This is a genomic window from Streptomyces sp. NPDC086077 (assembly GCF_040686175.1).
Classification (GTDB): Bacteria; Actinomycetota; Actinomycetes; order Streptomycetales; family Streptomycetaceae; genus Streptomyces.
In genome coordinates, this window is the sequence record NZ_JBFBJT010000022.1 from 1 (window position 1) to 57671 (window position 57671).

49 protein-coding genes and 2 pseudogenes (1 of these 51 running past the window's edge) are annotated in these 57671 nt (G+C 71.1%); 21 read left to right on the plus strand and 30 right to left on the minus strand.

Features of this window, described 5'->3' with window-relative positions:
- From AB0O67_RS09315 to AB0O67_RS09330, 4 genes are all read right to left on the minus strand, one after another.
- On the minus strand, positions 1–479 hold a 479-nt coding region (locus AB0O67_RS09315; RefSeq protein ID WP_365447870.1), incomplete at its 3' end, for an FAD-dependent oxidoreductase.
- A 303-nt stretch (positions 480–782) separates the two neighbouring features.
- Positions 783–1706: a MurR/RpiR family transcriptional regulator gene (locus AB0O67_RS09320; protein ID WP_365447872.1), complete on the minus strand. Its 924-nt coding sequence runs from the start codon at positions 1704–1706 to the stop codon at positions 783–785.
- Between the two features lie 209 nt (positions 1707–1915).
- The gene (locus AB0O67_RS09325; RefSeq protein ID WP_365447874.1) at positions 1916–3346 is read right to left on the minus strand and encodes an FG-GAP-like repeat-containing protein; all 1431 of its coding nucleotides are present in this window, start codon (positions 3344–3346) and stop codon (positions 1916–1918) included.
- Between the two features lie 240 nt (positions 3347–3586).
- Positions 3587–4699 carry an aminotransferase class V-fold PLP-dependent enzyme gene (locus tag AB0O67_RS09330; protein WP_365447876.1) on the minus strand — a complete coding sequence of 371 codons (1113 nt, stop codon included), beginning with the start codon at positions 4697–4699 and terminating at the stop codon, positions 3587–3589.
- Between the two features lie 71 nt (positions 4700–4770).
- Between AB0O67_RS09330 and AB0O67_RS09335 the strand changes: the two are divergent.
- Positions 4771–4911, plus strand: a pseudogene (locus AB0O67_RS09335) (NAD(P)-binding protein); the annotation flags it as partial.
- Positions 4912–5060: 149 nt separating this feature from the next.
- On the opposite strand, the gene AB0O67_RS09340 reads toward AB0O67_RS09335, so the two are convergent.
- Positions 5061–6635, minus strand: coding sequence for a glycerol-3-phosphate dehydrogenase/oxidase (locus tag AB0O67_RS09340; RefSeq protein ID WP_365447878.1), 1575 nt, complete (start codon positions 6633–6635; stop codon positions 5061–5063).
- Positions 6632–7249, minus strand: a complete 618-nt coding sequence (locus AB0O67_RS09345; RefSeq protein ID WP_365447880.1) for a helix-turn-helix domain-containing protein — start codon at positions 7247–7249, stop codon at positions 6632–6634. The genes AB0O67_RS09340 and AB0O67_RS09345 overlap by 4 nt, the downstream gene beginning before the upstream one ends.
- A 67-nt stretch (positions 7250–7316) precedes the next feature.
- Between AB0O67_RS09345 and AB0O67_RS09350 the strand changes: the two genes are divergently transcribed.
- From AB0O67_RS09350 to AB0O67_RS09370, 5 genes are all read left to right on the plus strand, one after another.
- The gene (locus AB0O67_RS09350) at positions 7317–8915 is read left to right on the plus strand and encodes an FAD-binding oxidoreductase (protein WP_365447882.1); all 1599 of its coding nucleotides are present in this window, start codon (positions 7317–7319) and stop codon (positions 8913–8915) included.
- Positions 8916–8995: 80 nt separating this feature from the next.
- Complete coding sequence (locus AB0O67_RS09355; RefSeq protein WP_365447884.1) at positions 8996–9877, plus strand: YegS/Rv2252/BmrU family lipid kinase; 882 nt, start codon at positions 8996–8998, stop codon at positions 9875–9877.
- A gap of 437 nt (positions 9878–10314) precedes the next feature.
- The gene (locus AB0O67_RS09360; protein WP_365447886.1) at positions 10315–11757 is read left to right on the plus strand and encodes a family 2B encapsulin nanocompartment shell protein; all 1443 of its coding nucleotides are present in this window, start codon (positions 10315–10317) and stop codon (positions 11755–11757) included.
- Positions 11758–11761: 4 nt separating this feature from the next.
- Positions 11762–12835: a family 2 encapsulin nanocompartment cargo protein terpene cyclase gene (locus AB0O67_RS09365; protein WP_365447888.1), complete on the plus strand. Its 1074-nt coding sequence runs from the start codon at positions 11762–11764 to the stop codon at positions 12833–12835.
- A gap of 82 nt (positions 12836–12917) precedes the next feature.
- A complete protein-coding gene (locus AB0O67_RS09370) occupies positions 12918–13784 on the plus strand; it encodes a geranyl diphosphate 2-C-methyltransferase (protein WP_365447980.1) in 867 nt (288 codons plus the stop codon).
- A gap of 56 nt (positions 13785–13840) precedes the next feature.
- Here AB0O67_RS09370 and AB0O67_RS09375 read toward each other — a convergent pair whose 3' ends face one another.
- The 5 genes from AB0O67_RS09375 to AB0O67_RS09395 all read right to left on the minus strand — a co-directional run bounded on the left by AB0O67_RS09375 (position 13841) and on the right by AB0O67_RS09395 (position 18069).
- Entirely contained in the window at positions 13841–14269 is a 429-nt protein-coding gene (locus AB0O67_RS09375; RefSeq protein WP_365447890.1) for a thioredoxin family protein, read from the minus strand.
- A gap of 7 nt (positions 14270–14276) precedes the next feature.
- Positions 14277–14723, minus strand: coding sequence for a DUF4395 domain-containing protein (locus AB0O67_RS09380; RefSeq protein WP_365447892.1), 447 nt, complete (start codon positions 14721–14723; stop codon positions 14277–14279).
- Between the two features lie 230 nt (positions 14724–14953).
- Positions 14954–15811, minus strand: coding sequence for a serine hydrolase (locus AB0O67_RS09385; protein ID WP_365447894.1), 858 nt, complete (start codon positions 15809–15811; stop codon positions 14954–14956).
- Positions 15812–16293: 482 nt separating this feature from the next.
- Positions 16294–17364 (minus strand): lipoate--protein ligase family protein, encoded by a 1071-nt coding sequence (locus tag AB0O67_RS09390; protein WP_365447896.1) that lies wholly within the window; start codon positions 17362–17364, stop codon positions 16294–16296.
- A gap of 102 nt (positions 17365–17466) precedes the next feature.
- A complete protein-coding gene (locus AB0O67_RS09395) occupies positions 17467–18069 on the minus strand; it encodes a TetR/AcrR family transcriptional regulator (protein WP_365447898.1) in 603 nt (200 codons plus the stop codon).
- Between the two features lie 185 nt (positions 18070–18254).
- On the opposite strand from AB0O67_RS09395, the gene AB0O67_RS09400 reads away from it, so the two are divergent.
- On the plus strand, positions 18255–18806 hold the full coding sequence (locus AB0O67_RS09400; protein ID WP_365447900.1) for an ATP-binding protein: 552 nt from the start codon (positions 18255–18257) through the stop codon (positions 18804–18806).
- Between the two features lie 12 nt (positions 18807–18818).
- Here AB0O67_RS09400 and AB0O67_RS09405 read toward each other — a convergent pair whose 3' ends face one another.
- Both AB0O67_RS09405 and AB0O67_RS09410 read right to left on the minus strand, forming a co-directional pair.
- A complete protein-coding gene (locus tag AB0O67_RS09405) occupies positions 18819–19715 on the minus strand; it encodes an RNA polymerase sigma-70 factor (RefSeq protein ID WP_365447902.1) in 897 nt (298 codons plus the stop codon).
- Between the two features lie 81 nt (positions 19716–19796).
- Complete coding sequence (locus AB0O67_RS09410) at positions 19797–20996, minus strand: FAD-dependent oxidoreductase (RefSeq protein WP_365447982.1); 1200 nt, start codon at positions 20994–20996, stop codon at positions 19797–19799.
- A gap of 248 nt (positions 20997–21244) precedes the next feature.
- On the opposite strand from AB0O67_RS09410, the gene AB0O67_RS09415 reads away from it, so the two are divergent.
- Genes AB0O67_RS09415 through AB0O67_RS09425 form a run of 3 tightly spaced genes read left to right on the plus strand, consistent with a single transcriptional unit; the run spans position 21245 to position 22967 of the window.
- Positions 21245–21481 carry a hypothetical protein gene (locus tag AB0O67_RS09415; protein ID WP_365447904.1) on the plus strand — a complete coding sequence of 79 codons (237 nt, stop codon included), beginning with the start codon at positions 21245–21247 and terminating at the stop codon, positions 21479–21481.
- Entirely contained in the window at positions 21478–21924 is a 447-nt protein-coding gene (locus tag AB0O67_RS09420) for an aquaporin (protein ID WP_365447906.1), read from the plus strand. The genes AB0O67_RS09415 and AB0O67_RS09420 overlap by 4 nt, the downstream gene beginning before the upstream one ends.
- Before the next feature lie 59 nt (positions 21925–21983).
- A complete protein-coding gene (locus AB0O67_RS09425; protein WP_365447908.1) occupies positions 21984–22967 on the plus strand; it encodes a TDT family transporter in 984 nt (327 codons plus the stop codon).
- Positions 22968–22988: 21 nt separating this feature from the next.
- Here AB0O67_RS09425 and AB0O67_RS09430 read toward each other — a convergent pair whose 3' ends face one another.
- Positions 22989–24167: an alpha/beta hydrolase gene (locus tag AB0O67_RS09430; RefSeq protein WP_365447910.1), complete on the minus strand. Its 1179-nt coding sequence runs from the start codon at positions 24165–24167 to the stop codon at positions 22989–22991.
- Between the two features lie 168 nt (positions 24168–24335).
- Between AB0O67_RS09430 and AB0O67_RS09435 the strand changes: the two genes are divergently transcribed.
- Complete coding sequence (locus AB0O67_RS09435) at positions 24336–24842, plus strand: MarR family winged helix-turn-helix transcriptional regulator (RefSeq protein WP_365447912.1); 507 nt, start codon at positions 24336–24338, stop codon at positions 24840–24842.
- A 47-nt stretch (positions 24843–24889) separates the two neighbouring features.
- Here AB0O67_RS09435 and AB0O67_RS09440 read toward each other — a convergent pair whose 3' ends face one another.
- The 6 genes and pseudogenes from AB0O67_RS09440 to AB0O67_RS09465 form a co-directional block, all read right to left on the minus strand.
- Positions 24890–26260 carry an NAD-dependent succinate-semialdehyde dehydrogenase gene (locus AB0O67_RS09440; protein WP_365447914.1) on the minus strand — a complete coding sequence of 457 codons (1371 nt, stop codon included), beginning with the start codon at positions 26258–26260 and terminating at the stop codon, positions 24890–24892.
- A gap of 35 nt (positions 26261–26295) precedes the next feature.
- Entirely contained in the window at positions 26296–26736 is a 441-nt protein-coding gene (locus tag AB0O67_RS09445) for a GFA family protein (RefSeq protein ID WP_365447916.1), read from the minus strand.
- A 233-nt stretch (positions 26737–26969) separates the two neighbouring features.
- Positions 26970–27520: pseudogene (locus AB0O67_RS09450) on the minus strand (TetR/AcrR family transcriptional regulator).
- Between the two features lie 229 nt (positions 27521–27749).
- Complete coding sequence (locus AB0O67_RS09455; RefSeq protein WP_365447984.1) at positions 27750–28982, minus strand: SpoIIE family protein phosphatase; 1233 nt, start codon at positions 28980–28982, stop codon at positions 27750–27752.
- A gap of 288 nt (positions 28983–29270) precedes the next feature.
- Positions 29271–29537: a DUF3253 domain-containing protein gene (locus AB0O67_RS09460; RefSeq protein WP_365447918.1), complete on the minus strand. Its 267-nt coding sequence runs from the start codon at positions 29535–29537 to the stop codon at positions 29271–29273.
- Positions 29538–29763: 226 nt separating this feature from the next.
- On the minus strand, positions 29764–31569 hold the full coding sequence (locus AB0O67_RS09465; protein ID WP_365447920.1) for an ABC transporter ATP-binding protein: 1806 nt from the start codon (positions 31567–31569) through the stop codon (positions 29764–29766).
- A gap of 261 nt (positions 31570–31830) precedes the next feature.
- Here AB0O67_RS09465 and AB0O67_RS09470 point away from each other — a divergent pair, with 261 nt between their 5' ends.
- From AB0O67_RS09470 to AB0O67_RS09485, 4 genes are all read left to right on the plus strand, one after another.
- Positions 31831–32001, plus strand: coding sequence for a hypothetical protein (locus AB0O67_RS09470; RefSeq protein ID WP_365447922.1), 171 nt, complete (start codon positions 31831–31833; stop codon positions 31999–32001).
- Between the two features lie 157 nt (positions 32002–32158).
- Complete coding sequence (locus tag AB0O67_RS09475; RefSeq protein ID WP_365447924.1) at positions 32159–32779, plus strand: dihydrofolate reductase family protein; 621 nt, start codon at positions 32159–32161, stop codon at positions 32777–32779.
- Between the two features lie 248 nt (positions 32780–33027).
- The gene (gene sigK, locus AB0O67_RS09480) at positions 33028–33639 is read left to right on the plus strand and encodes an ECF RNA polymerase sigma factor SigK (protein WP_365447926.1); all 612 of its coding nucleotides are present in this window, start codon (positions 33028–33030) and stop codon (positions 33637–33639) included.
- A complete protein-coding gene (locus tag AB0O67_RS09485; RefSeq protein WP_365447928.1) occupies positions 33636–34373 on the plus strand; it encodes an anti-sigma factor in 738 nt (245 codons plus the stop codon). The genes sigK and AB0O67_RS09485 overlap by 4 nt, the downstream gene beginning before the upstream one ends.
- 67 nt (positions 34374–34440) lie before the next feature.
- On the opposite strand, the gene sbnA is transcribed toward AB0O67_RS09485, so the two are convergent.
- Genes sbnA through AB0O67_RS09510 form a run of 5 tightly spaced genes read right to left on the minus strand, consistent with a single transcriptional unit; the run spans position 34441 to position 43283 of the window.
- Positions 34441–35460: a 2,3-diaminopropionate biosynthesis protein SbnA gene (gene sbnA, locus AB0O67_RS09490; RefSeq protein ID WP_365447930.1), complete on the minus strand. Its 1020-nt coding sequence runs from the start codon at positions 35458–35460 to the stop codon at positions 34441–34443.
- 54 nt (positions 35461–35514) lie between these two features.
- Positions 35515–36582 (minus strand): 2,3-diaminopropionate biosynthesis protein SbnB, encoded by a 1068-nt coding sequence (sbnB, locus tag AB0O67_RS09495; RefSeq protein WP_365447932.1) that lies wholly within the window; start codon positions 36580–36582, stop codon positions 35515–35517.
- Positions 36579–37604: a TauD/TfdA family dioxygenase gene (locus AB0O67_RS09500; RefSeq protein WP_365447934.1), complete on the minus strand. Its 1026-nt coding sequence runs from the start codon at positions 37602–37604 to the stop codon at positions 36579–36581. Before AB0O67_RS09500 ends, sbnB begins: the two co-directional genes overlap by 4 nt.
- Positions 37605–37626: 22 nt before the next feature.
- Positions 37627–40779 carry a non-ribosomal peptide synthetase gene (locus AB0O67_RS09505; protein WP_365447936.1) on the minus strand — a complete coding sequence of 1051 codons (3153 nt, stop codon included), beginning with the start codon at positions 40777–40779 and terminating at the stop codon, positions 37627–37629.
- Between the two features lie 8 nt (positions 40780–40787).
- Positions 40788–43283: a Pls/PosA family non-ribosomal peptide synthetase gene (locus AB0O67_RS09510; protein WP_365447938.1), complete on the minus strand. Its 2496-nt coding sequence runs from the start codon at positions 43281–43283 to the stop codon at positions 40788–40790.
- A gap of 253 nt (positions 43284–43536) precedes the next feature.
- On the opposite strand from AB0O67_RS09510, the gene AB0O67_RS09515 reads away from it, so the two are divergent.
- From AB0O67_RS09515 to AB0O67_RS09530, 4 genes are all read left to right on the plus strand, one after another.
- On the plus strand, positions 43537–45654 hold the full coding sequence (locus AB0O67_RS09515) for a DUF4139 domain-containing protein (protein ID WP_365447940.1): 2118 nt from the start codon (positions 43537–43539) through the stop codon (positions 45652–45654).
- 6 nt (positions 45655–45660) lie between these two features.
- On the plus strand, positions 45661–47220 hold the full coding sequence (locus tag AB0O67_RS09520; RefSeq protein ID WP_365447942.1) for a mucoidy inhibitor MuiA family protein: 1560 nt from the start codon (positions 45661–45663) through the stop codon (positions 47218–47220).
- A gap of 104 nt (positions 47221–47324) precedes the next feature.
- Positions 47325–47741, plus strand: a complete 417-nt coding sequence (locus AB0O67_RS09525; RefSeq protein WP_365447944.1) for an alkaline phosphatase — start codon at positions 47325–47327, stop codon at positions 47739–47741.
- The gene (locus tag AB0O67_RS09530; RefSeq protein ID WP_365447946.1) at positions 47738–47833 is read left to right on the plus strand and encodes a hypothetical protein; all 96 of its coding nucleotides are present in this window, start codon (positions 47738–47740) and stop codon (positions 47831–47833) included. Before AB0O67_RS09525 ends, AB0O67_RS09530 begins: the two co-directional genes overlap by 4 nt.
- Positions 47834–47915: 82 nt before the next feature.
- Here the strand turns inward: AB0O67_RS09530 and AB0O67_RS09535 are convergent, their stop codons facing one another.
- The gene (locus tag AB0O67_RS09535) at positions 47916–48593 is read right to left on the minus strand and encodes an NAD(P)-binding domain-containing protein (RefSeq protein WP_365447948.1); all 678 of its coding nucleotides are present in this window, start codon (positions 48591–48593) and stop codon (positions 47916–47918) included.
- A gap of 226 nt (positions 48594–48819) precedes the next feature.
- On the opposite strand from AB0O67_RS09535, the gene AB0O67_RS09540 reads away from it, so the two are divergent.
- Complete coding sequence (locus AB0O67_RS09540; protein ID WP_365447986.1) at positions 48820–49254, plus strand: hypothetical protein; 435 nt, start codon at positions 48820–48822, stop codon at positions 49252–49254.
- A 120-nt stretch (positions 49255–49374) separates the two neighbouring features.
- Here the strand turns inward: AB0O67_RS09540 and AB0O67_RS09545 are convergent, their stop codons facing one another.
- The 4 genes from AB0O67_RS09545 to AB0O67_RS09560 form a co-directional block, all read right to left on the minus strand.
- Positions 49375–52749: a pyruvate carboxylase gene (locus tag AB0O67_RS09545; RefSeq protein WP_365447950.1), complete on the minus strand. Its 3375-nt coding sequence runs from the start codon at positions 52747–52749 to the stop codon at positions 49375–49377.
- Positions 52750–52904: 155 nt separating this feature from the next.
- Positions 52905–53633, minus strand: a complete 729-nt coding sequence (locus tag AB0O67_RS09550) for an NAD(P)-binding domain-containing protein (protein ID WP_365447952.1) — start codon at positions 53631–53633, stop codon at positions 52905–52907.
- Between the two features lie 26 nt (positions 53634–53659).
- Positions 53660–54691 (minus strand): LLM class flavin-dependent oxidoreductase, encoded by a 1032-nt coding sequence (locus tag AB0O67_RS09555; RefSeq protein WP_365447954.1) that lies wholly within the window; start codon positions 54689–54691, stop codon positions 53660–53662.
- Positions 54684–55736, minus strand: a complete 1053-nt coding sequence (locus tag AB0O67_RS09560) for an LLM class flavin-dependent oxidoreductase (protein WP_365447956.1) — start codon at positions 55734–55736, stop codon at positions 54684–54686. Before AB0O67_RS09560 ends, AB0O67_RS09555 begins: the two co-directional genes overlap by 8 nt.
- 440 nt (positions 55737–56176) lie before the next feature.
- Here AB0O67_RS09560 and AB0O67_RS09565 point away from each other — a divergent pair, with 440 nt between their 5' ends.
- Positions 56177–57671: the beginning of a S8 family serine peptidase gene (locus AB0O67_RS09565; RefSeq protein WP_365447958.1), read on the plus strand. Its footprint extends 2246 nt past the window's final position; 1495 of the gene's 3741 nt are visible here — the first part of the coding sequence; its start codon is at positions 56177–56179; the stop codon falls past the right edge of the window.

Here is a 57671-nt window from a genome sequence, read left to right on the forward strand (position 1 = left end):
TTGGCCACCAGGCCGCCGATGGTGCAGGCGCTCTCACTCGCCGGGTCCGGGCCCAGCCGACGGCCGTACCGCGCGAGCCGGGCGTTGGCCTGGCGGACGGTCAGTCCGGGCTGGAGACGCACCCGGTGCCCGTCGTCGAGGATCTCGGCGTTGCGCCAGTGCGTGCGTACGTCGATCTGGATGCCGTCGCCGCCGGCCTGACCGGCGAGGCTGGTGCCGCCCGAGCGCAGGGTCACCGGGACGCCGGCCGCGCGGGCCCCGGCCATCAGCGCGCCCACCTCGCCCGCCGACGCCGCGCGGACCACCGCGCGAGGAGTGAACAGGTACGGGGAGGCGTCATGCGCCGCCGCGATCCTGCGGGGCAGTGCGGTCGTCACCCGGGCCGGGTCGCCGACGCACGAGGCGAGGAGTTCGGCCAGACGTTGGTCGGAGGGCGGCGTGGTGGGGGCGGGCGTGGCGGAGGCGGTGGGGTGGCTCATGGCTCCTCGGCGGCGCCGCCGGTTCGGCGCGGGACGACGGTGGGTCTGCGCGCGGCGACCGGGTGCGCGGCTGTACCGCCCGCTCGGTGTGTCCGGGGCCGGTCGGCGCGCGGTCCGGCCCGTCCGCGGCTCCCGGGAGTATCGGGATCACCGTCGGCAAATGTCAATAACTTACATCTGGATGTGCGACATGTAATTTAATGACATCCGGGGTCCGGGCATGCCGGGGCCCATCACGGGCCGGAACCCCGGCCTGCTGTCACGTGGGAGGACTCGCGAGCGGCTCGTGTGCCGGCAGAGGTGCTACGAGCGACGCCGCCGGCGCCGCTGCACGGCGGTGTAGGTCTCCTGGAGGGCCGACGCCGCGGCGTCGTAGGAGCGTTGCGCCACGGCGACGAACAGGCAGTCGACCAAGGCCAGCTGGGCGATCCGGCTGACCGTGGCGCCGGAACGGAACGGTGTCTCGCGGGCGGAGGTGGTCAGGACGAGGTCGGCCGCCTCCGCCAGGGCGGACCGGGGGAAGTTGGTGAGTGCGACGGTGGTGGCTCCCCGAGCGGCGGCCGCGGCCAGCGGCTCGACGGTGTCCTCCGTCTCCCCCGAGTGGGAGATGCCGATCGCCACGTCGCCGGGACCCAGCAGCGCGGTCGCCGTCAGGGCGGCGTGGACGTCCGTCCACACGAACGCGATATGGCCGACGCGATGCAGCTTCTGGTGCAGGTCCTGGCCGACGAAGGCGCTGGCGCCGACGCCGAAGATGTCGATGCGCCGGGCCGCGGTGATGGCGTCGACGGCCCGGCCGAGGACCGCCGGGTCCACACTGCGGGCGGTCTCGTCGAGCGCGCGGACCTCGTTGTAGATGATCTTCTTGACGATCTGTTCCAGGGTGTCGGACGGATCGATGTCGGTCCCCAGCGCCGACCGCTCCCCGCCGACCGCCCGCTCGTGCGCGACCGCGGCGGCCAGGGCGAGCCGCAGCTGGGGGTAGCTGCCGAAGCCGAGCGTCCGGCAGAAGCGCAGCACGGTGGCGGGCGACGTGGCGGCCCGTTCGGCGAGCACGCCGATGGAAAGTTCCGAGCTTCCGGCCGGATCCGCGATCACGGCGTCGGCCACCCGCCGCTCCGAGGGCGGCAGCGTGGGCCGGCCGGCGCGGATACGGGTGAGGGCGTCTGCTCCACTCGCGCCGGCGGGGCCGCGCTCCGGCGTGGGGGGCTCGTCCCGGCGGGTCATCGGCTTCCTCCTGCACCGGACGACGGGGGCGTACGCACCGTGACAGGCAGTTAATCACAACACAGGGTCACGTCGGTGCCGGGCGGGGGCACCTGAGTGGGCCTGGTCATTCGCGCGCACGCCGGTACGGGGACGTGACGTCACTCGTCCGTCCGGCGGTGTCTTCGGTCACGGCGGCTCACCGTGCGGTGCGGTGAGCCGCCGGTCGGTCAGCCGCCGAGGATCCACCACAGCCCGTTGCCGCCGAGGAGTGTGCTGTTGCCCTGGGTGAAGCCGAACATGTTCGGCGTGAAGGCGTAGCTGCCCTCGCCGGTCGGGCGGGAGGCGCCGCCGGGGAGCACGAACACCGCGCCGGTGTAGTGGTTCTCGCAGGCGGCGCCGACGAGCAGTTCCGGCATGCCGTCCCGGTCGACATCTCCGGCGGAGACCGTGGTACCGAAGCAGTCGCGGTGTTCGGAAATGCTCGGGACACCGGCGGTCTCCTGATGGAAGGAGTACGCCCCCGCGCCGAGCCCGCCCGCCGCACGGCCGGGGATCACCGTGACCATGCCTGCCCTCCTGACGCCGCCGACGGCCTCGTTCGGAGCGCCGACCACGATGTCCGCGAGCCCGTCGCGATCGAGGTCGGCCACCGTGACGCCGGCGCCGAAGGTGTCGCCGCGCTCGCTCGAGCCGGGCACGCCCTCGGTCGCCTGCGTGATCTCCTCGGGCTGCGCGTCGGTGGCGATGCCGTCCGCCGACCCTCGCCAGAGCAGCACACGACCGCCCAACTGGCCGTCGCAACAGCGTGTCGCCTCCTGGGGGTCACCGACCACGAGGTCGGCGTACCCGTCACCGTTGACGTCACCGGTGGCGGCGATGAGACCGTTGCCGTTCTCCAGCCCTTCCGGCCAGGGCTGTCCGCCCGTCGGGTTCACCCGGACCTGGCTGCCCGACAGGTCGGCGCGGTAGCCGGCGAGGGCCACCTGGTCGGGGATGCCGTTGCGGTCCAGGTCGCCGAGTGCCACCGACCCCACGGCGTCCTCCTCCGCACTCCGCACCGCGGAGCCGAACGCGCCGGCGCGGGTGAACGGGCCCTTGAAGGCGACGGTCACCCTGGTCCCACCGACCAGGACCTGGGTCCTGGTGCCCGCCCCCAGGCCGGCCGCGGCCACGTCGAGGCCGTAGTCCTGGTTGGCGGAGGCGGACGGCGGCGGCAGCACCGTGCCCCGGCCCAGTCCGTCCCTGCCGCCCCACAGCACCGTCACCACCCCTGAGTTGACGCCGTACGCGGTGTCCTCGTAGGGCGAGCCGACCACCAGGTCGGCGTATCCGTCCCGGTTCAGGTCGGCCGTGGCCGTGGAGGCGCCGAAGCGGTCGTACGGCTCGACCGAACCCGGCACACCGAACGTGTTCTGAGTGATCGTCTTCCGCCGGCTCGCCGAGAGCCCCGAGGACGAGCCGTAGAGCACGACGACGGCGCCCGCGGCCTCCTTGCCGGAGACGTTCGCGCCCGGCGCCGGCAGCACCGCGTCACGATAACCGTCTCCGTTGAAGTCACCGGGTGCCGCAGCGTGCACTGCGGCGGCCGGAGCGGCCGGTAACAGCGATCCCGCGATCAGTCCGACAGCCACCACCGCGGCCGTCCCCCATCTGCCCATCCGCGTGTCCCCTTCCCCGAGGCGCGACCACAGGGCTCGCGCCGACAGCACGGGGCGCAACGTGGTCCAAGCCCCGTGACACCCACCGGATCGTGCGGCAACCCGCTCGACACAGTGAGGACTCGTGGCCGCGGGGGAAGGTTGTGGTGCCGCGGTCGGACTCGACGTCCAGCAGGAGAACCCGGACATCCGACGCAAGGCGGCGGCCGGTCCTGTACGGAGACGCACCAGCAGACCGGGTCAGTTCCGCAGTGACGACAGCGCTGCGGCCACGCGCTCGGAGATCTCCGGCGGCGTCGAGGCGTGCGGGGAGAGCCTCAGCGAGTCGGCCCGCGCCGTCGCGGTGACCCCTTCGGCCTGCAACGCCTTGGCGACGAGAAGGGGGTCCTGGTCCGGCAACGCGAAGGAGAGAATGCCCCCGCGCCGTGCCGGATCTGCCGGGGACAGGACACGACCGCCCGAGCGCTCGACGACCTCGCCGAGTTCGGTGACCCGCGCTTCGATCGCGCTCTCGATCGCCGCGACGGTATGCCGCTCCACGAGGTCCAACGCGGCGGCGAAGGCTCCTGCCGCCACCGGGCTGAGATGGGTGATCGACCATCGTCGGGCGTCGGGGGCGGGCTGATGTTCCGTACCGTCGAAGAGGCCGGCGTCCTCGACCCCCGTCCAGCCGGTGAGGACAGGCTCCAGGGTGCCGAGCGCCCGGTCGGACAGGGCGGCGAAACCCGTGGACCAACCCGCCCGCAGCCACTTCTGGCCGCCCACGACCAGCACGTCCGCCGCCTCCCACGGCATGTCGGTCACGCCGAACGCCTGGATGGCGTCCACGATCAGCAGCCGCTCGTCCCCGATCACCTCGCGCAGTGCCGCCAGGTCTGCACGGAACCCGGTGCGGAAGTCCACGGCGCTGACCGACACGGCCACGGTGTCGTCGGTCAGCGCCGCGCGGACCAGGTCGGGGCCGATGCCCTCGCCGGGCGCCGGGTCGAGCCAGCGGGGCGTGACCCGGCCCAGGCTCGCGGCGCGGCGCCACGGGTACTGGTTGGAGGGGAAGTCGGTGCGCGGTGCGAGGACCACGCCCTCGCGAACGCCGAGAGCGGCATGGAAGAGGCCCGTGGACGCGTTCGGCAGGAGCACGGTGTGCTCGGGGTCGGTACCCGCCAGGCGGGCCGCGATCTCCCGTGCCGCCTGATCCGCCCGCATCAGGCCGTCCACGGTGGTGTGGTCGGCCCGCGCGGTCTCGTCCATGGCACGCGCGGTAGCTGCCACGACCTCCCGCGACGGCGGACCGAACCGTGCGAAGTCCATGTAACCGGCGGGTGTGTCGAAGTGGGCTGCGTACGACGTGAGCACGGGGGCTCTTCCTTCCAGGACGGTGCGATCCAGCACGGCGCTGCGGCCGCCGATCAGGAGAGTAAGGGTAGATCCACCGGCTCCTCACCGTCTGTCAGAATTCGACGCGGGAAGTCGATGGCGTCGTGGTGGGTGCGGGCTCTGCGGGGTGCGTCGTCGCTGCGCGACTGCTGCAGGAGACCGACGCACGCGTGCTTGTTCTCGAAGCGGGCGACGGGCGGGATCGGCGCCGGGCCCGCGGTCAAGGCGGAGCGCACGCTGCCACACCGTCGCCCGCTGCTTCGACGCTCTGCCCGCTGCGGGGTGTGGCGCTCACAACCTGCGTCGGCACCGGCGGTGCTGCCGCCGATCCGGTGCGGCTTCAGTGCCCGATCGCCAAGGCCGCGCCGACGAACCCGCGTACGGTCTCCAGCGCCTCGGCCCGGTCGGCCGGGACGAGTCCGATACGGGTGCGCCGGTCGAGCAGGTCGGCCTCGTCCAGGGCGCCCTCGTGGCGCAGCGCCCACAGAAGTTCGGCGCCTGTGACGGGGTGGCCCGGCAGGATCGGCTCGCCGAGCCGTGGATCGTCCACGGCCAGCGCCCGCACCGCCGGTGCCTCGGTGCCGTAGCGCTGGACCAGGCGGCGTGGCGCGCGCAGCTCGGCGAGCGTGCGGGGCACGGCGGCGCCCACGAGCGGGAGCGCGGCGGTCGGGGAGGGGCCGACGACGAGGCCGCGGGCGGCGATCGCGGCGTTCACGGCGTCCTCGGCCATGCGACGGTACGTGGTGAGCTTGCCGCCGACGACGCTGACCACACCGTCCGGTGAGGTCAGTACCGCGTGTCGGCGGGAGATGTCCGCCGTGCGTGAGGCTGCGCCGGGCGCCGACGTGTCCAGCAGGGGGCGGAGCCCGGCGAAGGCGCCGACGACGTCGTCCCGTCCGACGGGGGCCTCCAGCACCGAGCCGAGCACGTCGAGCAGGAAGCCGATGTCGGTCTCGGGTACCTCGGGGACGTCGGGGACGGGGCCGTCCAGCGGTTCGTCGGTGAGGCCGACGTAGACCCGGCCGTCGTCCTGGGGCAGGACGAGGACGAAGCGGTTCGTCTCCCCGGGGATCGGGATGTGCAGGCCGGCGGGGAGCGGTCCGATGTGCTCGGAGCGCAGGACGAGGTGGGTGCCTCGCGAGGGGCGGATGCGGAGGCCGTCCACGAGGTCGCCGGCCCACACGCCGGAGGCGTTGATCACCGCGCGGGCGCGGATCTCGCCCTCCTCGCCGGTGAGTTCGTCGCGGATGCGGGCGCCGGCCCCGGTCAGTGCCAGGGCCCGGACGCGGGTCAGGACGCGGGCGCCGTGCGCGGCGGCGGTGCGGGCCAGTGCGGTCACCAGGCGGGCGTCGTCGGTGAGCTTTCCGTCCCAGGACAGCAGGCCGCCGCGCAACCCTTCGGGGCGCAGGGCCGGGGCCATGTGGCGGGTCTCCACCGTGGTGAGCCGACGCGGGGCGGGCAGCGTGGCGCGGCCTGTGCGGGCGGTCAGGCGCAGGCCGTCGCCTGCCCGGAGCCCGGCCCACGTCAGGGCGGCCTGACCCCGGGAGACGAGCGCGGTCAAGGGCAGCACGAACGGCTGGGCACGCACCAGATGAGGCGCCGTACGCTCCATCAGCACGCCGCGCTCGACCGCGCTCTCGTGGGCCACGTCGAGCTGCCCGGAGGCCAGGTAGCGCAGCCCGCCGTGGATGAGCTTGGAGCTCCAGCGCGACGTACCGAACGCCAGGTCGTGGGCGTCGACGGCGACGACGTCCAGGCCACGGGCCGCGGCGTCGAGGGCCGCTCCGGCACCGGTCGCGCCGAGGCCGACGACCAGCACGTCCACGACGCGGCCGTCGGTGGCCTCGGCCAGGTCACGGATGCGCCGCGGGGCGGACAGGGAGCTGCCGGCGGCGGGGCTGCTGGTCGGGCTCATGGGGTGAGGGTCCTCTCCAGAACGGTGCGCAGTTCGGCCAGGAAAGCCGCGGTGGTCAGATCGGCGTCGTCCTCGTCGGTCATGGTGCGCAGCGACAGCGCGAAGGACTGCAGGACCAGCAGGACGGTCCGCGCCTGGCGTTCGGCGTGGGCCTCGCGCACCGAGCCGTCTGCGTGTCCCTTGCGCAGCGCGTCCGCGAGCAGTTCCAGCAGTGCCTCCTGGCTCGCGCCGCGCCGGTCCAGCATGTAGGGCAGGAGGAGTTCGGGATCCACGTCGACGATCTTCTGGAAGAGCGGGTGGGCCCTGAACGCCTTCACCCCCGCCACCAGGCCGTCGACCAGTGGCGCGCGTGTGCCCGCCTCCGGCCCGCTCTCGGGCATGGCGTCCATCGCCACGGCGATCCACTCCCGCGTCATCAGATCGCCGACGAGGGTGCGGACGTCGGGCCAGCGCCGGTAGAGCGTCATCCGGGAGACGCCGGCGCGGCGGGCCACGTCTGTCATGGTCGTGCGGCGAACGCCGACCGCGAGGACACAGTCCCGCACGGCGTCGAGCACCACGTCGCTGTCGGAGGAGTTCTGCGGAACCGATCTGTTGTGACGAATAGGCGCCATGTGTAACAGTGTAACGCCCGGACCCGCTCCGGCGGCAGACCCTCGGAACTGTGTGAGGACGACAGGCATGGACATGCTGTGGAACGGCTGGGGCGACCCGGCGAGGGCGACGCCGCTGCCCGACAACGTGACCGGGTTGCTGCGCGACTGGCTCGGCGTCACACCCCACCCTGTCGCCTCGGCATCGCTGGAGCAGGTCAAGATCGCCGCGCCCGCCCTGGACGGTGCCGCCCACCAGGCGCTGCTGTCCGCGGTCGGTGACCGTGCGGACCGGGTCCGCACGGACACGGAGACCCGCCTGAGGCACACCCGCGGCAAGTCCACCCCGGATCTGCTGCGCATCCGCACCGGCGACACCGGCGACGCGCCGGCCGCCGTCGTCCTCCCGCAGAGCCACGACGAGGTGCTCGCCGTGCTCCGCGCGTGCGCGCAGCACAGCTTGCCCCTCGTCCCGTTCGGCGGCGGCACCTCGGTCGTGGGCGGACTCGTCCCCGGCGGCCGAACCCCCTTCGTCGCCCTGGACCTGCGGCACATGAACCGCCTGCTCGACCTCGACACGGTCTCCCGCACCGCCACGCTCGAACCGGGACTGCGCGCCCCCGAGGCAGAGGCCCTGCTCGCCGAACACGGCTTCACCCTCGGCCACTTCCCCCAGTCCTACGAGTGGGCCACCATCGGCGGCTACGCCGCGACCCGCTCCAGCGGACAGGCCTCGGCCGGCTACGGCCGCTTCGACGAGATGGTGCTGGGCCTCACCCTCGCCACGCCCGAAGGCACTCTGGACACCGGCCGGGCCCCGCGCTCGGCCGCCGGCCCCGACCTGCGTCAGCTGCTGCTGGGCTCGGAGGGCGCCTTCGGCGTCATCACCTCCGTCACCGTCCGCGTCCGGCCCGTCCCGCAGACACGCCGCTACGAGGGCTGGCGCTTCGCCTCCTTCGACGCGGGTACCGCCGCACTGCGCCGGCTCGCCCAGGACGGGCCGCGCCCCACCGTCCTGCGGCTGTCCGACGAGACCGAGACGCTGATCGGCCTCGCCCAGCCGGATGCCATCGGCTCGGCCGTCGCACAGCAGAGCGCCGGGTGTCTGGCCGTGGTCGGATTCGAGGGCACCGAGGACGACACCGCGCGGCGCCGGGCGGGTGCCGCGGCCGTCCTCGCCGAGTGCGGCGGTACCTTCGCGGGCGCGGAACCGGGCGAGCGCTGGGCGCACGGCCGCTACTCGGCGCCGTACCTGCGCGACTCGCTCCTGGAAGCGGGCGCGTTCGCCGAGACGCTGGAGACCGCCGCCTACTGGTCACGGCTGCCCGCTCTGTACGCGGCCGTCCGCGACGCGCTCACCGGCGCGCTCACCGAGGGCGGCACCCCTCCGCTGGTCATGTGCCACATCTCGCACGTCTACGAGAACGGCGCCTCCCTGTACTTCACCGTCGTCTCCGCGCAGGGCGACGACCCGGTTGCGCACTGGGCGCGCGCCAAGCACGCCGCGAACGACGCGATCCTCGACGTGGGCGGCACCATCACGCACCACCACGGCGTGGGCACCGACCACCGCGACTGGTACGTACGGGAGGCCGGAGACCTCGGTATCGCGGCGCTGCGGGCGGTCAAGCAACGGCTGGACCCACGTAGCCTGCTCAACCCGGGCGTCCTGCTGCCCGCGGACTGAGTCCGGCCGCACTCCTTCGCTCCAGCCCGTCCCCTCGTCGGACAACAGCCCGGTACCACCGTCAGCCCGGAGGCACATCGATGCGACAGTTCACCGCCGTCGTCAACCCCACCGCGGGCGGAGCCACCGGCGCTGCGGCCCTGCTGAAGGTGGCCCGGCTGCTGCGGGAGGCGGGCGCCGAGCTGGAGACGGAGTACAGCCGCAGCCTCGCCCACGCCTGCGAACTCGCCCAACGGGCAGGGGAAGGCGGGCGGGTGGTGCTCGCCGTCGGCGGCGACGGAATCACCGGGGGCATCGGCGGTGCGCTCAGCGGCACCGAGACCGTCTTCGGCGTCATCCCGGCCGGCCGCGGCAACGACTTCGCCCGGGCCCTGGGGCTGCCCGGCGACCCCGAGGACCTCGCCAGGATCCTGCTCGACGGCACACCGCGAGCCGTCGACACCATCGAGGTCACCTCGGCCGTCCACGACCGCGCCGTCGTCCTCGGCAGCGTCTACGCCGGGGTGGACGCGCTCGCCAACCGCCACGCCAATCACGCCCGGCTGCTGCGCGGCACCGCCTCCTACTACGCCGGGGCCCTGCGCGCCATCAGCACCTGGCGTCCCGCCCGCTACCGGGTCACCGTCGACGGCCAGGAACACGCGTACGCCGGCTACACCGCAGTGGCCGCCAACTCCGGCTACTACGGCTCCGCCCGCCTCGTCGCCCCCGGCGCCCGGCTGGACAACGGCCTGCTGGACGTCGTGATGATCCACGACGCGCCGCGCCGGCTGTTCTTCGCCCTGATGAAGGAACTCGACACGGGCGTCCACGTCAACCGGCCGCAGGTGAGCGTCGTGCAAGGCAAGGAGATACGCATCGAGGCCGACAGGGAGATCCCCTACGGCGCGGACGGCGAGGTCGAGGCGGTCCTCCCGGTCACGGCAAGGGTCCAGCCGGGCGCACTGCGCGTCCTGCACTGAGAGGTGCCTGTTCCCGTCGCGGGTGAAGTTGCAACAGACCGTTCTCGAGTCCGTCAGGCACACCACTCCTATCCTCGTCGAGCACGGACCGGCCACCCTGCGAGTGATCGGAGCGCCGGTCCAGAACGTCGTCGTCATACGGGTGCTGTGAAGATCTCGACGGCATCGACTTGGCGGCGGCCAAGGTCGTCGTCGCGAACCACGGCTCTCGGTGTCACGTCAGGTGTGGCTGGCGCGAGTGGTGAGTGCGGGGCGCGAGTGCGGTTCGATAATGCGCCGTCCGCCTCATAAGGGATGTTTGTGCACCCTGGGGGCAAGACCGCCCCTTTCGCGCCGTACCGTCCGCCCCCTGGGACTGATTGTCTTGCTGCAGCACACGGCCACTCGCGCACCACTGGCCGTTCTGCTCACTGCCGCTCGTCCATCCGGGAGGGAATGTGTCCGCTGCGGACAGCGTCGCCGGTCCCGCCACCGAGGAATCCGCCGCCGCGGCACCCGGGGAACGTGAGCTCACCAGTCTCGGTACGCGTGCCGCGCGTCAGCTGGCGACCACCACCAAGTCCGAGCCCCAGATGCGGGGCATCAGCTCCCGGTGGCTGCTCCGGAAGCTGCCGTGGGTGGACGTCAGGGGCGGCGCCTACCGGGTCAACCGCCGTCTGCTGTTGCGGGCCGGCGAGGGGCGGGTCCGCTTCGAGCACAACGGCGCGGACGACGTCCGGGTGATCCCGCAGACCCTCACCGAACTGCCCGTTCTGCGCGGCTACAGCGACCACGACGTCCTCAAGGAGATCGCCGGCCGACACACGGTCCGGGAGGTCCGCGCCGGCCAGGTCCTGTGCGAGGCAGGGCAGCCCGTCACGGAGACCTACCTGGTCGTCCACGGCCGCTTCACCCGCTTCGTCGCCGGGAAGTACGGCGAGGAAGAAGTGATCGGCGTGGTCACCGACGGCCACCAGCTGGGGGACGAGGCCATCGGCCGGACCGACCCGCTGTGGCCGGCCTCGGTGCGCGCCGAGACGGCCGGTGTGCTGCTGGTGCTGCCCTCGGACGCGGTCAGGGAGTTGACCGACCGGGTGCCGTCGCTGGCCGCTCATCTGGCGGCGTACGCGGACCGGCAGCGGCTGCCGACGAACCGTGGGGGCGAGGCGGACATGCCGGTGCAGGCCGGCCACACCGGTGAGCCCACGTTGTCCGGCGGCTTCGTCGACTACGACCTCACACCGCGCGAGTACGAACTGTCCCTGACCCAGACCGTGCTGCGCGTGCACACCCGGGTCGCCGACCTCTACAACGACCCGATGGACCAGACGCGGCAGCAGCTGCGGCTCACCATCGAGGAGATCCGCGAGCGCCAGGAGTGGGAGCTGGTGAACAACCGGGAGTTCGGCCTGCTGCACAACGCCGACCACGGGCAGCGCATCAGCACCTTCACCGGCCCGCCCACCCCCGACGACATGGACGAACTGCTGTCCATGCGCCGCAAGACACGCCTGTTCCTCGCCCACCCCAAAGCGATCGCCGCGTTCTTCCGGCAGTGCAACAAGCGTGGCCTGATGCCCGGTTCGACCACCGTCGACGGGCACAAGCTGCCCGCCTGGCGGGGAGTCCCGATCTACCCCTGCGGCAAGATCCCCATCTCCGCGTCCCGCACCACCAGCATCGTCGCCCTACGCACCGGCGAGACCGACCAGGGAGTCGTCGGCCTGTACCAGACCGGCATCCCCGAGGAACACCAGCCCGGCCTCAACGTCCGGTTCATGGGCATCGACGAGGCCGCCCGCGTCAACTACCTCGTGACCGCCTACTACTCGCTGGCCATCCTCGTACCCGACGCGGCCGGAGTCCTGGAGAACGTCCAGATCGGCCGGACCGCCGACTGACCAGGTGGAGCACACGTCTATGAACAGCCCTTCGAGTACCGCGGCCGGCATCCCGCTGCCCGGCCCACCCAACCTCGCCCGGAGCATCCGGGCCCGGCGCAGCGGAGCCATTCCGGGACTGAGGTACCGGCCCGCCGCGCCCGCCGACCCGGAGAAGGTCGCGGAGATCGACCGCAGGCTCGAGGCCTGGGCCCGCGGCCTCGACCTGTTCCCCGCGGAGTGGAGCGGGGACTTCGGCCAGTTCCAGTTCGGCCGCGCCGTGGTCCTGCAGCACCCTGCGGCAGCCGACCTCGAACGCCTCACCGTCGCAGGCAAACTGCTGCTGGCCGAGAACATCGTCGACAGCTGCTACTGCGAGGAGGACGAGGGCAGGGGCGGTGCACGGCGAGGCCTGGGCGGCAGGCTGATCATGGCCCAGTCCGCCCTCGACCCCTTCCACGCCACCCCTGAAACGGAACAGGAGTGGCGCGACGGCGTCCAGGCCGACGGCCCGCTGCGGTCCTACCACTGGGCGATGAAGGACTACGCGGTGGTCGCCACGCCCAGCCAGACCGACCGGCTGGTGCACGACCTCGCCCGGCTGCACCTGGGGTACCTCGCGGAGGCATCCTGGTCGGAGACGCGTCACGTGCCGCGCGTCTGGCAGTACCTGGTGATGCGGCAGTTCAACAACTTCCGTCCCTGCCTGTCCATCGTCGACGCCGTGGACGGCTACGAACTGCCCGAAGCCCTCTACGCCCGCCCGGAGGTGCAACGCATCACCGTCCTGGCCTGCAACGCCACCACCATCGTCAACGACCTGTACTCGTTCACCAAGGAACTGGCGAGCGACCCCGACCACCTGAACCTGCCCCAGGTGGTTGCCGCGAACGACCGGTGCGGCCTCAAGGCCGCATACCTGCGCAGCGTCGACATCCACAACGAGGTCATGGACGCCTTCGAGACGGAGGCCGCAGTGCTGTCCGCCACGTCGCCGCTCCTCGAACGCTACGCCCGCGGCCTGGCCGACTGGGTGGCGGGCAACCACGAGTGGCACGCGACCAACACCCACCGCTACCGACTGCCCGACTACTGGTGACCCACGTCCTCGGCACGACCTGCCGAGGGCCGATCAGCACTCGCACCTGCACCACAGCACGAAGGAGTCAGCGTTGACCACCATGCACACCGGCACCGCGTCCGCAGCGGTTCCCACTCAGTCCACGTACCAGAACCGCATCGCGGACTACTGGAACGCCGAGGAAAACCCGGTCAACCTCGAACTCGGAAAGCTCGACGACCTGTACCACCACCACTACGGCGTCGGCGAGGCCGACCGGTCGGTGCTCGACGAACCGGACGCCGACCGGCGCCGCGAGCGGATCACCCATGAACTGCACCGGCTGGAACACGCACAGGCCGAGCTCCTCGCGTCCCACCTCGGTGAACTCGCCCCCACGGACCGGGTTTTCGACGCCGGCTGCGGACGGGGCGGCGGCAGCGTGGTCGCGAACCTGCGCTACGGCTGCCATGCCGACGGGGTCACCATCTCCGCCAAGCAGGCCGACTTCGCCAACGAGCAGGCACGCAAACGCGGCATCGACGCCAAGGTGCGGTACCACCACCGCAACATGCTCGACACCGGGCTGACCACCGGCGCCTACGCGGCGTCCTGGAACAACGAGTCCACCATGTACGTCGAACTGGACCTGCTCTTCGCGGAGCACGCCCGCCTCCTGCGCCGGGGCGGCCGCTACGTCGTGATCACCGGTTGCTACAACGACACGTACGGCCGGGCCTCCCGCGAGGTCTCCCTCATCAACGCCCACTACATCTGCGACATCCACCCCCGCTCGGCCTATTTCCGCGCCATGGCCCGCAACCGGCTCGTGCCCGTCCACGTCCAGGACCTCACCGCGGAGGCGATCCCTTACTGGGACCTGCGCCGACAGGCCGACCACCTGGTCACAGGCATCGAGGACACCTTCCTGAACGCCTATCGCAACGGCAGCTTCCAGTACCTCCTGATCACCGCCGACCGCGTCTGACGCTCCGGAGCGGGGCGGGGGGCGAGCACATACCGCCCCCGACCCGCCGCCGGCCTTCAGTCCGCCGTGGCGAGGTCCACCGCCGACACAAGGTCGGCCCGGGTCGGCGGCCCGGAGGCGCGGCGTACGACACGGCCCGCGTGGTCGAGTACGAGTACGGTCGGGGTGCGCATCACGTCGGCGCGCCGGACCAGGTCGAGACGCGCCTCGGCGTCGATCTCCACGAAGGCCACGCCGGGCGTCGAAGCGCTCACGTCGGCCAGCAGCCGCCTCGTGCCGGGGCAGGACGCGCACAAAGTCGTCGAGAACTGCACCAGGGTGGCCCGCTCACCGAGCGCCTCCCCCAGCTCACCGGCAGACAACCGCAGGACCTCGTCCCGTCCGTCACCGCGCAACCTGCCGTCGCGGCGGGCCCGGAACAGCCCGAAGACGATCACGGCCAGCGACACCGCGGCGGCCACGGTCAACCCCGTCGGATCGCCCACGGTCACCTCACCCGCCCAGGCGGGCGCGGCCGCGTACCGCGAGGAGGTACACCTCGCAGCCCAGGCAGTAACCGAAGGCGGCGTTCAACAGCGCCGCCGCGAGAGCCGCCGCGGCCGCCGTGATGCCGAGCCATGTGACGCCGGTGAGGTATCCCGCCGTGCCCACGAGCGCGAAGCCCAGACCGACGGCCTGCGCGAACCGCGGTGGCCGCTCGTCCTCGAGCTCCCTCGGCGGGCCGAGTCGGGGGCGTACGAGTCGGCGGTAGAGCCAGCCGTACGGCGACCAGCGCAAGCCAAGAGCAGCGCCGACAGCGAAGACGACGGCCTGCGCCGCGAGGAGCACGCCACTGCCCGTGCCCAGGACCAGGAAGAGGACGAGGGTGGTGAGGGCGGCGGCGAAACGAGGCCCGCGCGGGTCGACACGGACAGGCGCAGCGGGGGTTGTGCCGGGCATGACGTACTCCGGGACGGCAGAAGACGGATCCTGAGGGACGGGGGTGCGCGCGTCAGCGACACGCTGCGGACCACACCCGACCGAAGTCGATGTGAGCCCTGATCACCAGGAACGCCGCGGAGGACATGCCGGGTATTGCAGCAGCCGCGCCGACCGCCGTCAACCACCGCCCACTCACCGGACATCCGCGCCGCCGGGCCTCGCTCCCGCTCGCGCCACGTCCGGGCGACTCAGCGCCGGACGGCGAGGTCCTCGTGGACGGCTCGGGCCACCGCCTCCACGGTCGCCACGCCGGCCTTCATCGTGCTGTTGTCCTGGGTGAGCACGGTCAGCGTGTAGTCCCGCCCGCCGCCGGTGAAGGCTCCCATGCTGTGCACCCGCCAGCCGTGCGCCGCGCGCGGCAGCCAGCCGTTCTTGACGTGCGCCACGGCAGCGCGTGGTGCTCCCGCGGGGGTGCCCCAGCGCTGCGAGGGGATGACCTTGTTCATCAGCTTGAGGATGTAGGCACGCGCGTCGTCGCTGAGCACCGTGTTGCGTTCCATGATCAGGTTCATCAGCTTCTGCGTGTCGGCGGCCGTGATCTGGGTCAGGCCCCAGGCTCGCTTGCCGCCCGGCACAGTGCTGGTCATTCCCGCCGCGGCCAGGAAGCGCTGCACCTTCGTCACGCCGATCTGCTTCCACAGCGCGTTCGTGGAGGCGTTGTCCGACGCTGTGATCATCTTGGTGGCACGGCCGGCCTCACGCTGGGTGAGGTGGCGGTCGTGCTTCCGCACGTCCCACAGCAGCGTCGCCAGGAGAGTGACCTTGACGGTGCTGGCGGAGTCGAACCTCTGGTCCGACCGAAGCGTGCACACGGTCTTCGTCGACCGGTCGCGCAGGGACACCGCCGCGACGGCCGTCGTGTGCTCCAGGGAGGCCGTGATGTCCCGTTGGAGCTCGGCCGCGAGCCCTGCCTGCCCCGAGGCGCACTTCACCGGCGGCGTCGCCGCGACGGCGCCACCTGCCCCGAACCCCACGACGGCGGGAACCGCCACGCCGGAGACGATCGCTGTGGCCACGAGACGCCGGGATATTCGCGTGAGCCCCATTCGCTCCGCCCGTTCTTCCGTTGCTGTCGGTCGCTATGGGCGACCAGTCTGGATGAGTGGCGGTATCGAATGGAACGTGACGTTCGCTACGGACTGTCCGCTCGGCATGGGCCCTCGGACCGTCGGACCGGTGGTGGGATATCCTGCAGCGCACCTGTCGGCGCGCGCCGCGCGACCGTGCCGGAACGCGGCGGGCCCGCCGGGCCGCGGCGGGCCTGCCCGAAGCAGCGCAGGCCCCAAGCGGGCGGGTCCGAAAGGCCTCTGGCCATCGGGCCGCCGTGCGCGGGTGGGCCGAAACCCGGGATCGCGGACGGCTGCCATCCCGACTGTCTTGCCGTGGGCGGCTCCCGCTCCGGCGGACCTGACGAGCCTGTCGCGCAGCCTCCCCCTGGTACGTAGGACGCCGTCCGGTGTGACGAAGGACTCGCCGACCGGCCGGCGTTGACACCCGGGGAGAAGGGGCGACACCCGACCCGCCCCCGTCAGGGCACGCGGGCGGTCCACTCCGGCGAAGCGAACTTCGTCCGTGCCAGCTCCTGTGCGCGGGTCATTTCCTCGTGCGTCACCTTGCCGTCGCTGAGTCCGTACCGGAGACGGAACGAATCGATCATCCGCGCGATCACGGCCTCCCGTGCCAGACCGGTCTGCCGACGCAGCGGGTCGACCCGCTTCTTCGCGCTCTTCGTTCCCTTGTCCGACAGCTTCTCCCGACCGATGCGCAACACGTCGAGCATCTTGTCCGCGTCGATGTCATAGGCCATGGTCACGTGGTGCAGCACGGCGCCGGCTCCGCCGTCGGGTCCCACGATGCGCTTCTGGGCGGCGCCGGCGATCTTGCCCTGCTCGGTGGCGATGTCGTTCAACGGCTGGTACCAGGCGTTGATCCCCATGTCGCCGAGTGCGCCGAGCACCCAGTCGTCGAGGTAGGCGTAGCTGTCCTGGAAGGACAGGCCCTGAACCAGCGCTTCCGGGACCGACAGCGAGTAGGTGATCGTGTTGCCGGGCTCCACGAACATCGCCCCGCCGCCGGAGATGCGGCGCACGACTTCGATGCCGTGCCGGTCCGCGCCGTCGGGGTCGACCTCGTTGCGCAGGGACTGGAAGCTGCCGATGATCACCGCCGGGGCGCCCCACTCCCACACCCTGAGTGTCGGCGCTCGGCGTCCCGCGGCGACCTCGGCCGTGAGGACCTCGTCCAGCGCCATGTGCAGTGCCGGAGCCTGCGGTCCTTCGTGGATCAACTGCCAGTCGTAGTCGGTCCAGTCGGTGGCGTGCGCGAGGGCGCGCCGCACCGCGACGGCGATGCCCTCCGAGGTCAGCCCGTACATGACGGTCCCCTCGGGAAGCGCCGCGTCGATCCGCGCCGCCAGTCCGGCCGCGTCGGTGTCGGCGGGGGCGCCGTCCAGGGCGTCGTTGACGGCGTCGAGCGCCTCGTCCGGTTCGAGGAAGAAGTCGCCCGCGACCCGTGCGTGCCGTAGCACGCCGTGCTCGACGTCGACGTCCACATCCACGACGACGAGCTTGCCGCCCGGAACCTTGTACTCACCGTGCACGGCTTTGCCTTCCTTTTGTATTGCCGGGAAAACCGCGCCCGGCACGTGGATGTTCCCCGGACGGTGACCACTCGTCCGCGGACCGAGGCGCCGAGACGGGGGTCAGGACATCGCGGGGTGCCAGCCGGGTTCCAGGCAGTCGAGGAGTGCGCGGAAGGCCGCGTCGGCCCGGTCCCAGTGGTCGTCCACCAGCGGGGCGACCAGGAGGCCGAACACCGCGTCGGTCAGGAGCGTGGCCTGGGTCAGGGCCCGGCCCTGCTCCATGCCGAAGTCGCGGAAGACTGACGCCAGCAGGTTCGTCCATCCCGTGACGACATCGTCCAGGACGGGCCCGTACCGGTCCGGATGGAGGATGCCGGCGCTCATGATCTCGAGGTAGAGAGGCAGTGAGGCGCGTACGTCGGGGTCGCTGAACTGCTTCCACACCTCCTCCATCAGACGGCGCAGACCGGCGGCATCCGCGGGCGGCCCGACGCTGCGCAGAACCTCGCGGGCCTGCAGCAGGGGCCGGCGCTCGTAGACGGCGAGCGCCTCGGCGATCATCCGTTCCTTGCTGCCGAAGTAGTAGAGGAGCATGCGGTCGCTGGTGCCGAGGGCCTGGGCCAGCCGGCGCAGGGAGAGATCCGCGAGTCCGTTGCGCAGCACGTACTGGCGGACGTGGTCCAGGAGGCGGCGTCGCTTGGCCGGGTCGGGTGGGCGTGACATGGGGTTCCTGGTTGCACCGGGGCGGCGACCTTCGTGCGCCCGATTTGGGAGCTTGGCGAGGTCTTTACTGTAGCACCCGTTACGTGTATATTTTAGGTGTAGCAACTGCTACATGAATGAGCCGGGACATGGGCGACTCACCCGCCGACGGCTCCCCACCACCAGCACAGTAGGGACTGATTTCCATGGCCGCCCAGGCCATCGGCCTGCTCAGCGCCTTCTGCCAGGCGGCACGGCCCTCGCACGGCGACGCCCCCTCGCGGGCCGCCAGGCAGCGGGCCCTGTGGTCGCGCATCTTCGCGCCCCTGCGGCCGTTCGACGCCCCGCGCTGCCGCGCCAGCGCGTGGGAAGCGTCCTGGCCTCTGGGGCGGGAGCTCACCTCGGTGCGCGACGCCCGCCACCTGGTGACGGCGCAGCTGACCACCTGGGCCCTGGACGATCTCGCGGACACCGTCGAACTGCTGGTCAGCGAGCTCGTCACCAATGCCCTTCGGCACACCCGCGGCCCGCTCAGGCTCAACCTTCAGCTCCGCCGATCCGGGCTGGTGTGCGAGGTCGAGGACACCGAGCGGACCGGCCCCGTACGCTGCGTGGTCGACGCGGATTCCGAAGGCGGGCGCGGCACCGAGCTCCTCGACCTGCTCGCGGACGCGTGGGGAAGCATCCGGATGCCCACCGGCAAGACCGTCTGGTTCGCAGTGCATGTCGAGGAGGGCACCGGGTCGCGGACACTCTAGGCAAGCCGTGTCTCAGCGGGAGGTGAGAGGAGTCTCGGACTCGACGCGGGTGAGCTTTTCGGGGTTGCGGACGTAATAAAGGCCCGTGACGCGGGCGTCGTCCACGCAGAAGGCCAACACGCCGTCGATCACGCCGTCCAGGCGCAGGACGAGTCCGGGGTTGCCGTTGACCGTCGTGTGCTCGCCGCTCAAGGTGCCGCCGGCCTTGTCGACGCTGCCGGCCATGTAACGGAGCACGTTCTCGGCGCCGACGACCGGCCGCAGAGCCGCCAGCTTGAGACCACCGCCGTCGCTGACGAAAACGACGTCCGGGGCGAGTGCGTCGAGCAGCCCCTGCAGGTCCCCCGTCACGAGCGCCCGCTGGAACAAGTCCAGCGCTGTCCGGGCCTCCTCCGGGGAAGCCGCCGCGCGCGGCCGACGGGCGTCGACATGACGGCGGGCGCGGTGGGCGGTCTGGCGTACGGCGGCGGGGCTCTTGCCGATCGCCGCCGCGATCTCGTCGTAGCCGAAGTCGAAGACCTCGCGCAGTACGAAGACGGCGCGTTCGGTCGGTGAGAGCGTTTCGAGGATGAACATGAGCGCCAGCGACAGGTTCTCGGACAGTTCGACGTCCTCGGCCACGTCCGGCGCGGTGAGCAGGGGCTCGGGCAGCCAGGGGCCGACGTAGGCCTCCTTGCGCCGCTTGAGTGAGCGGAGCCGGTTGAGTGCTTGCCGGGTCGCGATCCGTACGAGGTAGGCACGCTGGTCCCGCACCTGCGCCAGGTCGACCCTGACCCACCGCAACCAGGTCTCCTGGAGGACGTCCTCGGCGTCCGCCGCCGATCCGAGCATCTCGTAGGCGACGGTGAACAGCAGGTCGCGATGGGCGAGGAACGCCTCGGTCGCGGAGTCGGTGACATGGTCGTTCATCGGCGTGCGCTTCACTCTCTCTCGCGGTCGGCGTCCTTGGGCCGGACCGGCCGGTCCGGCCCAAGGAGCGGGTCTTGGCAGCTAAGCCGGACGTCGGGTGCCGGACGGCGTCGTGCGGTGTTCCGGCTGGGGCGATTCCACGCGAACGGTGCTCTCGCCGCCGGATGCGCGGGGGCCGGCCTTGCGCGCCCCCGACAGCAACTTGTCGAGGGTGAACTGGCAGGCGATCTCCTTGACGCCGGCACCGGGCCGCCCGCTGACACTGAGTGCGTTCACCTTGTCGTTCGGGTAGGAGAACTGGGTGACGCCCTCCTTCCGGCCGAGGCTCAGGCACTGCCCGGCGAAGAACATCCGGACGGGAGCGGGCTTCTTTGCCGCGATTCGGCGCAGGATCGTGGCGGCGGCCGCCGGGCCCAGTTGCACGGCGGCCTGGCAGCTCATCCGGAACGGCCGGTCCGTCATCACCGCCGCGTCGCCTGCGGCCACGATACGCACGTCGTCCACGCTGGTCAGCGTCGCGTCGGTGACCAGACGGCCTTCGGCGTCGGTGCGCAGCCCGCTGCGGGCGGCCAGATCCGGGACACGGAATCCCGCGGTCCAGATCGTCACCGCGCTGGGCAGCTTCCGGCCGTCATCGAGATGTACACCGTCGCGCGTCACTTCCGTCACCCGCGCACGGGGACCTTCGATGACGGTCACACCCAGCTCGGCGAGCCGGCGGGCGACCGGGCCGCGGACCCGGGCATGCAGGGAGGGACCGAGCACGCCGCCGCAGACCAGGGTGAGCTTGCGGCCCGCTTCCGCCAGCTCCGCGGTGGTCTCCAGGCCGGTCGGGCCGGCCCCGATCACGGTCACCGGATCCGACGCGGGCGTCTCGGCCAGCGCCGACCGCAGTCGTTCCGCCCCTTCGAGGTCCGACACCGCATGAGCGAACTCCGCCGCTCCGGGCACGCCAGGATCGGAGGCGCCACTGCCCACCGCGTAGACGAGGTAGTCGTAGAAGAGCGTGCCACCACCCTCCAGCGACACCTGGCGCTCGGCAGGGTCGATCCGGATCGCGGTGTCGACCACCAGCCGGACGTTCCCGCCCAGCACGTCGCCGAAGCCCTCGACCGCGTCATCGGAGCCGGTCACGAGCTGGTGCAGGCGGATGCGCTCGACGAAGTGGGGACGCGGATTGACCAGGGTCACCGACACACCCTCGCGCCGAGCCAGGCTGTTGGCCGCCGTGACGCCCCCGTACCCGCCGCCGACCACGACCACCTCGACGTTTCGGTTCATCATGTCTCCCTCGCGTTGTGAACTCGGCATGGAGACACCAGAAGCGCGTCCGGTGTAACAGCGTGCGGATGAGACGTAGCGCACAGGGGCTCGGCTGAAATCGCCGCCGTGGGACACCGCAGGCAGCTGTTGCGGACCCTTGAAGCAGGCACTTATCGTGATTAGTAAGTAAGTGTGACTGTCATCCCTCTGAACCAAATGTGAGCGGAGAGGGTGCCGGGCACCGCACGGAGAGACCGGTAGGCAGCATGGCAAGCCGTCGTAACCAGCCCGGGCTCCCGCTCCCCCGTGCCCTCGACGAACTGATCCTCACCATGGTCCTGGTGTTCGCGGTGGTGACCATGGTGCGCTGGCTGCGCGATCCGGGCTCCCCGCTGTACGTGAGCGACCTTCACCTGGCACTGCTCGTCGTGGCCGTTGCCTCGGGCCTGCTCGTCGTCGCGTTGATCCTCTCGCCCCCGGACGGCGCAGCGGGGGCCACATGAATCCCGCGGTCACGGTGGCGATGTGGCTGATGGACGTGTTCCCCGGTCGCAGTGTCCTCGGCTACCCCGCCGCGCAGATAGCGGGCTCCGTCATAGAAGCCGGCTGTTTCATCGCCCTGACCCTGGTCATCGGCTTCCTCCTCGCCCATCCGTCCTTCGGGAGATGGCTGCCGTACGTCGTCGGTCTGTCCATCGCCCTGATCATCGCGGGACTGGGAACGCGGAGCGGAGGTTCGGCCATCCCGGCCCGTCACTTCGGCCCGGCCCTGTTCGCCGGGAGCACCAGCCAGTTCTGGATCTACCTTCTGGCCCCGGTCCTCGGGGCTCTGCTGGGTGCCTCCGTGCACCACCTGCTGATGCGTCGTTTCCACACGCACCAGCCCCTCACCTACAAACTCTGCGGGCCCACTCAGCACTCCGAGCGCCAGGACGAGTCGGCATGAGAGACGTCATGGAATACCCCCACGACCCACCGCGCGTACCCGGGAGTCGGGCGGGCAGATTGCCCGCGCCGATCCCGCTCAACTTCTTCGGGATGCCCTTCGGCCTGGTCGGCCTCGCGAGTGCCTGGCTGACCGCCGCCCAGTACCAGCGCGTGCCACGAGCCGTGGGCGAGGCGTTGCTCGTGCTGTCGGCCGTGGTGTGGCTGCTGGTGACCGTCGCCTACCTCTGGCGCGCGGCGCGGTCGCGTTCCCTGTCGCGGGACCTCACCGATCCGGTGGGCGGACCCTTCGCCGCCCTGTGTGTGGTCGTACCGATGGTGATCGCCGCATACGGCCTGTTCCCCGTCGAACCGGTGGCCGGCCGGGTGGTGGTCGATGTCTTCCTGGCCCTCACCGTGCTGCTCGGTGCCTGGTTCACAGGCCAGTGGATCTACGGACGGGTCGACGTCGACCGGTTCCACCCGGGCTACTTCCTGCCCACCGTCGCGGGCGGACTGCTGGCCGCGGCGTCGGCTGCTGCCGTGGGGCAACACCGGCTGGGCGTCATGATGTTCGGCCTGGGATCGATCTGCTGGCTCATTCTCGGCTCGGTGATCATGGCTCGGCTGCTGCTGCGCCCCATGCTGCCTCCGCCCTTGCAGCCGACACTGGCGATCGAGATCGCCCCCGCGGCCGTCGCCAGCATCGCCTACTTCGCCCTCTTCAGTGACTCCATCGACACCGTCGCGACGTTCCTCGGCGGCTACGGCCTGCTGATGGTCCTGACCCAACTCAGGCTGCTGCCCGCCTACTTGAAACTGCCCTTCATGCCGAGCACCTGGGCGTTCACCTTCAGCTGGGCCGCGGCGGCCTCCGTGGGAATCCACTGGGCCGAGCGCCTGCGGCCACCGGGAGCGGGCGCGTACACCTACGTCCTGCTGGGTCTCATCAGCGCACTCGTGGGTGGTGTCGCCGTACGCACCGTCATGGCCGCCGCCCGGCGTCAGCTCCTGCCGGCCGTGCCACCCCCGCCGACGACGGAGCAGCAGGCGGCCGCGGGCTGACGGACCGGACGGACGGGGAGCTCACCCGCCGGACTCGGCCTGCCTAAGACGCTCGGCCAGCCAGCCGCGAGTCACACCCCAGGCGTGTCCGTCCAGGTCGACCACGCCGAAGTGATCGGCTCCGGGCGACTCGACCAATGTGACGTCCGCGCCCTTGGCCGTGGCGGCTTCCGCGTACGTCCGGGCGTACGCGGGCGGGATGACCTCGTCGGCCATGCCGTGCAGGGCGAGGACCGGAACCCCACCGTCGGCGAGCAGAACGGGCGAAGCGACCGCGTACCGCTCCGCGTGCTCCGCGACGCCGCCTCCGAGCAGCAGCCGGGCGACGCCGTCCCCGGCCTCGGCGGCCACGGCCGGCCACACCTCCGGGTGGGCCGCCGGCGGCGCGCCGCGCGGCGGCTCGGCGTCGAGGTCCGTCAGAACGCTGCCGAGTCCCACCTCGTCGGCGTCGACCAGGTCCAGAACTCCGGCCAGCGACACCGCACCGATCGGCTTGATCCCGGGCCGCGCACCGGGGACGCCTTCCGGCAGCGCGGCGCGGTGGGCGACCCACGTGGCGAGGTGCCCGCCTGCCGAGTGCCCGACGACCAGCACACGGCGGGTGTCGATCGCGGGATCGAGATCGGCGACGGCGTCCACGGCCGCCGCGACGTCGTCGAACGTACCCGGCCACCCACCGCCGGGTTCGCCGATCCGCCGGTACTCGATGTTCCAGACGGCGAACCCGAGGGACACGAGATCCTCGGCGAGCGGAACCGCCTCCCGGTGATCGAACATCGCCGTCCACCATCCACCGTGAACGAGCACCACCACGGGGAAGGGCCCGTCTCCTTCGGGGAGGTACAGCTCGCCGACCTGGGAGGGCTCCGTGCCGTAGGCGATGGTTCGTACGGCTCGGGGACCGTCGGCGGCGTCGTCGTAGCGCACACCGCTTCGCACACTGACAAGTTCGTCGATCGTGGCGAAGAACGCCGCGATCTCGGGGAGGTTGGCGCCCTTCGCGCGAGAGGCGTCGAAGGCATCGGCGTCCGCCCACTCCACCATGTCCAGCCAGGTGTTCTCGGCGACACGGACGAGGCGCGCCGCGATGAACCCCCGCCGGTCCGTGCGGAACGCGGAGAGCATGGCGGGCCGTGCGGCCAGCATCTTCGACGTTCTGTCAGGAGCGACGACGAATGTCGTCATTTCGATCACGGACATCTCGAGCTCCTCAGCACATTGGTAAGAATCCTGATAGTCACTGAACTTGACTATTCACCGTAGGCGCCGGTGCGACGCGCGGCAACCCGCGCGGTGCCCCTGGCCGATATCGTCAGCATGAGTGACTATTCAGGCAGGTGAAGGAGTTCACGCACAGGGAGACGCGACATGCGGCGCAGTGAACGCAAGGTGGCGGACCCGGACGTCGGCATCATGAGCGCTCGCCTGCTCTTCTCGGTCCAGAAGGAACTCTTCCAGGCGCTCGCCGAACAGGGTCATCCCCGACTGCGCCCCCAGCACGGCGCCGTCCTGGGGTTCATCGACGAAGAGGGCAGTCGGGCGACCGAACTCTCGCGGCTGTCGGGAACGCACAAGCAGGTCATCGGGAACCTGATCGACGAACTGGAGGCCCTCGACTACGTGGAACGGCGTCCCGACCCCAAGGACAGGCGCGCCAAGCTGGTCACGCCCACCGCGCTCGGGCGTGATCAGATGCGCAAGTCCGACGCCATCGTCGCCGCCATCGAGCGGCGCCACGCCGAGGTGATCGGCGAGCAGGAGTACGAGAACTTCAAGACCGCCTTTCGGCGGATCACGGCTCTGCAGAAGAAGCAGTTCGACGAGGCGCCCACTCGGCGGGAGCAGCCTCCCGAAGCCGCCGCGGAGCCGGCCTGAGGCGCTTGCGCGGCGTCGCGACCGTCCTCGCATCCCAGTCGCCCGCGCTACGGCGCGACCCTCACCAGCTTGCGGTTGAGGAACTCGCCGATGCCGAGTTCCGACAGCTCGCGACCGAACCCGGAGTTCTTGACTCCTCCGAAGGGCAGGCTCGGCGAGTCGACGAAGCAGGAGTTGATGTACACCATGCCGGACTCCATGCGACCCGCGACCTGTCGGGCGTGCTCGACGTCGGCGTCGAACACGTAGCTGCCCAGGCCGAACCTGGTGGCGTTGGCCAACTCGATCGCTTCCTCCTCGCTGTCCACGCCGTAGAAGGACAACACGGGCCCGAAGGCCTCTTCCTCGTAGAGCGGGTTGTCTTCTCTGATGTCCGTGATGATCGTCGGCTCGAGGAAGAACCCGGGGCGGTCCACTCGGTTGCCGCCCTGAACGACGCGAGCTCCCGCGGCCTTCGCGTCCTCGATCTGCCGCAGCAGGACGTCAAGCGCGCGCTCGCTGGACAGCGGGCCGAGCAGGGTGTCCTCGTCCCTCGGATCACCCACCTTGATCGCGGCGAAGCGCTCCTTCAGCGCGGCCAGCACTTCCTCGCCCCGTTCCCTGCCGACCACGATCACGCGCTTGACGTTGACGCAGCCCTGCCCCGAGTTGTAGGTACGTCCCATCACGACTTGCTCGACCGCGTGCTCCAGAGGTGCGCCCTCCAGAATGAGAGCGGGGTCGCTGCCGCCCAGTTCCAGGACCGCCTTCTTGAGGTTACGCCCGGCGCGCTCGCCGACCGACGCCCCCGCCCTCTCGCTACCGGTGAGGGTGACGCCGCGCACGCGGAAGTCGTCGATCAGCCTGGCCACCTGGTCGACGTCGCAGAAGAGATTCATGTAAGCCCCTTCAGGGGCTCCCGCCTCCTCGAAGAGTCGCGCGAAGGCCAGGGCGCACTGGGGCACGCTCTCGGCGGGCTTCATCAGGATCACGTTGCCGGCGACCAGTTGGGGCGCGGCCACACGGGCCAGCTGGTAGTACGGAAAGTTCCACGGTTCGATCGCCAGGATGACGCCGATCGGCTCGGCGACCAGCTTCGCGCCGGGCTCACCGGGCAGCGGCCGCTCCGCGAGGAACTGCTCTCCGTGCTCCGCGTAGTAGTCCAGGATGTCGGCCGCGAGATCGACCTCGAAGTAGCCGAAGCGGGTTACCTTTCCCATTTCCAGGGTCAGGTATTCCACGTATTCATCCCGCTTCTCCCGCAGGATCTGAGCGGCGCGGCCGACGACGCGGGCCCGTTCCGCGACCGGCCAGTACTTCCAGTCGTCGTGGTAACGCCTGTCGGCGGTTTCCAGCTCATGGAGAATTTCCTCGTCCGACTGCAGCGGGAATTCCTTCACCAATTGTCCGGTTGCCGGATCGGTGGTACCAAAGCCCATTTTCCACTCCTTGGTATGGGGCCGCACAGCCGCATTCATTTATTGGCGTCCCCGTCGAACCTCATCCGGTCGGCGTTCGGTTCGATCCAGTCTTGAGCTCGACGCCACCATACCTCCGCGGTCGGCTTCAGTCCTGTTGGATCATCGAGAGTTCCGGCCTTGACGATCACGAGATCGCGTCGTTCATGAAGGATCGTGAGAATCGGCGTGCCGCATTCGCCACAGAAAAGCCTGTCGCGCAGATTTCCATTTTCCGCTCCGGCGGTCTGATAGACCTTCGGCGTGCCGATGATTTCCAGGGCTTCGCGCGCCACCAGTATGTTCACCGAGAATGCCGCACCAGTGTGCCGCTGGCAATGGACGCAGTGGCAGAGGACCACGGTCTCGGGCTCCACGTCGAATCGGTAGCTGACCGATCCGCACAAGCAATGTCCGGTGCGTTCGCCGTGTGCCGGCGCCGGGACTGTGTCATTCATATGGATGCTCCCTGTCTCTCGACCAGGGTTTCCGAGACGTCGCCCTGGCACAGGATCGAGAGTGCTTCCGGCGGACGAGGTCGGCCAGACACCCGTTTCGCCTACGCCTCGCAGGGCTATCCCCGACAAGAACACGGGGCATGCCCTGCGCGCGGTCGCCGGCGCGCGCTCGCCTCGACCGCCCTGGGCCCAAGTCCCCTGCCGGCCTTGGAACCGCGCATCCCTGCGGCCGCTCAGCCACTCCGGTCCGCGGTACGCCCGGACGCCAGCTCGGCCAGCAGTGAGGTGACCACAGGGTCGGTCGATGGGGCCATGTCGACGGGGGCGGGGTCGAGCAGCCACTGGACCTGGAGGCCGTCCATGACGGCGATGATCGCGTTCGCCGCCGCCCGCACGCGCCCGGCGTCGGCCTCTTCCGGTGCCCATGCCTCGATCAGCCCCTCGGGGCGAGGAAACCGCGCAGGCCCCCGTAGCGGTCGCGGAAGTAGCTCTGCGCGGGTGCTCGTCGGTGACGGATTCGGCCGACAGGACGGCGTACGGCCGGACGATGCCCTCCCGCTCGGCGTTGCGCCGGGCGGTGTCGACGAGGTGGTGCAAGAACCGCAGCCTTGGGGGCGTCGGGTTCCCCGTTGCTCGATGTCGCGCTGGTCGCGCGGCTCGTGGACGCTGGTGAGCAGCAGCGCCTTGGACCGGAAGTAGTGCAGGACGCCGGCCTGGGTCAGTCCGGCCCGCTCGGCGATCTCCGCCAGGCGTTGTCGTAGCCGCGGGCGGCGAAGGCGTCCATGGCGATCTGCAGGATGTCCTGCTGCCGCTGCCGGGCCTCGGGGCCGGGCGGGACACACCGTCGACAACTCATCGACCGCCAACGGCGCCCGGCTGTGCCAGCAGCCCTGCTCCGGATCCGCCGCCCAGACGTTCACGCTCTCCGGCTGAGCCTCCGGCGCCTCACACGCCCGCGGGGCCCGGCGCGCCGAGCCGGGCCCCCGGACAGTGCATCCCCCGGGCCTGTCGGCTCACAGGCGGATGATGACGAGGGCGATGTCGTCGCGGGCTCCGCTGGTGACGCTGAGGCGGTCCAGCAAGGCGTCCGCCAGTTCGTCGGGGGGCAGCGTGCTGTCCTTGGAGAGGGCTGAGGTCAGACGGGCCAGACTGGCGTCGATGTCTTCGTCGTGGCGCTCGATGAGCCCGTCGGTGTAGAGCACGAGGGTGTCGCCCGGTGTGTAGGTCAGGCCGGCCTGGGGGCGGGGGACGTGGTACGGACGGGCACCCAGCGGCGGATCGGTGGCCTGGTCGAGCAGTTCCCAGGTACCGCCCGGGTGGACCAGGACGGGGGGCAGGTGCCCGGCATTGCTGTAGATGATCAATTGGCTGCGGGTGTCGATGAGTACCTTCACCGCGGTCGCGGCGGTCGCGCCTTCCAGGGAGCGGGCGTACAGGCCGAGGACTTCCAGGGCCTGGGCGGGGCTCGGGATGGCCCGGATGGCTGCGCTCAGAGCGCTGCGGAGCATGCCCATGACGGCCGCGGCCTGCAGTCCGTGCCCGACGACGTCTCCGACTGCGGCGGCGTAGCGGTCGGGCGGCAGGTCCACGACGTCGTACCAGTCGCCGCACACGTTGAGGGACGTCGTCGCGGGCAGGTACCGCACGGCCATGTTGGTGTGCCGGTCAAGGTCAGGGGCCTGGAGCATGGCTTCCTGCAGGGCGACGGCCACCTGACGTTCGCGTGCGTGGGCCTGGCGCAGTTCCTGGTTCAGCCGGTGCAGCTCCTGGGCCCGCGCGTAGAGCTCGGCGGCCAGGCCCTTCTCCCGGTCGGTGAGCTCCTCCGTGAGCCGTCGCGCCCGGCGTGACTGGATGAAGGCGGTGACGTCCTCGGACCGCTGCACGATCCACGACACCCGGCCGTCCGGCCCGAGAACCGGAGTGTGGACGTCCGACCACCACCGCTCCTCGAACCCACCCAGCTGATCAGACGCGGGGAGGTCGTACCGCTGCAGCACCAGCGTGTCCGCGACGCCGGTCTCCTTGACCCGGAGCAGTGACGCCATCAGGCGCTGCGTGTCGTCGGGGGTGTCGGGGTTCGGCGGCAAGGCGTCGAAGAAGTACTTGCCGATCAGCTCTTCCCCGGCCCGCCCTGTGGCCCGCACGTACGCCTGGTTCGCGTGGCGGATCACCAGGTCCGTGCCCAGCACCAGATATGGGCTCGGTGCGGCGTCGAAGAAGGCTGTGAAACCGATGTCCGCTGCCATGGCGCTGTTCTCCCAGGCCGCAGGGGCCATTACCCGCTCCTCCCAATTTACGAGCGATACGACCGCCGGGCGCATCGGAGCGGCCGCGGGGTCGTCGTCCCGGCGGGGGGACGGGTGCGAAGCCGTGCAAAGGCGCCCTGGCGGGGTCTCCCGCGGAAAGCGACCACTCGATGCGCGAACAACCGCTGGGCCCGTCTGCAGCGCCTCGGAGCGCACCTCGCGGCCGCGATCGCTTGGTGAGCCAGCTCAGCCGGCTGTGGCCGTCACCGCAGCGGGCCGGGGGACGTGTCAGCGGACGCCGCGGATACGGATCGGGCCGCGGGCCTTCGTCGGTTCGACGGGCCGGCCGGACTGAGTGATCTCGACGTGGCCGGCCGTGACCAGGCGCCGGGCCGCGCGGCGGGCCGGTTCCATCAGTGCGCGCCAGCCGTCGTCGTCCCCCTCGTACACGGCCCGGGCCGCGTCGGAGGGGCAGATCGTCGCGGTCGGGCCACGGCGGTCCAGCAGTTCCAGAATGGCCCGCTCCAGGCGTCGGTCCGTCTGCCGGTCGCTCACCCCGCCAGTGTCGCACCGGCGGGGACGGCCTCGAACCGACGACGCCGTCGAGGCCGCTCTGTGGCTCACCGCTCCTCCCGCCGTGGCCCCGTGGCCCCGTGGCCCCGTGGCCCCGTGGCCCGGCGGGAGTCTCACTTAGGCGCTACAACCTCCAGTTGCCGCCCGCTCGTCCACTCCGCGGCCGCCCCGGCCTTGGGCCCACGGCCGAGGGCGAGCGCCGCGAGCGTCACACCCGCGCGGGGCTCTCGTCGAGGAAGCCGCCCGACTGGTGCTGCCAGAGCTTCGCGTACACACCGTCCGTGGCGAGCAGTGCGTCGTGCGTGCCCTGTTCGACGACCCGTCCCTGGTCGAGGACGACGAGCCGGTCCATGCCCGCGACCGTGCTCAGCCGGTGCGCCACCACGAGCGCCGTGCGCCCTTCCATGAGTCGCCACAACGCCTCCTGGACGAGGATCTCGCTCTCCGAGTCCAGGGCGCTGGTCGCCTCGTCCAGCAGCAGGATCGGCGCGTCACGCAGGATCGCCCGGGCGAGCGCGACCCGCTGGCGCTGCCCGCCCGACAGCTTGATCCCGCGCTCCCCCACCATGGTGTCGAAGCCGTTCGGCAGGGCGTCGGCGAACTCCGTGACGTGCGCCGCCTCGGCCGCGCGGCGGATCTCGGCGTCGCCGGCGTCGGGCCGGGCGAAGGCGATGTTGTCCCGCAGCGTGCGGTGGAACATCGCCGGGTCCTGCGGCACATAGGCGATCGTGCCGCGCAGGTCGGCCTGGCGCAGTCTGCTGATGTCCTGACCGCCGATCAGGATCCGTCCGCCGTCGATGTCCGTCATCCGCAGCAGCAGCCGGGTGAGTGTGGTCTTGCCGCCGCCGGACCGCCCCACGAGTCCCACCCGCGCGCCGGTGGGCACGTCCAGGTCGAGGCCCTCGAACAGGGGCCGGCCGCCGGCGTGGGCGAAGGTGACCTTCTCGAAGCGGACGTCGGCCTCCCGCCGCAGCAGCGGCTCCGGCACGGGCGGATCGAGCACGGTCGGCGGCGTCAGCAGCAGCTCGGTGAACTGGGCGGCCTCCGTCATCGAGCTCTCCAGCCTGCGGTAGATCTGGTTGAACTCGAACATGATCCGGGTCGCGTTGGAGTAGTAGGTGAACGCGACCACGATCGCCTCCACGCCGTGCGCGCCTCCGGCGAGCATGACGGCGAGCAGCAGGCCCAGTGCGTTGGTCAGCACCGACATCGGCGCGACGAACGTGTCGATGCGCAGGTTGCCGTAGTCCCACGACCGCAGGGTGAGCCGCCGGGAGGCCGCGACCCGCGAGCGATGCTCTGCGGCCTCGCGTTCCTCAGCGGCGAACGCCCGTACCGTGTCCATGTTCATCAGACTGTCGGCGACATGCCCCGACACCCGGGCGATCGCCTCCTCACGCTGGTCGACGAGCGCCTGGCGGCGCCGGATGAGCGGCACCACGCAGACCGCCGTCAGCGCGATCATCACCAGGAGCCCGACGACGAGCAGTGGTTCGTAACGCCACAGCACCACCGCCCCGAACGCCAGCGGCAGGAAGCTGCCCACGATCTGGAACGTCAGCGTGTCGACGAACTGCTCGAATCGGGAGGCGAAGCTCAGGACGCGCTTGGTCAGCGACCCGGCGAAGTTGTCGTGGAAGAACGCGGCGTCCTTGGCGAACAACTCGTCCATACCGATCACGTACAGATGCTCGATGCCGAGGGCGTCGAGGCGGTTCAGACAGTGCAGTGCGACGCGCCACAGGGCCTCCGCGAGCAGCAGCACCCCGACGAAGCCCAGGACGTACGGCAGTGCCGAGGCGACGGTGAGGTCCTTGTCCCCCGCGATCTCGCCGACCAACTTGGCGACGATCAGCGGCGCCACGTAGTTGATCCCGATGTTGCCCAGCGCCGTGAGCAGCATCGCCGGTGCGGTCAGCCACCGCAAGCGGGTCAACTCCCGGCCGTAGTAACGAAGTGCGAGTAACACCGAGCGCTTGCCCGGCAGCACCCTGCGCGATTCAGGCGTTCCCATCCCACCTCCCTCAGTCGTCGTGGGCGCACCCGCGACGGTTACGTGGAGTCACGTAACGGATACGCAGTGTCCCGCGACGCGACCACGCCGTCCAAACGTTTTCGGGCCGGTGACCGCGGAGGGAGAACGTACGACCGAAGCGCGTACGCAGCTTCCCACTACCCCAAGTAACATGATCAACTCCTGCCTCAGGCGTATCACCACGTCCCCCACGCACCCGTACAGCCGCCGCCCTTCCAGTCGTCGACTCCAAGGACATCGATGTCATCTCCGAGTGACGCCCTGCATCAGGCGCGCGCCGATTACGAGCACCACACGCGGACCTGCCGGCAGTGCCATGTCGACACGGTGCCGTGCGCCGTCGCCAAGCACCTGCTGCGCCTGTACAACAACGCCCGACGAGGCGCCGCCCGCCCGGGCAACGACCACTGACCGTCGACTCCCGCCCCGGCCCCGGTGTCTCGCGCACCGGGGCCGCACGGCGTCCGGCGCAGGATGCGTATCGGCGGTCATACTGTGACTGGTTCATGCTGACGCTCGTCAGACAGCTCACCGCGAGGGCGACCGGTGTCGCCACAGGGGGAAGGCAATGACCAAGCGAACGGGCAGGGTTGTCTGCGACCTCACGGTCTCGGCCGACGGGTACTCGGCCGGGCTCAACCAGACCGAGGAACGCCCCTTCGGCGACGACGGCGGCGATGGCTCGGGCGGCAGGATGCACGCCTGGATGTTCGACACACCCGACGAGAACCGGGCCGAGCTCGAACAGATGGCCGCCGCCCAGGCATTCATCATGGGACGCAACATGTTCGGCCCGGTGCGCGGCGATTGGGACCAGCCCTGGAACGGCTGGTGGGGCGACGATCCACCGTTCCACGCACCGGTGTTCGTGCTGACCCACCACGCGCGCGAGCCGCAGCCGATGGACGGCGGCACCACGTACCACTTCGTCACCGACGGCATCGTGTCGGCACTGGCACAGGCACGCACGGCAGCCGGCGACGGCGTCGTCGCGATCCACGGCGGCGCGACCACCGTCAACCAGTACCTCGCGGCAGGCCTGATCGACGAGCTGCGCCTCCACATCGTGCCGTTCACACTCGGCGCCGGCACACGGCTTTTCGAGGGCGTCCCGCCGCTGGAACTCGAGCAGGTGAGGTCACGGTCGGCGAGCATCGTCACGCATGTGACGTACCGGGTGCTGATCTGAGCGACGAGCGGCCGCCCGTTCGCTCCCCGCGGCAGGCCTACCCAGCAGTAGGAGTGGGGTTGGGCAGATCCGCGGACCCTGCGGCTCCGAACAACCTGTGAGGGCCGCGTTCGCCCTCCTTCAACCGATTCACCGGCGTGCTCCCGGTTGCCTGCTGCGGAAAGGTGAAGTTCATCAGGCAGACGGGCCTGCACGAGGTGCGCTTCTCTCCCGGAGGAGCCACTGTCGAGCAGAGCTGAGGGGCGGCCATGAAGCGTGGAAAAGACCCAGGCGCGAAACGCGACGCGCCGGTCCGGCGTACCCGGTCGTCGGACGACGCCCGGGTGGACGAGCTGCTGGTTCGCGCTGCCCACGGTGACGAACAGGCCTTCGCCGGGGTGTACGACGCGCTGGCACCGCCGGTGATGGGACTGGTCTGGCGAGTGCTGAGGAACGAGGCGCTGGCGGAGGAGGTGACCCAGGACGTGATGGTGGAGGTATGGCGTACCGCCGACCACTTCCGCGCGGAGCGGGGCCCGGCCCGCGCCTGGGTGCTCACCGTCGCCCACCGCAGGGCGGTCGACCGGGTGCGGTCCGTCGCCGCCGGCAAAGCCCGCGAGGTGCGCACAGCCGTCCTGGAGCAGGAGCGGCCGTTCGACACGGTGGCCGAGGAGGTCGAGGTCCGCGAGGACTACCGCGTCGTCTTCCGCTGCCTGTCAGGCCTGGCGGGGCACCTGCGGCTGCCTCTGGTACTGGCCTACTACGAAGGGCTCACCTACACGGAGGTGGCCGACTGCCTCTCCACTCCGGTCGGAACCATCAAGTCGCGGATGCGCCAGGGACTCCAGCGCTTGCGTGAGTGTCTGGAGGGTCGGTCATGAGGCACCCCGAGGACCCTTGCACGGATGTCGGCGCGTACGCGCTGCACGCCTTGCCGCCCGATGAGCGAGCGGCCTTCGAGAACCACCTGGCCACCTGCGCGGCGTGCCGGCGCGAGGCCGACGAGGCGTCGCGGACCCTCGCCTGGCTGGGCTCCGCCGAGGCTCGGGAGCCCTCCGCCGACCTGCGCCGGCGTGTCCTCCAACGGATCACGACCGAAGGCCAGGAGCGACCCGTCGCCCCGCGGCAGGATCGCCTCGGGCAACGGGGCCTGCTGGTCGCGCTGGCCGCTTCCGTGGCGGCAGCCGCGGGGGTGGGAGGCATCGCCTGGTGGCAACACTCCGAAGCCGACAGCAACCGTGAGCAGATCGCCGACGCCCAGGCCGACACCCAGGCACTCGTCGGCCTCCTGGCCGCCACCGACGCCAAGATGAGCACCGCGCGGCTTGCGGACAGTGCCACGGCCAGCGTGATCGCCTCCCGGGCCCAGGACCGGACCGCGTTCATCGCCTCGGGCCTGCCGCCCCTTCGCGAGGGACAGGTCTACCAGCTCTGGTACGAACGGGCGTGGGAGTACCGACCCGCAGGCCTGCTGCACTCATCGGGTGGCCGTCAGGCCCAGGTCCTCGCCGGGCCCCTGAACGGGGCCACCGCCGTCTGTGTCACCGTCGAGTCCGCCGAGGGCGCGCCGCAGCCGACCACGACGCCGCTCGCCAGGATTCCGGTGCTCAGTTGATCTCACGTGCGCACTCGTCGCCCGGCGCGCAACCGCGCGCCGGGCCGGGATGTGCGGAAGGCGTGGGTCAGAGGATCCAGCCTTGCGCGGTGCTCGGTTCGCGGGCCGCGAGGTCGCGGTGCAGCACCTCGGAGACGTCGGTCTCCTCGTCACCGAAGACGGTCCGTACCCAGTTGGGCTGGTAGACCGTGTCGAGGTAGCGCTCGCCGAGGTCCGGGGCGATCGCGACCGATGTGAGGCCGGATGTCTCGTGGCGTTCCAGCCAGGCCATCGCCCCACTGACCACCGTGCCGGTCGACCCGCCGAAGAGGAAGCCCCGCTTCGCCAGGTCCCCGCAGGCCCGGATCGTGTCGGCCTCCTCGACGCGCACGACCTCGTCGACGTACGACTCGTCGAGCAGCGGCGGCCGGACGCTCATGCCCAGTCCCGGAATCATTCGGCGGCCCGGCGGATCGCCGAAGATGGCGGAGCCGACACTGTCCACGGCGACGATCCGCACCCGCCGGGGCCAGGACCGGAACCAGCGTGCGCACCCCATCAGGGTGCCGGTCGTGCCGACACCGACGAAGAGCACGTCCAACTCCGGGAAGAAGCGGGCGATGGCCGGAGCTGTCGTGAAGTAGTGCGCCTTCCAGTTGTCGGGGTTGGTGTACTGGCTCAGCCAGACATAGCGGTCGTCGGCGGCACACAGGGCGCGCAGGTAGGCCAGGCGCGCTCCCAGGAGGCCGCCGCTGCCGTGCTCGTGGGAAATGACGTGCACCTGGCTGCCGAGCGCTTCCATCATCTGCCGGCTGGCGAGATTGCAGCGGGAGTCCGTCACACAGACGAAGCTGTAGCCCTTGCACGCCGCGATCATGCTCAGCGCCACCCCGAGGTTGCCCGACGAGGACTCCACCAGTATGGAGCCCTTCGTCAGGATGCCGCTCCGCTCGGCGGATTCCACCATCTCGTTGGCGGCCTTCAGTTTGATCGAACCGGCGAAGTTGAACCCCTCGCACTTGAGGAACAGTCGGTGTCCGAACATCGACTCCAGGTCGACGTACAGGTCCTCCTCGTTGAAGGCCTGGGGAACGGATATGACTGGCACGATGGCCTCCTCGTCCGTTACCGGAACACCGACGGAGCGGCGGGCGAGCCGTCCTCAGCCGTACCGGCGCATTTCATGGAAGAAGTTGTCGATGATCCGCAGATCGCCGGTGCGGGCCACCTCCTCGTAGACGAACTTGCCGACCGCGAGGTCGAGCACGCCGAGACCGAACGGCGAGAACACCACCGGCCTGTCGGCCGGCACCGCGACCCGGCCCGCCAGCACGTCGTCGAGCGTGCCGAGCAGGAAGTCGCGGTTGCCGGTGAGGCTCTCGGTGAGGTGCGGTGAGGTGCCCGCCCGCAGGCAGTGGTCGACGTCGTCGACGACGTTGGTGGCGGACAGCAGCACCTGCGGGGCGAGGTCGCGCAGTGACACGTGCAGGACCACCGGGTTGTGGCCGAACCAGGCCGGCTCGTCGACGTGCGGCCGGTCGGCGACCGTGGCGAAGACGATCAGGTCGCTGTCGCGGATCAGCTCGCGCGCGCTGTCGTGCACGGTGACGCGTCCGGCTCCGGACTGCTCCAGGTACGTCCGGAAGTCCGCCGCGCTGCCCGCGGACAGGTCGTGCACACCGACGGCGTCGAAGGACCAGCCGGTGGCCTCCAGGTACGTGTGGATGTAGCGCGCGATCAGACCGGCTCCGACGAAGCCCAGGCGGGTGGGGCGCGGGCGCCCTCTGCTGAGCCGGTCGGCCGCCGAGGCCGCGGACGCGGCGGTCCTGACGGCGCTGATGATCGAGGTCTCCAGACACGCGTACGGGTAGCCCGTGGTGGGGTCGTTGAGGATGAGCACGCCCGACGCCCTGGGAATGCCCGCGGCGACGTTGGTGGGGAAGCTGGAGATCCACTTCAGACCGTCCACCCTGCTCTCGCCGCCGAGTGAGGCGGGCAGGGCGATGATCCGCGAGGTCGGCCGGTCCGGGAAGCGCAGGAAGGAGGACGGCGGGTTGACGGTACGGGCCGACCCGTGCAGGCGGTATGTCGCCTCGATCACCTCCACCATGGCCTTCTCACGTCCGTCGAGGACATGCTTGACCTGGTTCCCGGGGATGACGGCGAACGGCGGTACGGCCGGCACGCCGGCCTGGGAGACGCCCTCGTGGGCGGGACGCGCGGTGGTCATGACTCTGCCCTCCCGGGGTCGTCCATACGTACCGGGTCCGCCATGGCGACGACCACGTCCCGCGGCCCTTCGTAGGCCTCTCGGCTGTGCGCGGTGCGGATGTTGTCCACGAGCATCAGGTCCCCCGGCTGCCAGGCCCGGCGGACGGTGTGCGCTTCGTAGGCGCTGTTGATCTGCTCGACGACCTCCCGGGGCACGGCGTCACCGTTGCCGTGGCGGGTGTTGAAGGGCAGGTCGTCGGGGCCGTACTCCTCGACGAGGAACTCCCGGACCTCGGGGGCCATCGTCCACTCGTTGAGGAACGCGATCTGGTTGAACCAGCAGCGCACGCCGGAGACCGGGTGCCGCACCACGGCGCGCCGGTGCTGCCGGGTCCGCAGCGAGCCGTCCGGCTGCCAGGACCAGTCGATGTCGTTGGCGCGGCAGTACGCCTCGATGGTGCCGTGGTCCTCGGTGCCGAAGGACTGGCTGAGCGTGGCGCCGATCTCGTTGTTGTACGTGCGGGTGAGCACCCAGCCCTCCCGCTCGAACCGGTCGACGAGTTCGGCCGGCAGCGCCTGCAGCACGGCGGCGGCGTCGGCCACGGTGGTGGCGCCGCCGGTGGTGGGCGGCCGCAGGCATGCGAACAGCATCAGACCCGGGCACTCCAGGGCGTAACTGAGTTCGTGGTGCATGCACATGAGCTGGTTGGGCGGCCACGCCGACGACGAGTAGACACCCTCCGCATGCCGATCGCGGGCGGCGAACGCCTCCCGCTCCGTCACCGGTCGGTCTGTCACCTGGTGGAGGACCGACTCGACGTCGGCCGCGGTGCGCAGATCGAGGCCCCGGACCGTGACGGCGCCGTGCTCGACGAGCACGTCGCGCAGTCCGTCGCGGTGGAGGGCCACCCAGGCCGCCGCGTCCGAGGCGGCCTCGGCCTGGAGGACCGGCGGGTCGCCGGGAGCCCGGAGCGTGGTACTCGCGGCGGTCGGGGGCGGCGTGACGGGAGCCGGTTGCTTGCGGAACAGTGAAGACAGCATCGTGTTCTCCTCGGGACGGCGATCATGGTTCCGTGGGCAGGGCGGCCGCTCTGAGCAAGGCCTCGGCCGCCTCCGCCGGGCGTGTGCGAAGGAAGCGGCGGCCGCCGGACACGTACCGCACGTCGACCTTCTCGGCGAGGAGACGCCAGTCGCCGGGCGCCGGGCGTGCGGGCGCTGCCCCCCTGCCGGCCTCGCCCTCACCGGACGTGGCGGCCGCGACCAGCACGGTGACCGGCGCTGCCAGCGGCTCCACGTCGCGCGGAGGGCGGAAGGAGGACGGCACGGAGAGGAGCACGCCACGGATGGCGACCCCCTGCCGCTGCAAGGTCCGGGCCGTTTCCAGGGCCGTTTCCGCGCCGGTGCCGTCGCCCCACAGCATGATGCCGGGCGTGCCGAGCCGGACGGTCTCCGTGGCGATCCGCGCCGGGTCCGGCTGCGCGGCGACGTGGACGGTCACCGCGTTGCCGTCGCCGTCGCAGTGGTCGCGCAGTGCTTCGGCCAGCGGCGCGAAGTCCGCGCCGGGCCGGTCCGCGCCGGGGAGGCAGATCAGGGTGGCCCGCGCGGGAGCGTCCGAGGGCAGCAGCGTTCCCAGGACCTGTTCCGCTTCGGCGTCCGTGGTCGGCCGGCCCGCTGTCCGCGTGTCGACGAGACGGGCCAGCTCGGCCAGCACCGGATGGCTGGTGAGGTCACGCAGAGCGACCAGGTGATCGAGGGATACGGCGAGCCGGACGGCCGACAGAGAGGTGCCGCCCAGGTCGAAGAAGCTGTCCCCCCGGCCGATGCGGTCGGACGGTATGCCGAGGACGGCGGCGAACTTCTCCGCCAGCCGCTGTTCGGTCGGCGTGCCGGGGGCCTCGTAGGCGTCGCCGGTCGTGCCGAGTTCCTCGGCCAGCGCCGCCAGCGCCTTCGTGTCGGTCTTGCCGTTGGCCGTGAGCGGCAGGCGCGCCAACTGGTGCAGCGAGGACGGGACCATGTACTCGGGAAGCAGGTCGCCGAGCCGCTCACGGACGTCCTCGGCCGTCAGGGTCCGCCCGCTCGTGTAGAAGGCGGCGAGTTGACGCCCGTGTCCCTCCCCGGTCACGACGACGGCACCGTCCCGGACACCGGAGACCCTGAGCAGCGTGTTCTCTATCTCGCCGATCTCGACGCGGAACCCCCGGATCTTCACCTGGCCGTCGCCACGTCCGAGGTACTCGAGCTTCCCGTCGGGCAGCCAGCGCCCGAAGTCGCCTCCCCGGTACAGCCGTTCCTCCGGACGGTACGGGTCGGCCAGGTAGGCGAGCCGGGTGCGCTCGGGGTCGCGGACGTATCCGCGGCCGACACAGACACCGGAGAAGACGATGGCACCGGGAGCGCCGAGCGGGACCAGCATCAGGTCGTCGTCGACGACGTAGACGCGCACGTTGTTGACGGGCCGGCCCAGCGGGACGCCGCCGGCCGCGGGCGCCCGGTCCATCACCTCGTGATTGGTGTCGTCCGACGTCTCCGTCAGCCCGTACGCGTTGACGAGACGGATCCCGGGCCCCGAGGTGAACCACCGCTGGGCGAGCTCACTCTTGAGCGCCTCTCCCGTGACCGACACGCAGCGCAGGTCCGGCAGGTCGCGAGGGGCGCGTTCGAGGGCGGACAGGATGACGTCGAGGTAGGAGGGGACGACCTGGAGGACGTTGACCCGGCCCTCGACGATCGTGTCGAGGAACCGGTCGGCGTCGAGGACCGCGTCCTGTTCGACCAGCAGGGTCCGGCCCCCGGTCAGCAGGCCGCTCAGCAGTTGCCACAGCGAGATGTCGAAGCACTGCGAGGCGGTCTGCGCCACGACCGTGCCCGCACCGATGTCCAGGTCGTCGATCTTGGCGTACAGGTGGTTGAGCAGGCCCGCGTGCTCGCACATCGCCCCCTTGGGCTCACCCGTCGACCCGGAGGTGAAGAACATGTACGCAAGCCGGCCGGCCGGCACCTCGATCCCCAGGTCGGATCCGTCGGTCGCCTGCTCGGTGACGTCCGGGACGAGCAGCGTGCGGGTACCGGGAAGCCCGTCCAGCGCCCGGTCCAGGTTCGTCGTGGCGCCCGGCTCGGTCAGCACCAGGCCGCAGGCGGCGCGGGTCAGCATGGTGGTCATGCGCCCGGACGGGTAGTGCGGGTCGACGGGAAGGTAGGCGCCGCCTGCTTTGAACACGGCGAGCACGGCGGCCAGCCAGTTCAGGTCGCGCCCGGTCACCACCGCGACCGTGTCCTCGGGGCGCAGCCCCTCCGTCAGCAGCGCTCGGGCCAGCCGGTTGGCCCGCACGTTCAGTTCCCCGTAGGTCCATCGGCGGTCGCGGTGCACCGCGGCCACGGCGTCCGGGTTGCTGCGCACGCGCTCCTCGAAGAGTTCGTGGCAGCGCCGGTCGGGCAGATCCCGGAGCGGACCGGCGAGCCCGTCGATCAGGAATTCGATCTCCTCGGCTGACAAGAGACTGCGCCGGTGGTGCGGGGCGTCCGGGTCGGCGGCGATCTGTTCGAGTGCGGCGAGATGGTATCCGGCGATCCGGGCCGCGCAGTCCGCGTCCAGCCGGTCGGTCCGGTAGCGCAGGCGCAGTGTGTGCCGGCCGTCCCTCTCCTGTGCCGTGACGGTGAGGACGGTGCCGCTGTCACCCGCGGGCCCGCGCCCTGACGGGTCGAACACGGCCTCGGGGTGATGCGCGGTCGCTCCCGTTGTCGTGGGCGGCGGCGCGGCGTCGGCGGAGGAGCTGGACCGTGCCGACAACAGCCTCGACTCGGCTTGGTGGGCTTCCAGCAGCAGTCGGTGCCAGGTGCCGGGCCGGACGCCCACCGCGACGGGAAGGGGCGTGGTGGCGCCCGGAACCGCGTAGCCGGTGCGGACGACGGGGTCGCCGGAAAGTGTGGCGAGCACCTTGACGTGTGCCGCCAGGAAGATCGCCGTAAGCGGTACGCCGAGTTCCTGGGCCCGGTCGTGCAGGGCCGTCGTCATGGCCTCGGGGACGGCTGTGACCTGCTCGGCGGTGCCGGGCACCGGGTCACGTGTCCAGCGCGGTAGGGCCGTGAAGCCTCCCTCGGCCCATGTGCCGCCGCCGGTCGGAGCGGGCTCCACGGTCCGTACGGTGTCGGCGGTGTCGGGGCTCCCGCCGGCCGGTGCTTCGCCGCCGTGGGTCCGTCCGTCGGTCGGTGCAGTCACTCTCGCCATCACCCTTCACCTCCGCCGTCGAGGGGTGCGGGGCGCGCCGGGTTGCCCGCCCAGTGGGCCTGCTCGGGGACCACCTCGCCCTTCATCAGGAAGGAGTCCGCCGCGAGCACGGCGCCGTCACCGAGCCGCACGCCGTAGTGCATGAACGCTCCTACGCCGAGGGTGCAGCCGGAGCCGATCTCGCTGCGGTCCGACTTGAAGGCGGCGTCCTCCTGGGAGTGGCACTGCACGACGCTTCCGGCGTTGAACGTGCAGTTGTCGCCGATCGTGACCATCCCGCGTTCGGTCACGCTGAGGCCGTCGTCGAACAATCTGGCGCCGACGCCGACTCCGAGCATGCGCCACGCGAGGCCCTTGAACGGCGTGCCGTTGAGGGCCTGCACATATGTCTCCGCGGGAACCTTCCAGTACCGCTCACGCCGCCAGAAGCGGCGGTCGTAGATCGAGCAGAACAACGGCCCCGGAGGGTGCAGTGCCGTCACGGCCCGCTCGACCAGGATGAAGTACAGGACGGTGAAAGGCAGGACGAGGGCGTTGGCCAGCGCGATGGCCGCCGCGCCCCACTGCGGATACAGGCTCGCGGCGGACGCGAAGAGCAGGGTGACGCAGAAGAAGTACAGCCATCCCGCGAACAGATAGCACGCCATCGTGACGAGGTTGTGCCGGTTCTTGGCCGCCAGTCCGCGGCGCAGGCCGTCGCCCTCCGTCAACTCGTCGAAGGTGCTGTCCCGCAGCACCGACCGCGGGATCTCGAAGCTGGGTGACCCGAGGAGCCCCACGTCGTGCCGGACCGGGCCGTCGACGGGGACCATCACCTTGGTCGCCAGCAGACAGTTGTCACCGGTTCTGCCGCGCGCCGGGTAGAAGATGCGGTTCCCGAGGAAGTTGTGCGCTCCGATCGCGGTCCGCGACATACGGAAGGACGTGCTGGAGTAGTCGGCGTTCATCATGGAGAGGCCGTCGGCGACCATGGTGCCCGTGCCGACCACGCTCAGGAACGGGCTCTCGTGCTTGACCCGGGTACCGAAGTTCGACCCCGTCTGCTCCACCCGGGAGAGGTCGTACCCGATCCAGCGCAGGTAGTGCACGATGTACGTGCTGTCGCCGAACAGGCGCGTGAGGGACCTGTTGTTGGTCATCAGGAGGATCATCCGCTGTACGGCGTGGTGGAAGCCGTACAGCGGATACGTCCGACCCGGAACGACGAACCGGGCGAGCAGCCGCGGGACGGTGCCCAGGACGACGAGGCTCGCGGGCACGGCGCAGGCGAAGACCACGGCCGTCACCATCAGCACGTCGCTGTAGAAGCCCCAGCGGGCCAGGGACGTCTCCGCCTGCACCAGGGCCCGGTTTCCCTCGATGAGGCGGGAGAGGAGCACGTCCAGGCAGCCCACCACCAGCGGCACGTACGCCAGCATCGCGGTCAGCAGCAGCAGAGCACCGTGGACCGCGCGCCGCAGGGTGCCGCAGCGCATGGCCTCGACCGGCTGGAAGTCGGCGTCCGTGGGCTGGCCGGGCGAACCGTGCCAGTGGGCGCCGTCCGGAACCTCCTGCCCGGTGTGCAGCGAGGAGGCGTGGCCCAGCTGGGCCGCGTCGCCGAGCCGGGTGCCGATGTCCAGCACCGTCGCCTCACTGACGACCGCCTCGCGGCCCAGGGTGACCGGACCTGTCTCGATCACACCGTCGTGGGCGCGGTAGCCGCTGATCAGCGAGTCCTTGCGAATCAGCGCGCTGTCACCGATCGTCAGCAGGTCGGTGCAGACGGGCATGCTCCGCGACAGGATGGTGACCCCTCGTCCGATGCGGGCACCCAGCGCCCTCAGGTAGAACGGGTAAAGCGGCGACCCGGCGAACAGCACGATCGGACTCGACCGGACCAGCGTCTTGACCAGCCAGAAGCGGAAGTAGGGCAGGCTCCAGACACGTATCCGCTGTGGTTTCCACCGGCCGATCAGCAGCCACTTCGCGATCACGGGCACGGCGCACATGAGCACCAGCAACGCGGCACCGAACACGACGGACCGCAGATAGGCCTGCAACAGGCCGTGCCCGCTCGAGATCCAGTCGTAGCCCCATGTGGTGACCACGGCCAGGAGGCCCGCGTAGCCGAGATAGCTCAGCAGTTGCAGCACGCCGCACAGCACGTAGTGGGGACGGCCCGTCGCTTCCGCGGGTGGCCGTGTACCGGACGTGGTGACCGGCGGCGTGTTCGGGACCGCCTCCTGACGTGTCCCGTCCGCCATCGCCGTCGCCAGGGCGTTGATGGTCGGATGCCGGTAGACGTCGCGCATCGACACCGACGGCAGGTCGGACCGCTTCCTGACACGCGCGCAGAAATGGGCCATGACCAGGGAGTCGGCTCCCAGGTCGTTGAAGAAGTGGCTGTCCAGAGGCACCTCGTCGAGCTGCGCGACATCCGCGAGCAGCCGGGCGAGCGTCACTTCCGTACCGGGGACGGCGGCGATGTCCAAGGCCCCGAGGTGCTGTCCCGTCATACGCACTCCTTCGGCTGGCGGCGGCCGACCGTCCTGTTCTGCCACGTATTCGTTGCCGAGGGCGCGAGGTATGAAGGAGCCGGCCAGGTTCTCGCACGGTGTGCGTCAGGTCCCGCTCAGTGACGTCGCGCGCAGGCGCGGAAGCAGGTGACGGCGACCGAAGCGTGGGTGCTTCTTCGGGCCGACGGTGACCGGCGGCCCGGCGTCCGGCATAGAGTTCCCTCGGCACTCGTACGGCGTGTGGGGGAGACACATGGGGGTTCGGACCGTTCCGAGGTGGGCGTCGACACTCGACTCCGTGGTGGTCTACGCGCAGGGCGCCCTCTGCCGCCGGCTCGCCCGCGGCTGCGTGCCGGTGGACGGGCGGGTGCGGGTGACCGGCCTGCCCCGTTCCATGGACCCGGGCTCCCTGCGGGCGCGCGTCGTAGGCACCACCGGGGTGCGTGTCACCGAGGCCAGGGTGGAGGTCGAGGCGGAAGCGCCCGGCTCCCGCCCGATCGGCGAGCTACGGCATGAGGTCGAGCGGCTGCGCGACGTCCGGCAGGCCCTCCACGCCCGCCGGAGCAGACAGCAGGGGGTGATCGAGGAGGTGGCGGCGCTGCGCCCGGTGCCGCCGCCCCGCACGGAGGACGACCCGCATCGCCGCACTCCCGTCGACGCCTGGCTGGAACTCGCCGACTTCGTCGACGACCGGTTGACCACGCTGCACTCCCGCCTGCGCGAGCTGGAGGAGGAGCTGAAAGGCGTCGAGCACGATCTGGACGTCGCCACGGACAAGCTCTCCCGCGCCTCCACCGACGCGCCCGCGGCGCATGTGGAGACCGCATTGTGCGCGGTGGTGACCTTCACCGGCGCCAGTGACACGGACGTCGAGGTGGAGGTGGAGTACGGGGTGCCCGGCGCCGTCTGGGTACCGGCCTATCGCCTCACCCACGGTCAGCGTGACGGCGACGGACGGCTGCTGCTGCGTGCGGCAGTCGCCCAGCGCACCGGCGAGGACTGGAGCGGCGTGCGCGTCTCGCTGGCCACGGCCGACCTGCGACGCCGCGCCGACGCGCCCCGGCTCCGCTCGCTCCGCATCGGACGCAGCCAGCCCGTCCCCGCGCCTTCGGGCTGGCGCGAGCCCCCGCGAGGGCTGGGCGACCTCTTCACCGGGTACGACGCCGCAGGACCGCGACCGATCGCCGCCGTGGGCGCGGAGACCGCCGTGGGCGCCGGGACGGTCGGTACCGGCGCTGCGTCGGGTCCCCTTCCGCCCCCGCCCCCGCCCCCGCCCACGGCGGGCTACGGCGCGCCTTCCACCGCCCTGCCGACCCCCGGCGGCGCCACGGCAGGTCCCGCACCCGCGGTACTCGGCAGCCCGGCGGTCGGCGGCGGGCCTTTGGCGTTCGGGCGGGAAAACGCTCCCCGCACCGGCGCCCGGCCCTCCCCAGCCCCGGGCACCGCCCCGGCAGCCCCCGGCCGGGCGGCGCCGCCACCGTCGCCCGCCCCTCAGCTCGCACCCCCCGCACCCGTGGCTCCCCCGGCAGGGCCTCCGCGGCCCAGCGGTACCGACCTCGACTACGCGGCACTGGTCCTGTGCGGACCCGACGCGCAGGAGGAGCGCCGGGGACGGCTGTTCCCGGACGCGGCCTTCGACCCGGTGACCTCCGAGCACCGCCGACGCGCCGAGAGGACCTCCGCTCTGCCCCTGCCGGCGAACGCCGCACGCCCCCGCGAGTCGGCCGGTTCCTTCGACCACCGCTACGACGCCGCCGCCCGCGCGGACATCCCCTCGGACGGCACGTGGCACACCGTCACCGTCGGCGAGGTGCGGGTCGGTCTGCGTACCGAGTACCTGTGCGTCCCGTCGGTGGAGGAGGCCGTCCACGCGACCCTGGTGCTCGCCAACGACACCGATCAGGCACTGCTGGCCGGACCGCTGGAGGTCGCGGCGGACGGGGACTTCCTGGTGACCACCTCACTGCCCACCCTCGCTCCCGGCGGTGTGTGCCGGGTGGGCCTCGGCCCCGAGGAGGCCATCAAGGTCACTCGCCGAGCGAGCCTGCACGAGTCGACCTCGGGCCTGCGCAACAACGTGACCGTGCTCGACCATCACGTCCACGTCGAGCTGGCCAACCGGCTCACGGTCGGCGTCACCGTGGAAGTGCGCGAACGGGTACCGGTCACCTCCGACGCGGACGTGCGGATCGAGGAGAAGGCCGACTGGACGGCACCGGCGGAGGGCGGCGCGGCGGCCGAGCGGCACACGCCGGGCACCCGCCTGTGGCGGATCGAGCTGCCGGCCCGCGCCACCGCCGCCCTCGACGGCGGTTACGTCATCCGCATCCCGGCCGGCAAGGCCCTGACCGGCGGCAACCGCAGGAGCTGACCCCTGATGTCCATGAACCCCGAACCGATCCCCGTCCCCGTCACCGCCGTCACCTGCATGGAGGACCGGGCACACGTCGAGCGCACCGTCCTGCTCGACCTGGAAGCCGGCACCCAGCGGCTGCGTCTCGGGCCGGTCAGCGCCCTGGCCGTCGACCGCAGCCTGCACGCCGAGCTTGCCGCCGATCACCCGGCGGCCGTGCTCGACGCGAGGGTCGTACGCGCATGGACACCGCGGGGGCCGGGCCCCGCAGCCGACGACTCCGTCCTGCGTCACCGCGTGAGCGCGATCGAAGGGGAACAGCGTGCGCTGGAACAGCGACGCGAGCGCCTGCACGCCCGCGTCGACCTCCTCGGCCGGCTCGCCACCGATCTGCTGCGCGAGATCGGCGAGGGCGCCGGCCGCGGAGAAGCCGAGCAGGCCCGCTGGAACCGCGAACTGGACCGAGTCGACGGCGAACGCGACACCCACGGCGAGCAGCTACGCGCGGTGAACGCCCGGCTGACCGAGCTGGCCGCCGAACTCTCCGACACCCAGCGAGCCCTGCGGCTCGCCGAGACGGAACCCGCGGAGCTGGTCGGCCACGTCGAACTGACCGTCCGGGCGGACGGTGCCGGCCCGGCCGGGCTCCGTCTGACCCACCTCGTCCCCTGCGCCCTGTGGCGGCCCGCCTACCGTGCCGTACGCGACGGTGACTCGCTCACGCTGGACACGGACGCAGTGGTCTGGCAGCGCACCGGCGAGGACTGGTCGAACGTACGCCTGACCCTGTCGACGGCCCGCTCCGCGCGGGCCACGCAGCCTCCCCGGCTCGAAGAGGACAGGCTGACACTCCAGGACCGCTCCCCCGCCGAGCGCCGCACCGTCCACGTCGAGCTGCGCGAGGAAGAGATCACGGATCTCGGTCCCTCCCCCGTGCAGGGACTGCCCGGGGTCGACGACGGCGGCGAGGTCCGCGTCCTGCAGTGCGGCGCCCCGGTCTCCGTACCGTCGGACGGACGGGCCCACCGCGTGCCGTTCTCGTCCTTCACGACCACCGCGAGCAGCCAGTACGCCTGCTCGCCCGAGCTGTCCCCACTGGTCGCTCAGATCGTGCGGTTCGACAACCGCTCCGGACACGCACTGCTCGCCGGGCCCGTGGACCTCGTCAGCGGCAGCGGGTTCAGCGGTCGCGGCACTCTGGACTTCACCGCCCCCGGCGCCCCCGTCGAGCTCGCCTTCGGCAGCCGTGACGACCACCGGGTCCTGCGGGAGACCGAGGAGACCCGCGACACGGCGGGCCTCGCCCAGCGGACCGTCCTCACCCGCACCGTCCGGCTCCACCTCTCCCGCTTCTCGGCACCCGCCGAACACGACGAACACGTGGTGGTCGTCCGCGAGCGCATCCCCGTCCCGGAGACCTCGGCGGTGGAGGTGAACCTGCGTGACAAGGCCTGCTCCCCCGCACCCGACGAGGTCGACGCGGACGGCATCGTCCGCTGGAACGTCCCGCTGCCTCCGGGAGGCCGGCGCACCGTCACCCTGGTCTACGACGTCACGGCGAACGCCAACGTGAGCGGCCTGTGACCGTCGAGTGATCCGTTGCCACTCCTCGCTCATCCTGTCCGGACAAGTTGGGCGGTGGTCTTTACCTCTCCCTGAAGGACCCTTCGTGCACCGGCCATCCGTTCTTGCCGGACGACCCGAAGGCCGTCGTCACCGACTCGGCCGCCGCGGCGTCCGCCTGGGCCACGGGTGAGAAGACCTACAACGGCGCGATCAGCGTCGATGTGGACGGCAACCCGCTGGCCGCCCTCGGCCGGCAGGCCAAGGCCGCCGGCAAGGCCACCGGACTGGTCACCACCGCGCAGGTGACCGACGCGTCGCCGGCGGCGTTCTTAGCGAACACCGCCAACCGTTCGGCGCAGGACGAGATCGCCCGTCAGTACATCGAGGTCAGCAAGCCCGACGTCATCCTGGGCGGCGGCGAGGACTGGTGGCTGCCCGCGGGCAGCCCCGGCGCCTCAAGGACCAGCCCGCCGAGGACCGCTCCTCGTTGGCGAACGACTGGAGCACCTCCGGCCACACCGGTGTGGACGTTCCCGTGACCGCGGCCGGACCTCTGTCCGACCGCTTCACCGGCAAGCACGCCAACACGTACGTGTACGACGTGCTCCGCGAGGCACTGACCCGCCGCTGAGCAAAGGTCAGCAGGGCTGCGCACCCACCGTGCAGTTGGGCGGATCCTGACCGGTCCACACGGTCAGGATCCGCGTCCGCGTCTACTCGGCGCCCTGTTCGGCACGGAACTCCGGCGTGCGCCCCGGTGCGGCGGCCGCCAGGGCCTTCGTGACCTCCGCGACGCCGGCGCGCAGGCCGTAGACGGGAGTGCCGGGCTGCTGGCGCCAGGAATCATCGAGCCCGCCGGCGTCGACCGTGTCGAAGCCGATCTCGTCGATCAGGGCCATCACCTTGCGCTTGGCCGCCTCGTCGTCGCCGGCCACCGGCAGCGCCATACGGTCGGGAGCGCCCGCGGGGAGGGCGCGCTCCAGGATGTCCTGGGCGAAGGTGCCGTTGAAGGCCTTGATCACGGGGTGCCCGATCCGGCGTTCGGTCCAGCGGCTCTCGGTCAGGCCCTCGTCCTCGATCGCGGCGATCCGGCCGTCGCGCTGCTTGGGGTAGTAGTTGCCGGTGTCGATGACCGCGACGCCTTCGGCGGCCCCGTCGAGGATGCCGGGCGCGAGAGCCGGGACGGCCTTCATCGGGACCGTGACGACGACGATCTCGGCGCCGCGGGCCGCCTCCTCCGCCGGGACAGGGGTGGCACCGGTCTCCTCGGCCAATACCCCCAGGGTGTGGGGGCCGCGTGAGTTGGCCACGAAGACGTCGTGACCGAGGGCGGTGAGGCTTCGGGTGAGGTTGCCGCCGATGTTGCCGGCGCCGATGATGCCGATTCTCATGACAGGACCTTCCGGGTTCGACCGCTCGTACTCTCGCGCGCAACGCCGGAGTGGATGCGGCTATTCCGGCGGGTGGGCCAGATGAGTCACGGCCTCCCCTCCCCCGCACACCCTGGACTGTCCGCGCACCGGAGCGCACGGTATGCAGGTGGTGTCCGAGACTCAACTCCCCTGTTCTCCGGAGGACTTCGTGCGATTCCTGCCCCGCTCCCCGTCCGGCTGGACCATGGCCGTGTTCGGTGTCCTCGCCGCCGTCATGGGTGCAGTGGGGCTCATCGCCCCGGATTCCCTCCTGAAGATCATGGGGTTCACGCCCGTGGCGGGCTCCCGAGCGCAGGCAGATCACACCCTGGTCTTCGTGACCGCCTCCTCCATGGCAGCGCTCAACATGGGCGTGTACTACGTCCTGGCCGCGCTCTCCGACTGGAAGCCGTTCTTCCGCTGGACCGTGCCCTTCCGCTTGCTGACCTGCACGGTCTTCACGCTCGCGGTGATCGGTGGCCGCGCCCCGGCCGGCTTCCTCGGCGTGGCCGTGTGGGAGGGGATCGGCGCGGTGGCCACGGGCGCCGCGCTCCGCCACGAGCGGCAGCGCACCCGACCGACGGCAGATGGTCGGGCGCGGCCTCGCAGTGGTGGAGAAGGGTCACGGAACGGCGGGTGACCTGGGTAGGCGGGAGGATGGAGTGGCCCACGCACCGCCCCCCGTCCGCCCCGCGCAGGTGGATTGCTGCGCGGGGCGGGATGGCATGCGGTGACGGCGCACCCGCTGTCGGCTGTCGGCTCAGGCGAGTTCGACGAGCAGATCGCCGCCCTCGACCTGCTGGATGCGATTGATGGCCAGTCGCGCCACCCGTCCGGACTTCGCGGCGGTGATCGCCGCTTCCATCTTCATCGCCTCGATGGTGGCCACCGTTGCCCCGGACTCCACCTCGTCTCCTTCGGCGACGGTGAGGGTCACCACGCCGGCGAACGGAGCCGCGACGTGACCGGGGGCTGCCCGGTCGGCCTTCTCGGTGGCGGGGACGTCCGAGGCGGCCGCCCTGTCGCGCACCTGGATCGGCCGCAGCTGGCCGTTCAGGGACGACATCACGGTGCGCATCCCCCGCTCGTCCGCGTCACCGATGGCCTGCAACTCGATCAGCAGCCGCACACCCCGCTCCAGGTCGACGGCGTACTCCTTGCCCGGGCGCAGCCCGTAGAAGAAGGCCTTGCTGTCCAGCACGCTGGTGTCACCGTAGGAGTCGCGGTGCGCCTCGAACTCCCGGGTCGGTCCCGGGAACAGCAGCCGGTTGAGGGTCGCCCGCCGGTCCTTCGCCAGTCCGTCGCGGTCGTCGGCGCTCAGCTCCCCCACCGGCTTGGCCTCGGCACGGCCCCGCAGGGCCCTGGTGCGGAAGGGCTCGGGCCAGCCCCCGGGCGGAGTGCCCAGCTCACCGCGCAGGAAGCCGATGACGGAGTCGGGGATGTCGAACCTGTCGGGCTCCGCCTCGAAGTCGTCCGGGGCCACACCGGCACCCACCAGGTGGAGCGCGAGGTCACCGACCACCTTCGACGAAGGTGTGACCTTGACCAGGCGGCCGAGCATCCGGTCGGCGGCGGCGTACATCGCCTCGATGTCCTCGAAGCGGTCGCCCAGGCCCAGCGCGACAGCCTGGGTGCGCAGGTTGGAGAGCTGCCCGCCGGGAATCTCGTGGTGGTAGACGCGGCCGGTCGGCGAGGCCAGACCCGCCTCGAAGGGGGCGTAGACCTTGCGGACGCTCTCCCAGTACGGCTCCAGGTCGCTGACGGCCTGGAGGTCCAGGCCCGTCGGCCGCTCGGAGTGGTCCGTCGCGGCCACGATCGCGGACAGCGACGGCTGCGAGGTCGTACCGGCCATCGACGCCACCGCCCCGTCCACCGCGTCGGCGCCGGCCTGGACGGCGGCGAGGTAGGTGGCGAGCTGGCCGCCCGCGGTGTCGTGGGTGTGCAGGTGGACCGGCAGGTCGAACTCGCGGCGCAGGGCGGACACGAGTTTCGCCGCGGCCGGCGCCCGCAGCAGACCGGCCATGTCCTTGACGGCCAGCACGTGGGCACCCGCGTTCACGATCTGCTCGGCCAGGCGCAGGTAGTAGTCCAGGGTGTAGAGCCGCTCGGCGGGGTCGGACAGGTCGGAGGTGTAGCACAGGGCCACCTCCGCGACGGCGGTCCCGGTCTCCCGTACGGCGTCGATGGCGGGCCGCATCTGGTCGACGTCGTTGAGGGCGTCGAAGATGCGGAAGATGTCGATGCCGGTGGCGGCCGCCTCCTGCACGAACGCGTCGGTCACCTCGGTGGGATACGGCGTGTAGCCCACCGTGTTGCGGCCGCGCAGCAGCATCTGGAGGCAGATGTTCGGCGCGGCCTCCCGCAGGGCCGCCAGGCGCTCCCACGGATCCTCGGCGAGGAAGCGCAGGGCGACGTCGTAGGTCGCGCCGCCCCAGCATTCCAGGGACAGCAGCTGGGGCATCGTGCGTGCCACCACCGGGGCGACGGCGAGCAGGTCCTTGGTGCGTACCCGGGTGGCGAGCAGCGACTGATGGGCGTCGCGGAACGTGGTGTCGGTGACGCCGATGGTCGGTGACGCGCGCAGCCAGCCGGCGAAGCCCTCGGGGCCGAGTTCGGCGAGCCGCTGCCGGGACCCGGCCGGCGGCTCCCCGGGCGGGAGCGCGGGCAGTTTGGTCAACGGGTCGATCAGATCGGGCCGTTCGCCGTGCGGCTTGTTGACCGTGACGTCGGCGAGGTAGGTCAGCAGCTTCGTGCCACGGTCGGCGGAGTGCCGGGCGGTGAGCAGATGCGGGCGCTGCTCGATGAACGACGTGGTGACCCGGCCGGCCTGGAAGTCGGGGTCGTCGAGCACGGCCTGCAGGAAGGGGATGTTGGTGGCCACGCCGCGGATGCGGAACTCGGCCACGGCGCGCCGGGCCCGTCCCACCGCGGTGCTGAAGTCCCGCCCTCGGCAGGTGAGTTTCACCAGCATCGAGTCGAAGTGCGCGCTGATCTCCGTACCGGCATGGGTGGTACCACCGTCGAGACGGATGCCAGAGCCGCCCGGCGAGCGGTAGGCGCTGATCTGTCCGGTGTCCGGGCGGAAGCCGTTGGCCGGGTCCTCGGTGGTGATCCGGCACTGGAGCGCGGCACCGCGCAGGGTGACGGTGTCCTGGGCGAGGCCGAGGTCGGCGAGGGTCTCGCCGGCGGCGATGCGCAGCTGCGCCTGCACCAGGTCGACGTCCGTGACCTCCTCGGTCACCGTGTGCTCGACCTGGATGCGTGGGTTCATCTCGATGAAGACGTGGTTGCCGTCACGGTCGAGCAGGAACTCCACGGTGCCGGCGTTGCGGTAGCCGATCTGCCGGGCGAAGCGCACGGCGTCGGCACAGATCCGGTCGCGCAGTTCCGGGTCGAGGTTCGGCGCGGGCGCCAGCTCGATCACCTTCTGGTGGCGTCGCTGTACGGAGCAGTCCCGTTCGAACAGGTGAATGACGTTGCCCTGCCCGTCGGCGAGGATCTGCACCTCGATGTGGCGGGGCTCGACGACGGCCTTCTCCAGGAAGACCGTGGAGTCGCCGAACGCGGACGCGGCCTCGCGGGAGGCCGCCTCGATGGCCTCGCGCAGCTGCGCGGGTTCCTCGACGCGGCGCATACCGCGCCCGCCGCCGCCCGCGACCGCCTTGACGAACACGGGGAAGCCGACGTCCTCGGCGGCGCGGACGAGTGCGTCCACGTCGGTGGACGGCTCCGAGGAACCCAGCACCGGTACGCCGGCCTCCCGCGCGGCGGCCACCGCGCGCGCCTTGTTCCCGGTCAGCTCCAGGATGTCCGCGCTCGGTCCGACGAACGTGACGCCCGCCTCCTCGCACGCCCTGGCCAGCTCCGGGTTCTCGGACAGGAATCCGTAGCCCGGGTACACGGCGTCCGCTCCCGCACGGCGCGCCGCGCGGACGATCTCCTCCACGGAGAGGTAGGCCCGCACCGGATGCCCTGGCTGTCCGATCTCGTACGCCTCGTCGGCCTTGAGCCGGTGCAGGGAGTTGCGGTCCTCGTGCGGGAAGACGGCGACGGTGCGCGCGCCCAGCTCGTATCCCGCGCGGAACGCACGGATCGCGATCTCGCCACGGTTGGCAACCAGCACCTTGCGGAACATCCTTGATCCCTTCAGCCTGCCGGACGGGGCCCACCCATCGTGTCGGCGACACCGCTCTCACGCCATGTGAACCGGGCCACTTACGGGTCCAGCCCGAATCGCCGGACCGCTGTCCGGGCGCTCGAACGGGTTCGGGCCTCCACAGCACTCGCGGGTCAGGCCGCTCGGTCGCCCGGTGCCGACGCGGCGGCCCGCGCGCTGATCACCGCCCGTCCGCGCTCCGACTCCGGGAAGCGGCTGAGCATCGCGCGCAGTTCCCCGGCGCCGACGTAGGCGCCGAAAGGCTCGGTGCCCGGTTCGAGCCGTACTCCTTCTGCGAGGGGACCCGCCATGACGGGGTCGAAGCCGAGAGCGGTCACCAGGTCCGCGACGGTGGCGAGGTCCAACGGATCGTCGCCCGCGACGGCGATCGCCTTGCGCCCCGGCGTACCCGCGGGCTGGGCGCCGTCCTCGAGATCGTGGTAGCCCATGTGGTTGAACGCCTTGACCACGCGGGCTCCGGACAGATACGCCTGCACGATCTCGCTCGACGAGGTGAGCGGGTCGGTGAGGTCGTCGCGGATGCCGTCGACCTCCCACCAGTAGTTCATGGCGTCGATGACGAGCTTGCCCCGCAGCGCCTCGGCCGGAACGGTGCGGTACTTGCCGAGGGGGAGCGCCAGGACGACGGCGTCCGCCTGCGCCGCGGCCGCCGCGGTGACCGGGACGGCGCCAGGGGTGAGGACTTCGACGGTGAGCTCGATCTCGGCCGGGTCACCTGACCCGGCGATGAGCACGCGGTAGCCGGCTGCCAGGGCCAGACGTGCCAGCACGGTGCCGACCTTCCCGGCGCCCAGGATGCCGACCGTGCGCACGGCGGCGGCGTCGGTGGTGGTGTCGTCCATGTGTTCTCCGTTCCTGGGGCTTGGTGTCAGCCCGCGAGGATGTCGCGGACCATCGGGAGCACCTTGGTGCCGAACAACTCGACCGTGCGCAGGCGGGCGCTGATCGACTGGGCCCCGGTGGTGTAGATGAGGTCGAAACGGCCGACGCCGAGCGCCTTGATCGCACGGGCCGTCTTGCGGGCGACGGTCTCGGGCGAACCGATGTAGAGCGAACCGTGCTCGATCTCGGCCTCGTACTCCTCCTTGCGGATCGGCGGCCAGCCCCGCAGCGCGCCGATGCGGTCACGGATGACCTTGTAGTGCGGCCAGTGCAGCTCGCGGGCCTCTTCGTCCGTGTCGGCGATGAAGCCGGGCGAGTGCATGGCGACCGGGTGGGCCGTGGTGCCGAACTTCTCGGTGGCTCGCTGGTAGAGGTCGATGTAGGGCGCGAAACGCTCCGGGCTGCCGCCGATGATGGCGATCATGAGCGGGAAGCCGTAACGCGCGGTGCGGACAACCGACTGAGGTGAGCCGCCGACACCGACCCAGGTGTTCAGGCGCCCGGATTCGGTCTTGGGAAAGACGTCCGCGTTCTCGAGTGGAGCCCGCTTGGTGCCGCTCCAGGTGACGGGCTTCTCCTCCAGCAGCTTGGCGAAAAGCTCGATCTTCTCCTCGAAGAGCACGTCGTAGTCGCTCAGGTCGTATCCGAAGAGGGGGAACGACTCGGTGAAGGAGCCGCGCCCGAGGATGACCTCGGCCCGGCCGTTCGAGAGCGCGTCCAGCGTCGAGAACCGCTGGAACACGCGGACCGGATCGTCCGAACTCAGCACGGTCACACCGGAGGAGAGCCGGATGCGGCTGGTGCGTGTGGCGATGCCGGCGAGCACGGTTTCCGGAGAGGAGATCGCGAACTCCGGCCGGTGGTGTTCACCGAGCGCGAGGACGTCGACGCCGGTCTCCTCCGCGAGAACGGCCTCGTCGAGGACCTGCCGGATGGCCCGCGCGTCGGACACCGGGATCCCTGAGTCGTCCACCGGCACATCGCCGAACGTGTCCAGACCGAAGACGAGATCAGACATGGCTGGGTTCCTTGGTGAGCAGCTGCCGCACCCGCGGGGCGACTTCGCTGCCCAGCAGCTCGATCGTGCGGGCGCGGGCTTCGCGGGGGAGGTTCATGACGTCGTACTTGAGGTCGAAACGGCTGAGACGCAGATCGCGGGCCATCGTGGCGATCTTGCGTGCGACGGTCTCGGGGGAGCCGACGAACAGCGCGCCCTTGCCGACTTCCGCCAGGTACCGCTCACGGGTCGGCCTGTAGAAGCCGCGCTCCTCCGCGAGGGCGGCGACGACCGGCTGCCAGTACCGCCACCAGGTCTCGATCGCCTCCTCGTCGGTGTCGGCGACGAGCCCCAGGGAGTGCTGGGCTACGGGTTGCCTGGTGTGCCCGAACTGCTCGAGCGTGCGGTGGTGGAGCTCCACGTGGCCGGCGAAGCGCTGGGGGCGGCCACCGATGACGGCCAGCATGAGGGGGAGGCCGTAGCGGCCCGCGCGGACCACGGAGTTCGGGCTGCCGCCCACGCCGATCCAGGTGGGGATCCCACCGGGCGGCATGCGGGGACGCAGTCGCTGCTCGACGAGCGGCGGCCGGAACTTCCCCGACCATGTCACCGTCTCCTCCCGCTGAAGGCGCATGAACAGGTCGAGCTTCTCCTCGAACAGTTCCTCGTAGTCGGCGAGGTCGTGGCCGAACAGCGGGAACGACTCGGTGGCCGATGCCCGCCCCAGCACGAGCTGGGCGCGGCCGTTCGAGGCGGCGTCCAGCGTGGAGAACTCGTGGTAGAGCCGCACGGGGTCGTTGGTGCTCAGGACGGTCACCGAGGTGCCGAGCCGGATGCGTTCCGTCGCGGTGGCGATCGCGGCGAGCAGGACGGGCGTGGCGCTGTCGTTGTGGCCCGCGCGGTAGTGCTCGCCGACGCTGAACACGTCGATCCCCACCGATTCCGCGAGCTTGGCCTCCTCGATCAGCAGGCGAACGGTCTCGGCGTCGCTCAGCGGGCGGCCATCGCCGTCCGTGGCGACCTCTCCGAACGAGTTCAGCCCCAGTTCGAAAGCTGTGGCTGTCATGGACTCCTCCTAGTGGCTCCCGGGACGTCCCGTCTCGTGCGACGCAGTCTATTGCTTGACGCAGCAAACACTGACGCAAAATGCTTGCCTCGTCAAACAAGAGGGGGGTGCAGGGCTCATACGTGCGGCCGCCCGCCTCGTGGGCCCGGTCCGCGCAGCGCCGCAACCTGGCGGAAACGGGCGCAGCCCCTAGAACGCGGGGCGCGGCCCGCCACCGCGACCGGCTCGTCGGACCTCCTGTCGACGTCACACACGTGTGTGACGAGGTGGCGAGCACTCACACCGTTCCGTGTGTCTCGCTTGCCGATCATGCGCCCTTTGCGCGTGGCCACTTGGCGACATGGCGCAGAAGTGCCGGGGGGCTGCCTTTACACGGATGCGCACGGGTGGCTGACTGCGACCACATCCCGTTCCCCCTAGCCCACGAGGTTCCCTTGCGCATGTCTCCGCCCCGCAGACGCGGGCTGACAGCCGCCGTCGCCGCCCTGGCGGTGCTGACGACCACGGGTCCAGCCGCGTCGGCCGACCCGTCACCGATCTCCTCGTCCCCCTCCCCCGTCGCCACCGGCGTCGCCCCCGCGGCCGTACGTACCGTCACACTCGTCACCGGTGACAAGGTCACCGTGGCCGGGGAAGGCGACGCCCAGTCCGTCAGGTCGGTGACGGACCCGCACGGCAGGAGCAGTGGCGCCCATGTGATGTCGGTGGGCTCCGACACCTACGTGTATCCGGACGCCGCGGTTCCGTACATCGCGTCGGATGCATTGGACGAGCAGCTCTTCAATGTCACCGAACTGCTCAAGGACGGCTACGACGACGCGCGCAGCGACCGGTTGCCGCTCATCGTCACGTACACCGACGCCGCCGCCCGCTCCCGCAGCGCGAAGACCCCGGAGGGCGCACGCAAGACGCTGAACCTCAGCAGCATCCAGGGTGCCGCGATCTCCGCCGAGCATGCGCGAGCGGCCGACTTCTGGGCCTCACTGACGGGTACCGCCGCGAGAACGGCGTCCGGCGGACGGCTGGCCGGCGGCATCGCCAAGGTGTGGCTGGACGGCAAGGTCGAGGCCACCCTGTCCGACACCACGACGCAGATCGGCGCCCCGGAGGTCTGGGACGGCGGGCACACCGGGCAGGGCGTGGACGTCGCCGTCCTGGACACCGGGATCGACGCCTCGCACCCGGACCTCGCCGACCGCATAGCGGCGACGGAGAGCTTCGTGCCCGGCGAGGACGTCACCGACCGGCACGGTCACGGCACGCATGTCGCGTCCACCGTCGCCGGGACCGGCGCCGCCTCCGGCGGCACCGAGAAGGGTGTCGCCCCGGGCGCGTCCCTGCACATCGGCAAGGTCCTCGACGACTTCGGCAGCGGCCAGGACTCGTGGATCCTGGCCGGCATGGAATGGGCCGCCCGCGACCAGAACGCCAAGGTCGTCAGCATGAGCCTGGGCGGCGGGGCCACCGACGGCACCGATCCGCTCAGCGAGGCGGTGAACCGGCTCAGCGAGGAGACCGGGGCGCTGTTCGTCGTCGCGGCGGGCAACTCCGGCCCGGCGCCCTACACCGTGAGCGCCCCCGGTGCCGCCGACGCCGCGTTGACGGTGGGTGCGGTCCATGGTCCTGGCAAGGGCGTGGACCAGTTGGCGTCGTTCTCCAGCCGCGGCCCGCGCGTCGGCGACAACGCGGTCAAACCCGAACTGACCGGCCCCGGTGTGGACGTGCTGGCGGCGCGCTCGCGGTACGCGCCGGAGGGCGAGGGCGCGTACCAGACGATGAGCGGCACCTCCATGGCGACGCCTCACGTGGCGGGCGCCGCGGCCCTTCTGGCAGCGAAGCACCCGGACTGGACCGGGCAGCAGCTCAAGGACGCCCTCGTCAGCACCACCGCGAGCACTCAGCGCTTCAGTCCCTTCGAGGCCGGCAGCGGACGTG

Coding starts and splice junctions, on each gene's coding strand:
- AB0O67_RS09320 (WP_365447872.1), bottom strand. CDS start 1,706: ATGACCCGCCGGGACGAGCCCCCCACGCCGGAGCGCGGCCCCGCCGGC.
- AB0O67_RS09325 (WP_365447874.1), bottom strand. CDS start 3,346: ATGGGCAGATGGGGGACGGCCGCGGTGGTGGCTGTCGGACTGATCGCG.
- AB0O67_RS09340 (WP_365447878.1), bottom strand. CDS start 6,635: ATGAGCCCGACCAGCAGCCCCGCCGCCGGCAGCTCCCTGTCCGCCCCG.
- AB0O67_RS09345 (WP_365447880.1), bottom strand. CDS start 7,249: ATGGCGCCTATTCGTCACAACAGATCGGTTCCGCAGAACTCCTCCGAC.
- AB0O67_RS09350 (WP_365447882.1), top strand. CDS start 7,317: ATGGACATGCTGTGGAACGGCTGGGGCGACCCGGCGAGGGCGACGCCG.
- AB0O67_RS09355 (WP_365447884.1), top strand. CDS start 8,996: ATGCGACAGTTCACCGCCGTCGTCAACCCCACCGCGGGCGGAGCCACC.
- AB0O67_RS09370 (WP_365447980.1), top strand. CDS start 12,918: ATGCACACCGGCACCGCGTCCGCAGCGGTTCCCACTCAGTCCACGTAC.
- AB0O67_RS09380 (WP_365447892.1), bottom strand. CDS start 14,723: ATGCCCGGCACAACCCCCGCTGCGCCTGTCCGTGTCGACCCGCGCGGG.
- AB0O67_RS09385 (WP_365447894.1), bottom strand. CDS start 15,811: ATGGGGCTCACGCGAATATCCCGGCGTCTCGTGGCCACAGCGATCGTC.
- AB0O67_RS09395 (WP_365447898.1), bottom strand. CDS start 18,069: ATGTCACGCCCACCCGACCCGGCCAAGCGACGCCGCCTCCTGGACCAC.
- AB0O67_RS09400 (WP_365447900.1), top strand. CDS start 18,255: ATGGCCGCCCAGGCCATCGGCCTGCTCAGCGCCTTCTGCCAGGCGGCA.
- AB0O67_RS09405 (WP_365447902.1), bottom strand. CDS start 19,715: ATGAACGACCATGTCACCGACTCCGCGACCGAGGCGTTCCTCGCCCAT.
- AB0O67_RS09410 (WP_365447982.1), bottom strand. CDS start 20,996: ATGAACCGAAACGTCGAGGTGGTCGTGGTCGGCGGCGGGTACGGGGGC.
- AB0O67_RS09415 (WP_365447904.1), top strand. CDS start 21,245: ATGGCAAGCCGTCGTAACCAGCCCGGGCTCCCGCTCCCCCGTGCCCTC.
- AB0O67_RS09420 (WP_365447906.1), top strand. CDS start 21,478: ATGAATCCCGCGGTCACGGTGGCGATGTGGCTGATGGACGTGTTCCCC.
- AB0O67_RS09430 (WP_365447910.1), bottom strand. CDS start 24,167: ATGTCCGTGATCGAAATGACGACATTCGTCGTCGCTCCTGACAGAACG.
- AB0O67_RS09435 (WP_365447912.1), top strand. CDS start 24,336: ATGCGGCGCAGTGAACGCAAGGTGGCGGACCCGGACGTCGGCATCATG.
- AB0O67_RS09440 (WP_365447914.1), bottom strand. CDS start 26,260: ATGGGCTTTGGTACCACCGATCCGGCAACCGGACAATTGGTGAAGGAA.
- AB0O67_RS09445 (WP_365447916.1), bottom strand. CDS start 26,736: ATGAATGACACAGTCCCGGCGCCGGCACACGGCGAACGCACCGGACAT.
- AB0O67_RS09455 (WP_365447984.1), bottom strand. CDS start 28,982: ATGGCAGCGGACATCGGTTTCACAGCCTTCTTCGACGCCGCACCGAGC.
- AB0O67_RS09465 (WP_365447920.1), bottom strand. CDS start 31,569: ATGGGAACGCCTGAATCGCGCAGGGTGCTGCCGGGCAAGCGCTCGGTG.
- AB0O67_RS09470 (WP_365447922.1), top strand. CDS start 31,831: ATGTCATCTCCGAGTGACGCCCTGCATCAGGCGCGCGCCGATTACGAG.
- AB0O67_RS09475 (WP_365447924.1), top strand. CDS start 32,159: ATGACCAAGCGAACGGGCAGGGTTGTCTGCGACCTCACGGTCTCGGCC.
- sigK (WP_365447926.1), top strand. CDS start 33,028: ATGAAGCGTGGAAAAGACCCAGGCGCGAAACGCGACGCGCCGGTCCGG.
- AB0O67_RS09485 (WP_365447928.1), top strand. CDS start 33,636: ATGAGGCACCCCGAGGACCCTTGCACGGATGTCGGCGCGTACGCGCTG.
- sbnB (WP_365447932.1), bottom strand. CDS start 36,582: ATGACCACCGCGCGTCCCGCCCACGAGGGCGTCTCCCAGGCCGGCGTG.
- AB0O67_RS09500 (WP_365447934.1), bottom strand. CDS start 37,604: ATGCTGTCTTCACTGTTCCGCAAGCAACCGGCTCCCGTCACGCCGCCC.
- AB0O67_RS09510 (WP_365447938.1), bottom strand. CDS start 43,283: ATGACGGGACAGCACCTCGGGGCCTTGGACATCGCCGCCGTCCCCGGT.
- AB0O67_RS09515 (WP_365447940.1), top strand. CDS start 43,537: ATGGGGGTTCGGACCGTTCCGAGGTGGGCGTCGACACTCGACTCCGTG.
- AB0O67_RS09520 (WP_365447942.1), top strand. CDS start 45,661: ATGTCCATGAACCCCGAACCGATCCCCGTCCCCGTCACCGCCGTCACC.
- AB0O67_RS09535 (WP_365447948.1), bottom strand. CDS start 48,593: ATGAGAATCGGCATCATCGGCGCCGGCAACATCGGCGGCAACCTCACC.
- AB0O67_RS09540 (WP_365447986.1), top strand. CDS start 48,820: ATGGCCGTGTTCGGTGTCCTCGCCGCCGTCATGGGTGCAGTGGGGCTC.
- AB0O67_RS09545 (WP_365447950.1), bottom strand. CDS start 52,749: ATGTTCCGCAAGGTGCTGGTTGCCAACCGTGGCGAGATCGCGATCCGT.
- AB0O67_RS09550 (WP_365447952.1), bottom strand. CDS start 53,633: ATGGACGACACCACCACCGACGCCGCCGCCGTGCGCACGGTCGGCATC.
- AB0O67_RS09555 (WP_365447954.1), bottom strand. CDS start 54,691: ATGTCTGATCTCGTCTTCGGTCTGGACACGTTCGGCGATGTGCCGGTG.
- AB0O67_RS09560 (WP_365447956.1), bottom strand. CDS start 55,736: ATGACAGCCACAGCTTTCGAACTGGGGCTGAACTCGTTCGGAGAGGTC.